This is a genomic window from Oceanispirochaeta sp. M1, from assembly GCF_003346715.1.
Classification (GTDB): domain Bacteria; phylum Spirochaetota; class Spirochaetia; order DSM-2461; family DSM-2461; genus Oceanispirochaeta.
The window spans coordinates 57,672-115,342 of sequence record NZ_QQPQ01000013.1 but is presented as its reverse complement, the minus strand read 5'-3'; the positions used below and the strand labels follow the sequence as shown (position 1 = coordinate 115,342).

The 57,671-nt window shown below is 44.1% G+C and carries 58 protein-coding genes and 2 tRNA genes (2 of these 60 cut by a window edge); 19 read left to right on the top strand and 41 right to left on the bottom strand.

Annotation, left to right across the window (positions count from 1 at the left end; translation table 11 throughout):
* Together DV872_RS26560 and DV872_RS11355 are read right to left on the bottom strand one after the other, a co-directional pair.
* Positions 1-534, bottom strand: the 5' end (the start) of a protein-coding gene (locus tag DV872_RS26560) for a hypothetical protein (protein ID WP_158546927.1). Its footprint begins 2,070 nt before the window's first position; the window shows 534 of its 2,604 coding nt (coding positions 1-534); the start codon lies at positions 532-534; its stop codon lies off the left edge, out of view.
* Positions 535-584: 50 nt separating this feature from the next.
* Positions 585-2,078 carry a M48 family metallopeptidase gene (locus DV872_RS11355; RefSeq protein WP_147283154.1) on the bottom strand — a complete coding sequence of 498 codons (1,494 nt, stop codon included), beginning with the start codon at positions 2,076-2,078 and terminating at the stop codon, positions 585-587.
* Positions 2,079-2,163: 85 nt separating this feature from the next.
* Here DV872_RS11355 and DV872_RS11350 point away from each other — a divergent pair, with 85 nt between their 5' ends.
* The gene (locus tag DV872_RS11350; RefSeq protein ID WP_147283153.1) at positions 2,164-3,003 is read left to right on the top strand and encodes a M15 family metallopeptidase; all 840 of its coding nucleotides are present in this window, start codon (positions 2,164-2,166) and stop codon (positions 3,001-3,003) included.
* A gap of 10 nt (positions 3,004-3,013) precedes the next feature.
* Here the strand turns inward: DV872_RS11350 and DV872_RS11345 are convergent, their stop codons facing one another.
* The 19 genes from DV872_RS11345 to DV872_RS11255 form a co-directional block, all read right to left on the bottom strand.
* Positions 3,014-4,057 (bottom strand): PASTA domain-containing protein, encoded by a 1,044-nt coding sequence (locus DV872_RS11345; RefSeq protein WP_114630048.1) that lies wholly within the window; start codon positions 4,055-4,057, stop codon positions 3,014-3,016.
* Positions 4,041-4,991, bottom strand: coding sequence for a methionyl-tRNA formyltransferase (fmt, locus tag DV872_RS11340; protein ID WP_114630047.1), 951 nt, complete (start codon positions 4,989-4,991; stop codon positions 4,041-4,043). The genes DV872_RS11345 and fmt overlap by 17 nt, the downstream gene beginning before the upstream one ends.
* Positions 4,992-5,486, bottom strand: a complete 495-nt coding sequence (gene def, locus DV872_RS11335) for a peptide deformylase (RefSeq protein WP_114630046.1) — start codon at positions 5,484-5,486, stop codon at positions 4,992-4,994.
* 76 nt (positions 5,487-5,562) lie between these two features.
* On the bottom strand, positions 5,563-7,530 hold the full coding sequence (gene priA, locus DV872_RS11330) for a primosomal protein N' (RefSeq protein WP_114630045.1): 1,968 nt from the start codon (positions 7,528-7,530) through the stop codon (positions 5,563-5,565).
* Positions 7,520-8,218: a uracil-DNA glycosylase gene (locus DV872_RS11325; protein WP_114630044.1), complete on the bottom strand. Its 699-nt coding sequence runs from the start codon at positions 8,216-8,218 to the stop codon at positions 7,520-7,522. The genes priA and DV872_RS11325 overlap by 11 nt, the downstream gene beginning before the upstream one ends.
* A complete protein-coding gene (gene truA / locus DV872_RS11320; RefSeq protein ID WP_114630043.1) occupies positions 8,193-8,969 on the bottom strand; it encodes a tRNA pseudouridine(38-40) synthase TruA in 777 nt (258 codons plus the stop codon). Before truA ends, DV872_RS11325 begins: the two co-directional genes overlap by 26 nt.
* Positions 8,947-9,810 (bottom strand): DUF2225 domain-containing protein, encoded by an 864-nt coding sequence (locus DV872_RS11315; protein ID WP_230391530.1) that lies wholly within the window; start codon positions 9,808-9,810, stop codon positions 8,947-8,949. The genes truA and DV872_RS11315 overlap by 23 nt, the downstream gene beginning before the upstream one ends.
* The gene (locus DV872_RS11310) at positions 9,803-10,186 is read right to left on the bottom strand and encodes a holo-ACP synthase (protein ID WP_114630042.1); all 384 of its coding nucleotides are present in this window, start codon (positions 10,184-10,186) and stop codon (positions 9,803-9,805) included. The genes DV872_RS11315 and DV872_RS11310 overlap by 8 nt, the downstream gene beginning before the upstream one ends.
* Positions 10,183-11,136 carry a YbbR-like domain-containing protein gene (locus tag DV872_RS11305; RefSeq protein ID WP_114630041.1) on the bottom strand — a complete coding sequence of 318 codons (954 nt, stop codon included), beginning with the start codon at positions 11,134-11,136 and terminating at the stop codon, positions 10,183-10,185. Before DV872_RS11305 ends, DV872_RS11310 begins: the two co-directional genes overlap by 4 nt.
* On the bottom strand, positions 11,133-11,933 hold the full coding sequence (cdaA, locus tag DV872_RS11300) for a diadenylate cyclase CdaA (protein ID WP_114630040.1): 801 nt from the start codon (positions 11,931-11,933) through the stop codon (positions 11,133-11,135). Before cdaA ends, DV872_RS11305 begins: the two co-directional genes overlap by 4 nt.
* On the bottom strand, positions 11,921-12,733 hold the full coding sequence (gene folP, locus DV872_RS11295; RefSeq protein ID WP_230391529.1) for a dihydropteroate synthase: 813 nt from the start codon (positions 12,731-12,733) through the stop codon (positions 11,921-11,923). Before folP ends, cdaA begins: the two co-directional genes overlap by 13 nt.
* Positions 12,734-12,775: 42 nt before the next feature.
* A complete protein-coding gene (locus tag DV872_RS11290) occupies positions 12,776-14,038 on the bottom strand; it encodes an OmpA family protein (protein ID WP_114630038.1) in 1,263 nt (420 codons plus the stop codon).
* A complete protein-coding gene (locus DV872_RS11285) occupies positions 13,992-15,929 on the bottom strand; it encodes a DNA topoisomerase IV subunit A (RefSeq protein WP_114630037.1) in 1,938 nt (645 codons plus the stop codon). Before DV872_RS11285 ends, DV872_RS11290 begins: the two co-directional genes overlap by 47 nt.
* Positions 15,929-17,725, bottom strand: coding sequence for a DNA topoisomerase IV subunit B (locus DV872_RS11280; protein WP_114630036.1), 1,797 nt, complete (start codon positions 17,723-17,725; stop codon positions 15,929-15,931). The genes DV872_RS11285 and DV872_RS11280 overlap by 1 nt, the downstream gene beginning before the upstream one ends.
* A gap of 54 nt (positions 17,726-17,779) precedes the next feature.
* Positions 17,780-18,451 (bottom strand): hypothetical protein, encoded by a 672-nt coding sequence (locus tag DV872_RS11275; RefSeq protein WP_114630035.1) that lies wholly within the window; start codon positions 18,449-18,451, stop codon positions 17,780-17,782.
* 124 nt (positions 18,452-18,575) lie between these two features.
* Complete coding sequence (locus DV872_RS11270; RefSeq protein ID WP_114630034.1) at positions 18,576-19,811, bottom strand: FprA family A-type flavoprotein; 1,236 nt, start codon at positions 19,809-19,811, stop codon at positions 18,576-18,578.
* Positions 19,812-20,033: 222 nt separating this feature from the next.
* A complete protein-coding gene (locus DV872_RS11265) occupies positions 20,034-20,510 on the bottom strand; it encodes a DUF188 domain-containing protein (RefSeq protein ID WP_114630033.1) in 477 nt (158 codons plus the stop codon).
* Complete coding sequence (gene manA, locus DV872_RS11260; protein WP_114630032.1) at positions 20,511-21,686, bottom strand: mannose-6-phosphate isomerase, class I; 1,176 nt, start codon at positions 21,684-21,686, stop codon at positions 20,511-20,513.
* 57 nt (positions 21,687-21,743) lie between these two features.
* A complete protein-coding gene (locus DV872_RS11255) occupies positions 21,744-22,760 on the bottom strand; it encodes a LacI family DNA-binding transcriptional regulator (RefSeq protein ID WP_114630031.1) in 1,017 nt (338 codons plus the stop codon).
* Between the two features lie 131 nt (positions 22,761-22,891).
* Here DV872_RS11255 and DV872_RS11250 point away from each other — a divergent pair, with 131 nt between their 5' ends.
* The 4 genes from DV872_RS11250 to DV872_RS11235 all read left to right on the top strand — a co-directional run bounded on the left by DV872_RS11250 (position 22,892) and on the right by DV872_RS11235 (position 27,407).
* Positions 22,892-23,953 (top strand): UDP-glucose--hexose-1-phosphate uridylyltransferase, encoded by a 1,062-nt coding sequence (locus DV872_RS11250; protein WP_114630030.1) that lies wholly within the window; start codon positions 22,892-22,894, stop codon positions 23,951-23,953.
* Positions 23,950-25,227, top strand: coding sequence for a galactokinase family protein (locus DV872_RS11245; protein ID WP_114630029.1), 1,278 nt, complete (start codon positions 23,950-23,952; stop codon positions 25,225-25,227). Before DV872_RS11250 ends, DV872_RS11245 begins: the two co-directional genes overlap by 4 nt.
* Before the next feature lie 111 nt (positions 25,228-25,338).
* The gene (locus tag DV872_RS11240; RefSeq protein ID WP_158546926.1) at positions 25,339-26,439 is read left to right on the top strand and encodes a DUF4349 domain-containing protein; all 1,101 of its coding nucleotides are present in this window, start codon (positions 25,339-25,341) and stop codon (positions 26,437-26,439) included.
* A complete protein-coding gene (locus DV872_RS11235; RefSeq protein WP_114630027.1) occupies positions 26,436-27,407 on the top strand; it encodes a DUF4349 domain-containing protein in 972 nt (323 codons plus the stop codon). Before DV872_RS11240 ends, DV872_RS11235 begins: the two co-directional genes overlap by 4 nt.
* A 58-nt stretch (positions 27,408-27,465) precedes the next feature.
* Here DV872_RS11235 and DV872_RS11230 read toward each other — a convergent pair whose 3' ends face one another.
* A complete protein-coding gene (locus DV872_RS11230) occupies positions 27,466-28,377 on the bottom strand; it encodes a hypothetical protein (protein WP_114630026.1) in 912 nt (303 codons plus the stop codon).
* Positions 28,378-28,786: 409 nt separating this feature from the next.
* On the opposite strand from DV872_RS11230, the gene DV872_RS11225 reads away from it, so the two are divergent.
* Positions 28,787-30,445 (top strand): diphosphate--fructose-6-phosphate 1-phosphotransferase, encoded by a 1,659-nt coding sequence (locus tag DV872_RS11225; protein ID WP_114630025.1) that lies wholly within the window; start codon positions 28,787-28,789, stop codon positions 30,443-30,445.
* A 152-nt stretch (positions 30,446-30,597) separates the two neighbouring features.
* Here the strand turns inward: DV872_RS11225 and DV872_RS11220 are convergent, their stop codons facing one another.
* From DV872_RS11220 to DV872_RS11210, 3 genes are all read right to left on the bottom strand, one after another.
* On the bottom strand, positions 30,598-31,623 hold the full coding sequence (locus DV872_RS11220; protein ID WP_114630024.1) for a hypothetical protein: 1,026 nt from the start codon (positions 31,621-31,623) through the stop codon (positions 30,598-30,600).
* A 167-nt stretch (positions 31,624-31,790) separates the two neighbouring features.
* Entirely contained in the window at positions 31,791-33,122 is a 1,332-nt protein-coding gene (locus DV872_RS11215) for a HAMP domain-containing sensor histidine kinase (protein ID WP_114630023.1), read from the bottom strand.
* Positions 33,115-33,810, bottom strand: coding sequence for a response regulator transcription factor (locus DV872_RS11210; RefSeq protein ID WP_147283152.1), 696 nt, complete (start codon positions 33,808-33,810; stop codon positions 33,115-33,117). Before DV872_RS11210 ends, DV872_RS11215 begins: the two co-directional genes overlap by 8 nt.
* Before the next feature lie 165 nt (positions 33,811-33,975).
* On the opposite strand from DV872_RS11210, the gene DV872_RS11205 reads away from it, so the two are divergent.
* Together DV872_RS11205 and DV872_RS11200 are read left to right on the top strand one after the other, a co-directional pair.
* On the top strand, positions 33,976-34,407 hold the full coding sequence (locus tag DV872_RS11205; protein ID WP_114630021.1) for a MarR family winged helix-turn-helix transcriptional regulator: 432 nt from the start codon (positions 33,976-33,978) through the stop codon (positions 34,405-34,407).
* Positions 34,408-34,409: 2 nt separating this feature from the next.
* Positions 34,410-35,321, top strand: a complete 912-nt coding sequence (locus DV872_RS11200; RefSeq protein WP_114630020.1) for a pirin family protein — start codon at positions 34,410-34,412, stop codon at positions 35,319-35,321.
* 41 nt (positions 35,322-35,362) lie between these two features.
* Here the strand turns inward: DV872_RS11200 and DV872_RS11195 are convergent, their stop codons facing one another.
* Together DV872_RS11195 and DV872_RS11190 are read right to left on the bottom strand one after the other, a co-directional pair.
* The gene (locus DV872_RS11195) at positions 35,363-37,057 is read right to left on the bottom strand and encodes a glycoside hydrolase family 9 protein (RefSeq protein WP_114630019.1); all 1,695 of its coding nucleotides are present in this window, start codon (positions 37,055-37,057) and stop codon (positions 35,363-35,365) included.
* Positions 37,057-37,422, bottom strand: a complete 366-nt coding sequence (locus DV872_RS11190; RefSeq protein WP_114630018.1) for a hypothetical protein — start codon at positions 37,420-37,422, stop codon at positions 37,057-37,059. Before DV872_RS11190 ends, DV872_RS11195 begins: the two co-directional genes overlap by 1 nt.
* Positions 37,423-37,574: 152 nt before the next feature.
* Here DV872_RS11190 and DV872_RS11185 point away from each other — a divergent pair, with 152 nt between their 5' ends.
* Positions 37,575-38,060, top strand: a complete 486-nt coding sequence (locus DV872_RS11185; RefSeq protein WP_114630017.1) for a cytidine/deoxycytidylate deaminase family protein — start codon at positions 37,575-37,577, stop codon at positions 38,058-38,060.
* A 64-nt stretch (positions 38,061-38,124) separates the two neighbouring features.
* Here DV872_RS11185 and yhbY read toward each other — a convergent pair whose 3' ends face one another.
* A complete protein-coding gene (yhbY, locus tag DV872_RS11180; protein ID WP_114630016.1) occupies positions 38,125-38,430 on the bottom strand; it encodes a ribosome assembly RNA-binding protein YhbY in 306 nt (101 codons plus the stop codon).
* A 155-nt stretch (positions 38,431-38,585) separates the two neighbouring features.
* Here yhbY and DV872_RS11175 point away from each other — a divergent pair, with 155 nt between their 5' ends.
* Positions 38,586-39,305 carry an RsmE family RNA methyltransferase gene (locus DV872_RS11175; RefSeq protein ID WP_114630015.1) on the top strand — a complete coding sequence of 240 codons (720 nt, stop codon included), beginning with the start codon at positions 38,586-38,588 and terminating at the stop codon, positions 39,303-39,305.
* Between the two features lie 4 nt (positions 39,306-39,309).
* On the opposite strand, the gene DV872_RS11170 is transcribed toward DV872_RS11175, so the two are convergent.
* On the bottom strand, positions 39,310-39,651 hold the full coding sequence (locus DV872_RS11170) for an NGG1p interacting factor NIF3 (protein ID WP_114630014.1): 342 nt from the start codon (positions 39,649-39,651) through the stop codon (positions 39,310-39,312).
* 104 nt (positions 39,652-39,755) lie between these two features.
* Between DV872_RS11170 and DV872_RS11165 the strand changes: the two genes are divergently transcribed.
* The 3 genes from DV872_RS11165 to DV872_RS11155 all read left to right on the top strand — a co-directional run bounded on the left by DV872_RS11165 (position 39,756) and on the right by DV872_RS11155 (position 41,227).
* Positions 39,756-39,828 (top strand) — tRNA-Phe (locus DV872_RS11165).
* A 131-nt stretch (positions 39,829-39,959) separates the two neighbouring features.
* Positions 39,960-40,032: transfer RNA gene (locus tag DV872_RS11160), tRNA-Phe, on the top strand.
* A 184-nt stretch (positions 40,033-40,216) separates the two neighbouring features.
* On the top strand, positions 40,217-41,227 hold the full coding sequence (locus DV872_RS11155; protein ID WP_114630013.1) for an NYN domain-containing protein: 1,011 nt from the start codon (positions 40,217-40,219) through the stop codon (positions 41,225-41,227).
* 59 nt (positions 41,228-41,286) lie between these two features.
* Here DV872_RS11155 and DV872_RS11150 read toward each other — a convergent pair whose 3' ends face one another.
* From DV872_RS11150 to DV872_RS11140, 3 genes are read right to left on the bottom strand one after another with little or no spacing between them, the layout of a single operon-like run.
* The gene (locus DV872_RS11150) at positions 41,287-41,991 is read right to left on the bottom strand and encodes an ABC transporter ATP-binding protein (RefSeq protein WP_114630012.1); all 705 of its coding nucleotides are present in this window, start codon (positions 41,989-41,991) and stop codon (positions 41,287-41,289) included.
* A complete protein-coding gene (locus tag DV872_RS11145) occupies positions 41,988-42,725 on the bottom strand; it encodes an ABC transporter permease (RefSeq protein ID WP_114630011.1) in 738 nt (245 codons plus the stop codon). Before DV872_RS11145 ends, DV872_RS11150 begins: the two co-directional genes overlap by 4 nt.
* 2 nt (positions 42,726-42,727) lie before the next feature.
* Positions 42,728-43,702, bottom strand: coding sequence for an ABC transporter substrate-binding protein (locus tag DV872_RS11140; protein ID WP_114630010.1), 975 nt, complete (start codon positions 43,700-43,702; stop codon positions 42,728-42,730).
* 183 nt (positions 43,703-43,885) lie between these two features.
* Between DV872_RS11140 and DV872_RS11135 the strand changes: the two genes are divergently transcribed.
* The gene (locus DV872_RS11135; protein ID WP_114630009.1) at positions 43,886-44,161 is read left to right on the top strand and encodes a peptidylprolyl isomerase; all 276 of its coding nucleotides are present in this window, start codon (positions 43,886-43,888) and stop codon (positions 44,159-44,161) included.
* A gap of 91 nt (positions 44,162-44,252) precedes the next feature.
* Here DV872_RS11135 and DV872_RS11130 read toward each other — a convergent pair whose 3' ends face one another.
* Positions 44,253-44,723, bottom strand: a complete 471-nt coding sequence (locus DV872_RS11130) for a YbaK/EbsC family protein (RefSeq protein ID WP_114630008.1) — start codon at positions 44,721-44,723, stop codon at positions 44,253-44,255.
* A gap of 162 nt (positions 44,724-44,885) precedes the next feature.
* On the opposite strand from DV872_RS11130, the gene DV872_RS11125 reads away from it, so the two are divergent.
* On the top strand, positions 44,886-46,664 hold the full coding sequence (locus DV872_RS11125; RefSeq protein WP_158546925.1) for a bacteriohemerythrin: 1,779 nt from the start codon (positions 44,886-44,888) through the stop codon (positions 46,662-46,664).
* Between the two features lie 72 nt (positions 46,665-46,736).
* On the opposite strand, the gene DV872_RS11120 is transcribed toward DV872_RS11125, so the two are convergent.
* The 5 genes from DV872_RS11120 to DV872_RS11100 all read right to left on the bottom strand — a co-directional run bounded on the left by DV872_RS11120 (position 46,737) and on the right by DV872_RS11100 (position 50,598).
* Positions 46,737-47,549, bottom strand: coding sequence for a MerR family transcriptional regulator (locus DV872_RS11120; RefSeq protein WP_114630006.1), 813 nt, complete (start codon positions 47,547-47,549; stop codon positions 46,737-46,739).
* 62 nt (positions 47,550-47,611) lie between these two features.
* The gene (locus DV872_RS11115; RefSeq protein WP_114630005.1) at positions 47,612-48,439 is read right to left on the bottom strand and encodes a metal ABC transporter permease; all 828 of its coding nucleotides are present in this window, start codon (positions 48,437-48,439) and stop codon (positions 47,612-47,614) included.
* A complete protein-coding gene (locus DV872_RS11110) occupies positions 48,421-49,236 on the bottom strand; it encodes a metal ABC transporter ATP-binding protein (RefSeq protein ID WP_114630004.1) in 816 nt (271 codons plus the stop codon). The genes DV872_RS11115 and DV872_RS11110 overlap by 19 nt, the downstream gene beginning before the upstream one ends.
* A 21-nt stretch (positions 49,237-49,257) precedes the next feature.
* Positions 49,258-50,181, bottom strand: coding sequence for a metal ABC transporter substrate-binding protein (locus DV872_RS11105; protein ID WP_172359173.1), 924 nt, complete (start codon positions 50,179-50,181; stop codon positions 49,258-49,260).
* 42 nt (positions 50,182-50,223) lie between these two features.
* Positions 50,224-50,598 (bottom strand): Fur family transcriptional regulator, encoded by a 375-nt coding sequence (locus tag DV872_RS11100; RefSeq protein ID WP_158546924.1) that lies wholly within the window; start codon positions 50,596-50,598, stop codon positions 50,224-50,226.
* A 416-nt stretch (positions 50,599-51,014) separates the two neighbouring features.
* On the opposite strand from DV872_RS11100, the gene DV872_RS11095 reads away from it, so the two are divergent.
* From DV872_RS11095 to ilvA, 4 genes are all read left to right on the top strand, one after another.
* The gene (locus DV872_RS11095) at positions 51,015-51,674 is read left to right on the top strand and encodes a FecR domain-containing protein (RefSeq protein ID WP_114630001.1); all 660 of its coding nucleotides are present in this window, start codon (positions 51,015-51,017) and stop codon (positions 51,672-51,674) included.
* Entirely contained in the window at positions 51,674-52,465 is a 792-nt protein-coding gene (locus DV872_RS11090) for a hypothetical protein (RefSeq protein ID WP_114630000.1), read from the top strand. The genes DV872_RS11095 and DV872_RS11090 overlap by 1 nt, the downstream gene beginning before the upstream one ends.
* 10 nt (positions 52,466-52,475) lie before the next feature.
* The gene (locus DV872_RS11085) at positions 52,476-53,561 is read left to right on the top strand and encodes a DHH family phosphoesterase (RefSeq protein WP_114629999.1); all 1,086 of its coding nucleotides are present in this window, start codon (positions 52,476-52,478) and stop codon (positions 53,559-53,561) included.
* A 92-nt stretch (positions 53,562-53,653) separates the two neighbouring features.
* The gene (ilvA, locus tag DV872_RS11080) at positions 53,654-54,859 is read left to right on the top strand and encodes a threonine ammonia-lyase (RefSeq protein ID WP_114629998.1); all 1,206 of its coding nucleotides are present in this window, start codon (positions 53,654-53,656) and stop codon (positions 54,857-54,859) included.
* Here the strand turns inward: ilvA and DV872_RS11075 are convergent.
* The 3 genes in view from DV872_RS11075 to DV872_RS11065 are tightly spaced (at most 13 nt apart) and all read right to left on the bottom strand, a layout consistent with a single transcriptional unit that may run on beyond the window.
* Complete coding sequence (locus DV872_RS11075; RefSeq protein ID WP_114629997.1) at positions 54,853-55,299, bottom strand: PTS sugar transporter subunit IIA; 447 nt, start codon at positions 55,297-55,299, stop codon at positions 54,853-54,855. The genes ilvA and DV872_RS11075 overlap by 7 nt on opposite strands.
* A gap of 13 nt (positions 55,300-55,312) precedes the next feature.
* Positions 55,313-57,178: an ATP-binding protein gene (locus DV872_RS11070; RefSeq protein ID WP_114629996.1), complete on the bottom strand. Its 1,866-nt coding sequence runs from the start codon at positions 57,176-57,178 to the stop codon at positions 55,313-55,315.
* A protein-coding gene (locus DV872_RS11065; protein ID WP_114629995.1) for a hypothetical protein crosses the window boundary here: on the bottom strand, positions 57,175-57,671 show its 3' portion. The gene runs 61 nt beyond the window's last position; 497 of the gene's 558 nt are visible here — the last part of the coding sequence; its start codon lies beyond the right edge, outside the window; it ends in the stop codon at positions 57,175-57,177. The genes DV872_RS11070 and DV872_RS11065 overlap by 4 nt, the downstream gene beginning before the upstream one ends.

The following is a 57,671-nucleotide window of genomic DNA, read 5'->3' as shown; positions in this document are numbered from 1 at the left end:
AATAAAGAAACCTGATCTATTTAATTCTTCTCTTGTATAGCGGAGAGGATTTTTAAGGAAAAGTGCTTTAACACTATCGCAGAGCTGATAACTGTGAAGATCCTTCTGCTCTCTTTTATGGAGATCAAACAAAAGGGTTTCATCAAAATTAAGATGAATATTCCCATTGTTATAAAAATAAAGGGTATGTCTGTTTTCTCTTGTCTTTACCTGCCGGTAATCATTCAATTCTCTGGCAGGAAGCTGGAGACCCTGAAAGAATTTTCTGAAGTGTTCAATTATGTCCACATCCCCAAGATAGGAAAGCTTGTGTCGTCTTGCATACTGAACTTCCAGAAAAGGATTTCCAGTATAAGAAGAAGTCAGAATAATCTTCGAAGTTATCTTGTGCAGCAGATCGGGAAGGTCGGGGGTATTCCCGATTCGAATGAACGGATCATCATCGTCCTGATCGCTTCCGAGATAGAGAATATAGCATTCTGTTCCAAGATGAAATACCCGATGAGTTTCAGTACTACTACCAAAGGTCCTCACTTCTCAGCCTCCATTTAAGTTAATCATTTCTGCTTAATATAACTGTACAACTATTTACTGTTTATGTCCTCTTTTATAATAACAAAATTATAAAGAGGTCTTGGAAAATCCCAGTCGGCACTGGAATATTCATTTCTCTCATGCATAATTCCCAGATATTGAATAACTCGATTCATCTGTCTGAATAATAGAATACAGTACTGTTTCAGATCCGCAGTATTCAGTTTATTCCAGTCTGAACTTCCTCCGTGCAATATGTTCTGTGTGACTGAAAGGGATTTGTCTTTTCCAACAAGACAATCACTGTAGAGATCGAAAATAGAATGAAGGGAAGGACTTGTTCTACTATACCACTCTTCACGGATTTCCTTTCCTTTATAAAAGAGAGTATGAATATCCGATGATGGTTCAAGATCCCAGTATACAGAGATGAACTCTGCAGCAAGATCCCATAAAGACCAGGCAGTTTGAAATGCGGATGCAAGCTGAAAAAAATCGCTACTTTGATCTTTAGTCTTTATAGAATCATCTTCGGTAAAAACTCTGTGAAGATACTCCTTATGACGACCGCTGTTCAGTGTATCACTGAGAATATAGCGGCCGGAAGTATATTTTCTCTGAAGCTGCTCATAAATATCCCGCAGTCTGACAAATCTTTTTTTCTGACCCTGCATAATTGTCAGACTTGAACTGCTGAGGGCCATGGTGTCTCCCATGGTGAAATCACATTTTCTGCAGAAGGTGCAGAGATTCAGATAAAGACTGTTTGTCACACAGAACTTGGTAAAAAAGTGTTCTTCCTCGGAATTAGTAATAACAGAACGAATCGGGTATTCTCCGGGAGTCTCAAGGATATGCCGCTGAATACCGCAGTTGAGAAGTCTGGTTTTCAGAATGACATCTTCCTGATCATCCTCTTCTTCTCTATAGCTGATGCTCTTTTCCATCAGAGCCCAGGCTTCCTGTAAGAACTCCTCCCTGTTGGGGAGAGAAGGAATGGAATACTCAAGCATCAGACGAATTTTTTCATGCAGGATTTCTCGGCTTGCAGGTTTGAGTTTCAGGGCTTTCTGATATTCAGACAGAGCTTCCAGACCTCTTCCGGAACTCTGGTACATCTGTCCCAGACCCTTGTATGCTTCAAAGGCGATCTCATCGGAAACACTGTCATAACTGAGAACTTTTTCATAAAATGATCTTGCCTTGACCTGCTCCACTCTTTTAAAAAAACCGTAATGCTCATCCCCGAAGGATGAGAGAGTTACCATATTGGCATACTGATGACCAAGATTAAGAAAATACCTGGGAGCCAGGTCGGCAACTTCAAGAACTTCACTGCCGTGCTTTTCAAGAAGATAGAGACTGTAACGGAGAATCTTCTCGTCCCTGAGAACAAATCCGATATCAACCAGACATTCAATTTTCCCGAGTAGGTCGGGAAGGCTCTGTACATCCTGATTGACTATGAGATCAAAGGCCTTTCTATACTGCCCATCCTTCATCAGAGAACGGGCTGATTCAATCTGTAGGGTAAAGTTCTCCACAACCGGATTATACATCAAAAGAATTGGGTTGTCATTTTAACTGGGAATAATTGACTTTTTTTTGGGTGGGGATGATACTGCAATTATGCGAAATACCATTGTAATTCTAAGTATTCTACTCCTGGCTTTTACAGGATGCAGTAAAAAAATATCAGAGGAGCTTCCTGTGGAAGTTGAATCAGAGCTTGAAACACCCCGCCTCCTCCATCCTGCTTTCAATCTGACAGAAGATGATTTATCAGAACTTTGCTCAGGTCTGCCGGAATCAGTGAATAGAAATATTAAAGAGAGATCCGAATATTTTCTTCAGCTTATACTGGATGTTCATCCCTGGAATTCCGACCTGACAGTACTTGTAAATAAAGAGCAGAGTCTGAACAGAGAAGGTGTTCCCGAAGATCTGGTATCCCTTGACGAGTATAAGGATCAACTTCTTCTTTCGAGATCGGGACATCGACTCAGAGCTGCAACACTGCCTTCACTTCTTGCTATGGTTGAAAAAGCTGAACAGGAAGATATTGATCTGATAATCTCCTCCTCCTACCGTTCTTTCGAATATCAGGAAGGTCTGTATAATCGTTATGTAGAGAGAGACGGACAGGAAGCGGCAGACCGCTATTCGGCCCGGCCTGGAAAATCTCAGCATCAGTTGGGAACAGCAATAGACTTCGGCAGTATCGATGACTCCTTTGCCCTTACAGCAGCTGGAAAATGGGTGAAGGAGAATGCATGGCTTTACGGTTTCTCAATGAGTTATCCCGAAGGAATGGAATCCTACACAGGCTATGTATGGGAAAGCTGGCATTTCCGCTACATCGGTGAGAACGCCTCAAAACTGGAAAAAGAGTTCTTTGACGGAATACAGGAGAGAATGCTCCGCTTTATAAATAATAAAAGCAACCTGCTGGAGGCTGCTCTTATCTGATAGAAGTTAATTACTCTACAGTAATTTTCTTAACCACCTCATCATATATTTTCACGGTTATTTCTGTACCGATTTTTTCTCTATATGGCATTGAGAACCGACCACCCGGGTGTTTCATCTCCATTATAGTTTCAGCCCTGCCGGCTGTTTCGGTACGCTCAACAGTCAGATCAACAGAAACAGGATAATCGGGAAGGGTCAGTTCAATCATTCCGAAACCCTCATCACGGGCAAGCTTTTTAGGAGTGGAAATTGTCAGGTTAATCCTGGTACCGGCCATAACAGTTTTACCGGAGGCGGGCACTTGTTTGAGGACTACAGAATTATTCCCCGGTTCATCTTCTGACAGAGTGAAAACAAAGGGCTGATTTGAACGAACGAGTCTGTTCACAGCATCCATCCATCTCAGTTCTGTAAAATCATCAATATTATATTTTTTTCCAACGGGACCACGGCTTACTACAAATATAAGTTCAGTCAGACCGGTAAGGGGTGTATCTGCAATTGGCTCCTGCTCAAGAATGGTTCCCGCCGTAGCATCATCAAAGACAAACACAACAGGTTCTTTAATAACCATAAGAGGCTTATAGGAAGCAAAAAGTGTCTGCAGCTGAGTCTTTACATCGGACAGATTCAGCCCAGTATAACTTCCAACCTTGTCGACAACAGCACCCTTGCTTATGGTCAACTTAATCCTTTTACCGGCGCGGACAACACTGCCGGCCTTGGGGTCCTGAGAAATGATATGATCTTTTTCAAGAGGGTCTTCGGTATAGCGAACCTGAATACGGGGATAGAGTTCTTTCTCCTGCAGATTAATCAGACCGTCAATAAGATATTCACCTGTAACATTGGGAACAAGAGTCTGTTCTGCACCCCGTACAGAAACAAAGAATGTAATCATAAATGAGAAAAACAGGACTAGTAAAGTTCCCAGGATAATCCCGAGAGCCATACGGAAGAAATTCTTTTCATCCCTGCTTTCCAGATCTGTTTTCCCTTGAAATGAATCACGCACAGGTGGCTTGATTAAGCTTTTAATTTTCGAGATCATGTTCTGCTCCCAGTACTGAAGCTATAAAATCTTTAGATCCGTTTAGAAAAGATTTATAGTCCATGGCTTTTTTTGACTGCAATTGAAGGCGGCTGACTGCCAGAATACCTTCACCAGTTTGTATCAGAATTCCTTCTTTTTTGTCCATACCTGTCACCTCGCCGGGCACTGTGCCTGAGGCTTCTTTCGTATAGGGATGGGCTTCAATAATATTCAGACGGAGTCCATTCCAGAATGTGAATCCGTGGGGCCAGGGGGTGTATCCCCTGACAACTCTATCCAGTTCTGCGGCAGAAAGGGACCAGTCCATCAGTCCATCATTTTTACCGATGAGACTGCAGAATGTGGCTTTGCTGTGATCCTGCGCCCTGGGAACGATTGAACCGTCCTCCAGTCCCTTAAGGACCTCAATGAGACAGTATCCACCCTCAAGAGCGACACGTTCAGTCAGTGTTTCAGCTGTCTCTCTCTCATCAATTATCAGAGATTTCTGAAGAAGGATATCACCGCTGTCCATCTCCTTTGCCAGAGTTTGAACTGTTATTGCACCCTCTTCATCTCCTCTCAAAATAATGCTGTTCAGAGGAGAAGGTCCTCGTAAGTCGGGTAGTCTGGATGGATGAAGATTTATCCCGCCTTCAGGAAACAATGCCAAAAATGCAGGGCCGAAAATTTTTCCATAGGCAATGCAGATAAGGATATCCGGCTTCAGAGCAGCTGCGGTTTCGCGAAACTCAGCATTCAGTTTCTGAGGCTGAAGTACATTGAGACCAAGCTGAATTGCAGCCTCTTTTACTGGAGAGAAATGCATTTTCTTACCCCGGCCTTTTGCACGGTCGGGATTTGTCAATACAGCGACAATTTCATGTTCTCCCGCAACAGCCCTTAATGAGGGAACCGCGATTTCAGGTGTACCTGCAAAAATTACCCGCATCTACAACCCCATGATTTTATCGTATTTTTTTAAAAGTTTGATCCGTTTGCGATCAGGCATATGATCAATAAAAAGTGTTCCGTTCAGATGGTCCAGCTCATGCTGAATACAGGTGGCCAGAAGCCCTTCTGCCTCAATCTTAAATGGACGGCCCTTCTGATTCCAGGCCTGCACCTGAATGACAGCAGGACGTTTTACATCACCGTACATACCGGGGATACTCAGACAGCCCTCTTCATAGGAAGAGAGTTCCTCGCTTGTTCCGATGATTTCAGGATTGATGAAAACCATGGGATCGATCTGGTCAAATTGGCAGACGAAGAAACGCTCATTTCTTCCCACCTGGGGTGCTGCCAGTCCGATTCCGATGCCGTCAATGGCCTTAATCATCCTATTTGTATAATCAACCAGTTCCTGATTTATATCTTTAACCGGCTGGGATTTTAATCTTAAGACTTCAAGTTCTTTTTCTATATCTATTGTGTATATATCCATAATGTCCTCTTGTCTGAATCAGTATCCACAAGCTGAGAGTAAAAGTCAATATTTCGATGCTGAGCAGACAGTCCTTTCACAGCAGCTGAACCGGATCAATATCTATTTCACGATAGATTCCACGGGGGACTTCTATTCCTTTTATAATGGATGCCGCAATACGGTGGATTCCTGAAAAATCATCACTGCAGCGGAGAAGTGTATGGTAACGGTAATTCCCTGAAATAATGCCCAGAGGACACTCTGCAGGTCCCATCACATCAGGCAGTCCCGCCTTTCTGAAAATGGCTGTCAGTTCTTCCAGAGCCTGAAGCACCTTTGCTCCCTGCTTACCCCTGTAAACGATACGGATAAGACGGGAATAGGGCGGAAACTCCATTATCTGCCTCTGTTCCAGCTCATAGGAATAGAAGGATTCCATATCGGCCCTGCTGCCGTAGACAACTGCCGGGTTATCGGGACGCATTGTCTGAATAAGAACTTCTCCATCATCTCGATAGCGCCCGGCCCTTCCGGCAACCTGAACAATCAGAGAAAATGAGCGCTCCGCCGCCCTGAAGTCGGGCAGAGAGAGACCTGTATCCGCAAGAACAATTCCTACAAGCTTAACACCCGGAAAATTCAGCCCCTTGGCAACCATCTGTGTTCCCAGAAGGATATTGATCTTCCCCTCTTTAAAACGGGTGATTGTATCCTGAAGCACACCTTTTTTTCGGGCACTGTCTGTATCAAGACGAGCCAGAACAGAATCCGGAAATACAGCAGCTACCTGCTCCTCCACCTGCTCAGTACCGAAACCGGCATATCCCACATCCATGGAGGAACATTCGGGACACACCGTAAGAGGAGACACATGATATCCACAGTAATGACAGATCATTCTGTTTCTGCTTTTATGAAACGTGAGGGGGATGCTGCACTGCCGGCACTTCATCTCATAACCACAGCTGCGACAGTGAAAATAGTAGGAATGACCCCTTCTGTTAAGAAATAGAATGACCTGTTTGCCTTCCTGCAATACCCGCTCCATGCCTCGGATAAGCTCCTGAGAGAGAAGACTTTTTGATTTTTTAAGATCTATAATACTGACCTCAGGCTTGGCTCCCCCGGCTGGTCTCTCCTTGAGAACCAGCTTTCTGAACTGTCCTTTCTCCATCAGATACCATGCTTCCACCGATGGTGTGGCACTGCCCATAAGCAACTTGGCACCACTCATCATGCAGCGCTTCATTGCAAGCTGTCTGCCGTGATAACGGGGAGTCGATCCGGACTTGTAGGATGTTTCGTGTTCTTCATCCAGGATTATCATGCCGAGATTTTCAACAGGTGCAAATACGGCACTTCTGGCCCCGATGATAACTTTAGCCTCTCCCGACTGAATACGTCTCCACTCCTTGAGCTTCTGGGAGGGAGTAAGATGTGAATGAAGCACCGCAGGGTCTGTGGCAAAACGCCCGGAAAGATCATCCACCATCTGATGAGTCAGTGCGATTTCAGGTACCAGAAAAATTACTGACTTTCCTTTTGCAAGAACATCTTCTGCTGCCCGGAGAAAAACTTCTGTCTTCCCTGAACCGGTAATCCCGTAGAGATAATAATAAGATTCAGAACCAGTATTGATTGCTTTTAAAGCCCTATCCTGTTCACCCGAGAGTGTTACTCTGCTGTGTACTTCATCTTCACCACCCAGGCCGAGAGGCGGCAGATCTTTTTCCCGTTTAGCTCCGGGAAGCATCACACTCAGAGCCTCTCCCAGAGAACAGAGATAAAAATCAGACATCCACTGTGCCAGTTTCAGAAGAGAGTCATCAAACAGAGCTTTTTCATCAAGAATTCGAAGAACAGCTTTTGCTTTTTTTACACCCTCGGGAAGAGCATTTCCCACAGACACAACCCATCCCGTAAGAGTCCTTCTACCGAATTCAGCAGAAACCCTGCAGCCCAAAAGAGATGAGGCGGTTCTACTCTCATCTTCGGGAAGAGTATAGGAATAGAGCGAGTTCAGAGGGAGATTAAAAGCAACTTCCAGATACTCAGGAACCACTTAATATATTCCGCAGACTTTTGAGATCTTCCCATACAGGTCTTTTCAGTTCTCCATAGCTCAGAACCTGATCTGGTGAATATGTCACCACAAGAGGAATACCCTGCCATGAATAAAGACGGCCCCGTATTTCGCTGATCTTTACACCTTTCTGTGAAGTAAACCAGGAAGCACAGGCGGAACCCATGACAAGAATGACCTTGGGGCGATGAATTTCCAGCCGGGAAATAATTTCCTTTCCACAGCGGTTCATCTCTTCAGGAAAGGGTGGACGGTTACCGGGGGTTCGGCAACGGGTAAGATTCTGAAGCATTAGATCATTCGGAAGAGAGAGCTCTATGGCGGTCATCCATTTCTGAAAATATTCCATTTCACTTTCACCAAAGGGACGGTTAAGTTTTTCGGCCTCCTGCAGGGGAGGATCTGTTACAACCCAGAGATCAGAATGGATATTCCCCAGCATGGGCATGGCTTTTTTACCGGCTTTCAGCATGGGACAGTTCTGACAGTTTTCAGAATCCGGAATAATTTCCTGTACTGTCATCACGGGCTGTACAGTTTCTGTCTCAGCGCTCCGCTCCGAAAAAACAGGTGTCCCGGGGTGTTTGGTTTTCATTCCGTATTTTAGATAATCTTCAGTTTCTGAAATAAGATTCCAAAAATCAGTATAGAGCTTTTTCTGATCCATATATCACCTTGTCAAGAAATAGACCGTGGGGTTTCGCAGAAGGTCCGGCCAGAGTTCTGTCCTTCATCTCAAGGATACCCTTTATATCATTATAAGATCCACTGTTTTCATACTGCTGCAGCAGAGTTCCTACCATGGTTCTCACCATTTTCCATAAAAAAGCATTACCTGCCACTCTGAAAACTGTGTAAGGTCCCTCTTTAAAAAAACGGGCGCTGCGGATGGTTCTCACCTTATTATTATTTGGATCTTTTGCTGCCGCAAAGGATGTAAAATCTTGTGTACCAGTCAAAGCCATGGCCATATTATTGAGTATCGGAATATCAAGGTCCAGCAGACAGAGAGTTGAATACTGGGTCATATGAGCCTTCTGATATTCCGGCTTGATCAGATAATATCTGTAGACCCTCATAACCGCATCGTACCGGGCATGAAAGTCAGTATCCACTTCACAGCTTTTATGTATTCTGATATCTCTGGGAAGTTTTGAATTAATAGCCTGCCGGAACCGTTCTGAAGGTATTGAGCAGCCCTCGGTTTCAAAATGGGCGACCTGACAGGAGGCGTGAACCCCTGAATCAGTCCGTCCGGAACCTACGAGGCTGATCCTTTGTCCCGGGTGAAAAGATTCCAGAACCTTTACAAGCTCTCCCTGAACTGTCCGTCCCTGTTTCTGTATCTGCCAGCCTTCAAAGTCTGTTCCGTCATATGAGAGATCCAGACGTATTTTACGTTTCGATTCCAAGCTCATCCAATTCGTCCTTGATTAATTTATGCAGATCCCTTGAAAGCTCAAGTATTGCGGTTGGCTTGGATTTTGAAGATTTACCCATACCGACAATCCTGGAAACCGTAGACCGGGCCTTGGCAAGCTGCTTACCCCGGCGTTCGGGATTACTACGCTGCCCGTATTTATATTCCAGATATCCTGAAAGATAAAGTACTCCATCAAATCCGTAATTATTATCAAGATCCGGTCCCAGATGACTGAGCCCCTCAACAGATTCTTCACCTATCTGTTCCATTTCAACAACACGTCCATAGAAAAAGGCTGCTTTTCTGTAAAAGACCTGTGCAAGATAATCGAAATTCTGAGTCTTATCCTCTTTATGAAGATCCATACAGAGCCAGGCAGCCCTGAGGCAGGACATAGCCTGTTTGAAAGTGGGAGCCATATCATTTGTTCCTGATTCATAACACATGGATGCAAAAGAGTAGGAGGCAATTCCCTCCTGCAGTCTCCGGGGACTGTTAAAATCAAGATTGGGAAAGAGACTGTTCATCGCAGTTTTTCTATTTCCAATACTTTTTTTCAAAGCGGAAAGCCTATCCCCTTTCATATTCTTGAAATCCGAAGGATAGGAGGCATAATAACAGGATGGACAGATAATCACAGGATAAAGCAGAGGATATACTGTTCCGAATTTATTGGTTGGTAGATAAGTTCTGTGAAGTTCTTTAGTCAGATCCCCGGCATTCATACGACCGCCGCCGGAGAGGAGTTCTTCCTTCCTGAAGGTATTATCACAGACAGGACATTCAAGCTCCTGTTTAGATAAAAATGTAAGCTTCATCTTTTTATCTTCAGCCAATGGGGGCCTCCTCTATAATGACCTGGGCTATGGAAAAAACAGAATCATGGCTGAGAGACAGAAAGACTGTCCCTCCTCCTCCTGCTTCAAAAACCCTGAGGGCTGATCCTGTAAGCTTCAACTCGGGCTTTCCGTTTTTATCAGGAACAACTTCAATATCCTTTAAGGAGATTCCATGCAGTCCTGTCCCCAGAGCCTTACCGAATGCTTCCTTTGCAGCAAAACGGGCTGCCAGAGATGCTGCTGCACTCTGTTTCTTACTACGGACATAGGCGATTTCATCGAAACTGAAATAACGCTGAAGAATCTGATCATCATCCAGCCATTTCCTGATCCGTTCATTATCTACAATATCGATACCCGTACCCAGAATCACTGCTGCTCACTCCTTTTAGAAAAAGAGACAGAAATCTCCCGGGGATTATACTTGAGTACCGCCACACCCTCGGGAGTATCAACATGTACGGGCATAGTATAAGTGCCTGGAACAATAATTTTTGAACAGTCCAGAGAAAAATGAAGATCCCGGGGCCGCAGCTGTTCAAGGAGAAGCTGACTGCCCTGCACTGTAATAGACATTTCAGGGAGATTCTGGGAGATGATAAAATCGGAAGCCAGATCTACAGAGACAATTTCCAGATTGGTAAGATTCTGTACAATAATCGCCTCATCCACAACACCCCGGAATTCAACTGTATTTCCACCGGGAAATGTGACATTGTCACCGGGAGGGAGAAGGCGGGAGCTGACATTAAAATCATCATAACGCCCGGAAAGATCAATCTCCTCGGTTTTAATACTGTGAATATCACTAAGCTGGGATTCCGGCCCCTGTACAGTGACATAGGTTGGAGAGACAAAGTACTGAATCAGCTCATAGCCGTTGGGCGGGAACTGAGTGAGTGACGGCAGGATTTCCAGGCTTCTCGTCACTTTCTTCTCCTGGAAGATTGCGATTTCAGATGGCTCCAAATTTATTTCCATTGTTTCACTTTGATAACCGTAGGATGAATTAAACTGAATCTTGATAGGGACCTTAAAGGAACCTTCATTCTCATAGGCCGTAAAATCCGCTACAGCAGAAAGGTCATTATCAAGAATGGAATAGATCATCTCTTCACTGCCCCTGAGGTTAACTCTCACACTGTGAGGGTATGTACCGCTTGCAGAGAAACCTTCATTGGTATAAATCTGCAGAGGGATATTGAAATAGCGCTCTTCAAGATTGCTGATCTGATAGAACATAGAGAGAAGAACTGCTGCCAGAATGGAGAGAATTTTGGCCAGCCAGCGGTCAAAAATAATCTGAAAAAAACCTTTTTTCACGAACTCTTCCCCCCCCCGTCTTCATTGGGATTTTCCCGCAGGTTCAGGAGCTGTCTGAGTCTGAAACGGACCTCATCCAGTGTCAATGCATAAAAGATATGAGAATCATAGGCCAATGACAGAGCACCGGTCTCTTCAGAAACAACCAGAACCACAGCATCCGTCTCTTCAGCAAGTCCGAGTGCGGCTCTGTGACGGGTACCGAAACTCCTCCTGATATCCGCCTGCCGTGAGAGAGGAAGAAAACATCCCGCCGACACAATTTCACCGTTCTGAATAACAAGAGCACCGTCGTGAAGGGGTGTATCATGACCGAAGATTGTAATTATCAGGGCAGATGTCAGGTCTGCATTCAGCTTGGTCCCTGTATCGATAATATTCTTGAGCCCCACATTACGGGAGAAGACCACAAGGGCTCCCCTCTTCTGTCCTGAAAGAACTTCCGCAGCACCCAGAATTGAATCCATCTGAAGTGAACGGGTTCTGGTCTGAAGCCGGAAAAAATCTCTCTGCCCGATACGGGTGAATATACTTCTCAGCTCCGGCTGAAAAACGATAGCCACACCGATAAAGAGTCCAGGGGCAAGAAGATTCAGTATCCAGAGGAGAGTGCTTAATTGAAGGAACCAGGCAGCAACATAGACCAGTGCCAGAAGGGAGGCACCCTTAAGCAGCTGAATAGCCTGGGTCTCCTCCATAACGTTGTAAGCTTTATAAATCAGGAAGGCCAGCAATCCTATATCGATTGCTGGACTGATCAGTTCCCGTAAAACCCAGCTGTTTATCAGTCCTTCCATAAAATCTCCTGCAGTACAGAAAGCATCTGAACTGTTTCCTTCACATCATGAACACGCAGAATATCTGTTCCCTGAGAGGCACAGAATCCATTTGCCGTCAATGAGCCTATAAGTCTATCATCGGCTTCAAGATCCAGAATCTGTCCTATAAAAGATTTACGGGACAGTCCCATCAGTATGGAATAGCCTGTATCTGAAAAACGGCCTATATTTCGTATAAGAGCCAGATTATCTTCAAGACGCTTACCAAACCCGATACCGGGATCCAGAATAATATTTTCCTTTCTGACACCGGCCTTTTCCGCAGATGCCGCAGCTGCAAGTAGAAAATTCAGAACTTCATCCACAACTGAATCATATTCCGGACTTTTCTGCATGGTTTCAGGTTTTCCCTGCATATGCATCAGACAGACCGGACAGTCCCTTTCGGCAGCCAGTGCTGTCATCTCCGGGTCATCCCGGAGTGCTGATATATCGTTTATTATGTTTGCTCCCAGATCGAGAGCCCCACGGGCAACAGCCGATTTTCTTGTATCTACTGAAATGGGGATATCCGTCTCTTTCCGAATCCCTTCAATAAGGGGAAGAACTCGTTCAAGCTCCTCTTCAAGAGAGACAAAACTGGAACCCGGTCTGGTGGATTCTCCACCTATATCGAGTATATCCGCCCCATCTGAGACCATTTCCCTGGCCTGATCAAGGACTTCAATTAAGCCCTGCTTTCTGCTTGAGGAATAAAAGGAGTCGGGAGTACAGTTTATTATGCCCATCACAAGGGGATGTTTATCTTTATGAATCATATTCTTTCCATCAGAATACACTATTGTTCTGCTTATTAAAAGTTAATCCTCAAGAATGAAAATCTCTACACGCCGGTTCTGTCTACGTCCTTCATCTGTGGCATTATCACCAAGAGGCATAAGACCTCCCATTCCGGTAAAGAGAAAGCGGTCGGCTTCAATTCCCCGGGAACTCAGCTCTTCAACTATTGTTCTGGCCCGTTCCTGTGAAAGTATAATCTGGGATTCCATGGTACCGATATCCGCAGTATGTCCCTTGACCAGGAATGTTCTGTCGGGAACTTTTTTAAGAACTTCGGCGATTGTATCAAGAAGAGGTCTGTCTTCGGGCAATATTACAGCTTCATCTGCTTTAAAATGGAGATTTTTCAGATTCAGAGCCAGACCTTCATCCCGCTCTTCAACGCTGATCTGGTCTGTAAGGGACTCCCCTTTCTCTTCAAAGGAATCCTTAAGCTGATCCGCAAGAACCGTTTCCACATCCTTACGCAGTCCCGGTCTGTCCAGGAGTTCAATTCCCTTATAAAAGGTCAGGAGAAAGCCCTTCTCCCTGAGGCTGCTGCCGTCAAGGTACTGATACTCTTCCTCCATGATATCTTTCATAAGAAGAAACTCCATGGTTTCAATGTCAATCATAAGAGAAACAACATGTTTCCCGCTTAATGCTCTCAGAAAGGTATCAGCCGCAGGAGAACGGCCCTGCCGGTAGCGTACAGCATACTGGGCCTTGATTACATAAACATCACGCCCTTCCCAGACTTCCTCTCCCATATAAGTATATTCACAGTATTGGGGAAGAACGGCTCTCTCACTGCCGTCAGGAGCAGTGACAACTACTTCGAGTCCCCCCTCCCACTTATCTCCGGGAATAACAGCTTCCTTTGGAAATGTAGGAAAACTGCGCAGTCTTGGATAAGCAGATCCCGGAACCAGCATCGTCCCTCTGGAGTTCAGTGTATAAGTTACATTTTCGCTGCTCGTAACGGCTGAGGCGGTCTTAAATCCGTCTTTAGTCTTCTCTTCAAGATGATAGACAGTTCCATTTACTTTGAATAAATTGCCCCCGGAGCTGGTACTGTCATAGATTCCCCGGTTTTCCCGATAAATATGCCCCTGATACTGTCCGTTTCTATACTGACTGAGGTTAAATTTTTCTATAACCCTGTAATTGTCGCCAGGGTGAACTGTAAAGATCACTCCCTCTTCCTGAGCCGCCGCCCTCATGGGGAGCAGAATTAGAAAGATGAGAAGGAATAAATCAGCTGTCCTTCTTCTCCAATGTACTGGTCTTGATAAATCGGGCACTGCTGAACTCCTTGGGTTTAATCCTGACACCCTGAGACTTAACCCCTTTTACAAGGTATTTTTCCACAGGAAAGGTATCGGCTGCTGTCTGAATCAGAGACTTCTGCTTAAAATCCACCACAATGGATACATCCGTTTTTGTGGTAAAGCGGATCAGTTGAGATCCCTCCGGGAGCAAGTCGTAAACCTTGTTCAGGATAAACTGGGTAACCATACAGCGTTTAACATATGGATATCCGTTTTCACTGTTTCGGTAGACCATGGAGAACACTGTATTTTCCATTGTTTCCTTATCGGTCAGGCCGCAGTAGAGAAGCCCCTTACCAACAAAATATTTATCTGGAACATCCATAACCTGGTAGCTCGCATCCTTACGGACCATAAGAATCCTGTCATACACAGAAGCCTCACACCAGAGAATGCCGGAAGAGACATCAGAACCGATATAACCGGTATCCTTATTGTACCTGATTTTAAGGTTTTTCTGAGCAGCATCACGGATATCGACTTTCTGAATATCTATCAGCTCAGTACGCCGGGGCATAAGCTTGGCCTGTTTGGCAATAAAACCGTCCAGGGTGGCGATCGCATATTCTTTGAGGTGTTTAAGATGATGCCGGATCTCTTTCAGTCTGGTTAGAATCTCGTCCACCTCTTTCTTCATCTTGTTGATATCGTAGAGTGATATACGGCGGATGGGAATTTTCAGAAGATGTTCAAGATCTTCTTCCGTAATATCCCTTTTAATTTCTTTCATGAAAGGGATGAATCCATCACGGACAGCCAGATGAATAGCTGCGGGAGTCTTCATCTGTTCAATTGCCTTGTAGATTCTCTCTTCAATGAAGATTCTCTCAAGAGTTCTGATATGCAGCTTGTCAAGGAGTTTGCCCTCTTCAAGCTTCAGCTCTTTTCTAAGAACGATAATCAGCTGCCCCGCATGATATTCAATAATCTCGGGTATAGTCATAACCCTGGGCTTGGAATCGGGACCTATAATAAGGAGATTAAGAGAAAGAGAAACTTCACAGTCAGTAAAGGCATAAAGACCATCAAGCACATCATTTGTATGAACACCCCTGGGCAGTGTGATTTCAATCTCAACCTCACTGGTGGTAAAGTCGGTTATGCCGCCGATCTTTATTTTATTCTTACGGGCGGCAGCTTCAACGGAGGCAATAAGGCTTTCCGTGGTTGTACCGAAGGGAAGTTCCCGTACGGTGATCTTCTTGGGATCTTTAGTATCCAGTCTTGCCCTGGAGAGGACCTTGCCATTTCCTTCCCGGTAGTCGGTCACATCCACCAGACCACCCGTTGGGAAATCGGGGAAGAGTTCAAAGGGCTCATCCAAAAGAAAAGAGCGCTCAGCCTGGAGCACCTCAACAAAGTTATGAGGCAGGATTTTAGTGGACATACCTACGGCAATACCCTCAGCACCCAGAATAAGAATGAGCGGGATTTTTGCCGGAAATACAACGGGCTCTTTCCGTCTTCCGTCATAAGAATCATCAAAATCTGTTATTTCAGGATTATAGAGGACCTCTTTAGCAAGAGGTAGAAGTCGACACTCAATATACCTTGCTGCAGAAGCGCGGTCCCCAGTGAAGATATTACCGAAGTTTCCCTGCTTGTCTATAAACAAATCTTTATTGGCAAGGTTGACCAGGGCTCCATAGATAGAGGAGTCTCCATGGGGGTGGTACTGCATACAGTGACCCACAACATTAGCTACTTTATTGAATTTTCCGTCATCCACATCAAAAAGGGACTGAAGAATACGCCTCTGTACCGGCTTAAGGCCGTCATCAAGATGAGGTATAGCTCGCTCTTTGATAACATAGGATGCATATTCAATAAAGTTAGTGTTGAAAATCTTTCTTACATAAGCCATCAGACGAGGTTCTCCATGATGTATTTACGGCGGTCAGGGGTATTCTTACCCATGTAGAACTCAAGCATGCCGCTCACGTCCTTCATGGATTTAATAGTTACAGGAACAATGCGCATATCTTCGCCGATAAAAGGTCCGAACTCATTTGGTGATATTTCACCCAGTCCCTTAAATCGGGTAACTTCATTCCCCTTGATTGAGGCCATGGCCTGATCCCGCTCTTTTTCATTATAGCAATATACAGTCTTCTTTTTATTTCTGACCCGAAACAAGGGTGTTTCCAGAATATGTATATGCCCGCCCTGTACAATCTCCTCAAAGTAGTTGAGGAAAAAAGTCAGCAGGAGGTTCCGGATATGAAAACCATCGGTATCAGCATCCGTTGCCACCACAATTCGGTCATAACGGAGATCATCAATGGAGTTTTCAATTCCCAGAGCCATCATCAGATTGTAGAGCTCTTCATTTCTGTAAATATCCGCCGGTTTCTTTCCATAGGAATTCCAGGGTTTACCCCGGAGAGAGTAGATAGCCTGAAGATAAACATCCCGGCAGGATACCATGGAGCCCGTTGCAGACTCTCCTTCTGTAATGAATATGGTTGAGTTTCTTCCCTTCTCTCCATCAGGTCTGTGATTTTTACAGTCCTTCAGTTTGGGAATATTTAATGAGATTTTTTTAGCAGCAGCCTTGGCTTCTTTTTTAACTGCATTGAGTTCCTTTCGGAACTTCTCATTGGTTATGATCTTATTTTCCAGAGCCGAAGCAGCTTCGGTATTCTTATGAAGGAAATCGACTATACCGCCTTTTGTCTCGTTGACAATCCAGCTTCTGATATCAGAGTTACCAAGTTTATTCTTTGTCTGGCTCTCAAATACAGGGTCTTTTATTTTTACAGCAATGGCACCTGCCATCCCTTCCCGGACATCAGTACCCGAATAGTTTTTTTTATAAAAATCATTGACCCCTTTCAAAAGCCCCTCACGGTAGGCACTCAGATGTGAACCACCGTCGGATGTGTACTGGCCGTTTACAAAGGAGAAGTAACTTTCACCGTAGGTAGAGGTATGGGTGAAAGCACATTCAATCTTATCTGATTGAAAATAGGCTATCTCATAGAGTGTATCATCCCCTACTTCTGAATGAAGAAGGTCCCATAGACCTTTCTTGGATTCGAACTTCTGTTTATTGAGGTATAGTCGGAGACCTTTATTCAGACAGGCATAATTCCAGCAGCGCTGTTCCAGAAACTCATCGATGAAACCATATTCACCGAATATCTCAGTATCAGGTATAAACTCGACAAAAGTTCCGTCATCCGCATCGGGAGCCTTACCTTTTTTCTGAGAGATAAGGTTTCCTCTCTGAAATATAGCTTCCGCATATTCTCCGTTTCTATAGGCTCTTACCAGGAAATGTGAGGAGAGAGCATTAACAGCCTTTGTACCTACACCGTTCAGCCCTACAGAGAACTGAAAAACATCATCGTTGTATTTAGCTCCGGTATTAATAATGGAAACACATTCAACAATTTTCCCTAAGGGGATTCCACGTCCATGGTCACGGACCTGAACCTTATTATCAAGGATAGAAATATCTACACGGTTTCCATAACCCATAATGAATTCATCTATCGCATTGTCTATAACTTCTTTAATCAGTATATAGATCCCGTCATCCAGATTGCTTCCGTTTCCAAGCCGGCCTATATACATACCAGATCTCAGCCGGATGTGCTCCAGGGAACTGAGGGTCTTAATTTTGCTTTCATCGTAATTCGTCTTCTTAGCGCTCATAGGGAGAAATGATATTCTCCCTCCCGAATTTTGTAAAGGACTGAAAGGTTTATTTTATACGGCGGTTATACCTTCAAGATGTTCTACAATGGGTGCCATCAGGGAATCGACCATATCTTTTTCATTGGGAAAGGATGCCATACTTCTATTTTCTATATAATCATCACAGTAATCGAACAGCTGGGTCTGCAGTGATTCCATCATCTGCTGAATAAGGAAAAAAAGAAGTTTTTCCATGGTACTTTTCTTTTCAATGATCTCTTCTATATAAGCCTGCTTCTTCAATATCTCGATTGCTGCAACAATAAGTTGATCCATGACAATGCTGACTTTCAGTTTTTCATTCAAACGCTCATCCAGAGCAATCCCATGAAAAAGAATAATGACTTCAGGAAATGTATAATTAACTGTATAGATAAGTCTCAGCACTTCTGTAAGCTTATCGATAAAGTTTCTCTCTTCCTTTTCAAGAGCCTTCAGCTCTCTTATGGCATATTGTATTGGAGCTGTCAGTAGATCATTTAGAAAATTACGCCGCTCTGAATATGTTTTTATCCAGAGCTCTTCAGATACTCCGCTGATCTGAGAAAGAACCGATGCAGGTAGTTCCGTCTTCTCTTCGCGCACAAGTTTTCTTGCAAGAGAACGTACGAGGATATCAACTTCTCTACCGTCTTCAAAGAATAATTTCAAACGGCTTTTTCTCTGAGCGACCTTATTATTCATAAAATTATTTTATTTCATAAAAGCTGAAAAAGAAACGAAACGTGTGTTATTTATTGAGACCCCTCCGGACAGTAAATTATAAAAGATTTTCCGGAGAGGTATTTAATGATTATCTGAGAGTATTTCAGTCGCAGCCTTTACCGGCAAATTCTTTTACAAGAACCGCCAGTTCCTTTCCTCGCTGATACGCTTTTTTCAGCTCCTCCTCACCGGGAGCGCCCTGCCACTCAACTGACTCAAGAAATTCCCATTTCAGTTTTTCTGTAGCTATACCCAGTTCTTTTTCCGCTCCACCGGACCAGCCGAAGGAGCCGAAACGGAATGCTTTTTTATTCTGAACTTTCTTTCTGTTGAAATCATCAATAACATGGGCCATGGGGGGGAACATCTGATATTCGTAGGTGGGCATACCCAGAACGATGCCTGCGGATCTCCAGGCATCCGCCAGAATAAATCCAATATCATCTTCAGGAACTCTGTACTGGTGAACAGGAACCTTTTCGCTTCTGATTCCCTTGATCACCTCTGTTACCAGTTTGGCTGTATTGCCGTACATAGAACCCCAGATTACAGTAATTTCGGGGCAGGCCGGACCTTTCAGATAGGAGGCATAACGGGCATAACGCTCAACAATTACAGAAGGATTCTCTCTCCATATAATACCGTGAGAGGGACATATCATTTTAATATCCAGACCCTCCAGCTTCTTGAGTCCCCTTTCAACAAAGACTGAGAAGGAGGCAACTATATTTGCGTAATAGCGGAGGGCTTCTTTTTCAAAAAACTCGTGCTGATCATCGGAAAGCTGATCATCAAAGACAGCGCTGTCATCAACCTTTCCATATGAACCGAAGGCATCACAGGCAAAAAGAATTTTATCTTCCTGAAGATAAGTCATAATGGTTTCGGGCCAGTGAATATTGGGTGTTTCAAAAAACTGCAGAGTCTTTCCCTGCCCCAGATCCAGTATTTCACCGTCTTCAACAGCATGTACATTTTCTGTTATACCACAGAACTGCTCCACAAGGGGAACCGCTTTCTTGCTGCAGTAAATCATCATTTCAGGATTTTGTTTTCTGAACTCACCCAGCCATCCTGTATGATCAGGCTCCATATGATTTACAATAATGTAATCAATATTTTCAGGACTGACTCCGATTCCCTTCATCTGAGAACTGAGGCTCCCTGGAAAGTCATCCTTATCCTGGGTCAGATCGATAACTGCAGTCTTATCTCCTTTAACTATGTAAGAGTTGATTGAGGTTCCGTCAGGAATAGCCCAGATACCTTCAAATAGATTACCGGGTTCAATATTAACACCAAGACGGTACACGTCTTTACTGATTTCTACAGATTTCATTTATAGTCTCCTTACATGTACTACCAAAGTTCACTTGGTACTTTGGTGATTATTAAGTTTTAGCCAAAGGGGCTCGTACTTCAAAGATGTCCTGGCATTTCACCAGCTCGATGCCTAAGGGTATACTAACAATTATAGACAAAAAAAACGGAGTAAAACAATTACTCCGAGCTTCCTAATATTATTTTATTGCTCACATTTTTACTCCGATTCATTCGGTCTTTACGTAGAAGCCTTCTTAAAACGTTCTTCCCGAATCATCTGTACAAGAACCCTGTCAAAGCAGGAGGAGAATTCCTTGATCTCCTTTGCACCGTAATTACTTCCCTTGTCCTGTCCAATCCCCGCTTCCCTCATCATATGCATAAAATCACGTTGAGCCAAACGCTCCCGGACATTATTCTTTGTGAATTGATTACCTCGGTCGTTGATAACGGCTCTGCCTTTTTCTACCAGAGAAGCCGCAAGAGGAATATCTCTTGTAAGGATCAGATCTCCCATCCGGCTGTGCTCAACAATATAATCATCAGCACTGTCGGCAGCACTGGAACTTAAAGAGAAGCTGATATATTCAGACTTAGGGAGGAGTAATTCACTATTCGCTACATAATGCAGCTGGATTCTCTCCCGAATACATCTCGCATTTACAATATCCCTCACCTGCCGTGGACAGGAATCACCATCAATCCAGACTTTCATTTATTCAGGTACTCTTGCTATAAAAGCTTTTCCGGGCCCTTCAATCAGGCGCACAGGACTCTCTGCTGTAAGAAAACAGGATTCTCCGGCTTTCAATTCCAGCGTTTCCTCTCCTTCACTGATACGGATATTCCCCTCCAGCACAGCCAGTATGGAAACCGGATAAGATCTTTTTATGCTGATGCTCTTTGAACGGCAGTCAATATAAACGAGTTCAAATTCCTTTGAAGCTGTTCTGTATATTTCCGAACCGTCATCCTGTTTCTCAGGTACAATGCGCTTAACTGGAACTGATTCAAATAAAAGAGTTTTTTCAAGTTCTTCAAGATCCATGAATTTTGCTGTCAGTCCACCCCGTAGAACATTATCAGAATTAGCCATCAGCTCCATACCGAAGCCCTGAAGGTAGGCATGAAGTTCACCCGCAGGAAGATATAGCGCCTCTCCGGGCTTAAGACAGAGGGTGTTTAGGTATAGGGGCGCCAGCACAGAGATATCTCCCGGATATTTATCCTGAAGTTTTAAAACCCAGCGGCAGGCGTCATCATCCTGTTTTCCACACCAGGACAGAGCAGCACCCAAAAGAGATTCTTTCTGACTGTCTTCCAGATTCATGAGAGTAATGAAAAAATGTTTCAGAGCGGCTTCTTCACCCTTTCCTGCAGGCAGCAGAACTGATAATAAATCCTCAGGACAGAATCCACCGAAGTATTTCTTTATTTCATCGGGTCTGCGGAAACCCTTCATAGCCCAGTAATCGGTGATGGCACAGACGATTTCGGGTTTATGGTTATCATCTTTATAATTACGGTTAAAGGCATCCAGAGGCACAGCCTTCTTATTTTCACGATCAAAGCCCTCTTCCGCCTGCTTCTTATTGGGATGAGCCTGAATGGAGAGGGGTTCTCCTGCAGCCAGAAACTTGAAAAGATAAGGCAGATTTCCAAAACGCCGTAGTACATCCTTTCCAAGACGATCCTGGGCATCCTCTTTTATGAATTCATCGAGAGAGAGTGAAGTACTCCCGGAAATATCGACCTTTGACATTCCTCTGGGATGAACTCCCATCCAGAGCTCCGCCAGAGGCCCGTCTTCTTTTATATTCAGTAAATTCTGTAAATAACTTTTTGATCCCCAGGGATAATCCTGGATCAGGTTTTCCATCTTCTTAATCATAGAAAACAGTATAGTAAATTCAAAGAAAGAGAGAAAGACTTTTTTACATCTGAAATATCAGACCGATTCACCCCTGATCACTTCAGGAAGAATAATTTTCTTACGGAAAATATCCGGTTTTTCAGATGAGCCGAGAAGCTCAAGGAGCATACTTACGGCTTCCTTATATATAAGAGAAGGTTTTAGATCGACAGTACTCAGACTGAAAGGGAGGGCATAATTGAAGGGCATATTATCATAGCCGATAAGCCCCAGATCCTTTCCTGGACGCAAGCCGTTATCCTGAAGACACTGTATAATCCCGATGGCAGTCATATCGTTGACCACTGCCAGCGAGTCAATTCTTCCGGCGCTGATATCAGTCAGCAGCTTTTCACAGATTTTATACCCGCCCTCTTTACCGGGTTCCGTCAGATGAAGTGGAACCTCAGCATCAAAGCCTTTGCAGAATCCTCCATACCTTTCACGGTTGGGAATAATTATTTCAGGGAGATATGAAATATATGAGGGTCTGTCATAACCTGCTTCTTTCAGATGAACCGCGGCAAGTCTTCCCCCTTCACTGTTGTCTGTGCTGCAGCAATGATTATTTTCAAAATGAGATGTGTGATGTGAGATCACTGACGGAATAGGCAATCCCGCTACTGCGGCAGCTTCTTCTTCGCTGTCCACATCAAAAAAAATTACTCCGTCGCATTCCTGTTTCCAGTTAACCGACCTGACATCTTCTGCGGACTTCAGAGTTTTGAGATTAAGACGGTACATAGAAGAATCAATTACAGATAGGACTCCTGTCAGAACATCTGTGAAAAACCATTTAGCACCGGGAAAATCACCCCAGTACCAGGGCCTCCCCTGTTTTTCAAAACTGACAAGAGAGATCTGTCCCGTACCCCTGCGGCGAAGAGCACTGGCGGATTTATCGGGGGAATATGCGAGCTCACGGGCTGCATTGAGTACTGCTTCCTTTTTTGCAGAAGACACACGATCAGGATTATTATAGACCCGCGAGACCGTGGCGCTGCTGACTCCGGCAAGAGCGGCAACTTTATCTCTGTTATTTTTTTCCGCCATACATTTCCATCCTTGACAGATTCATTTTACCCTTGTATTGTACTCGTGTACATTTTATTAATCAACCCTTGGCTCAAGAGCCTGAATTATAAATGTTTAAGACTGTAATGAAGACCTTAATAGGAGTTCCCATGAGTAAAAAAATTGATTTTACCGAAGATCCCCACAGACGATACAACCCCCTGACAGGTGAATGGATCAAAGTATCACCCCACAGAACAAAACGTCCCTGGAACGGTCAGGTTGAAAAACCTATGCTGGATAAAAAACCTGAATTTGATCCCGGCTGCTACCTCTGCCCCGGCAACGAGAGAGCCGGAGGACACAAAAATCCTGACTACAAGGGAACCTTTGTATTTGAAAACGATTTCGCCGCTCTCCTGAAAGATACTCCCGAAGGTGAAATGAATGACGGTCTCTTCCAGGCTAAATCAGAGAGAGGACTGTGCAAGGTTATCTGCTTTTCACCACGCCATGATCTGACCATATCCCTCATGGAAGTTGATATGATTACAGAAGTAGTTAAAACCTGGCAAAATGAGTATGAAGAGCTGGGAAAGATTGATTATATTAACCATATTCAGATATTTGAAAACAGAGGAGCCGTTATGGGCTGCTCCAATCCCCATCCCCACGGACAGATCTGGGCCGAAGAGATCATTCCCGATATCCCCTCTAAAGAGCAGGATAAACAGAAAGCCTATCTTGCAGAAAAGGGATCTGTTCTGCTGACAGATTACGTAAAGAAAGAACTGGAACTGAGGGAAAGAATTATTTTTGAAAATGACAGCTTTGTTGCCCTGGTTCCCTTCTGGGCTGTCTGGCCCTATGAAACAATGGTTCTGCCTAAAAGACAGATTCGCAATATCTGTGAAATGTCTGAAAAAGAGACTGTTGATATGGCTGATGCTCTCAAACGGATGGGAACCCGCTTTGACAATCTGTTCCAGACCAGTTTTCCCTACTCCATGGGAATCCACCAGGCACCCACCGACGCTGAAGAGCATGATGAATGGCAGTTTCACATCCATTATTATCCGCCCCTGCTTCGCTCAGCTACGGTAAAAAAATTCATGGTGGGCTACGAAATGCTGGGCATGCCCCAGAGAGATATCACAACCGAGGGAAGCGCACTGAGTCTGAGAAACTGCTCCGAAGAGCATTACACCCTGACACTTGGAGAGGAATCATGACAAAAAATGATATTCTGACACAGCTGGAAAAAGGAAAATTGACAGCATTATTTGAAGAACTCTATGGTGCTGAAGGCCTAGAAGGTCAGGCTCTGCGCTGGGCTGAACTTGTAGAAAAACATGAAACCCTCTACGGAACACAGGACATCAGCCTCTTCAGTACCCCCGGGCGAACTGAGCTGGGTGGAAATCATACCGACCATAACAGAGGCCGGGTTCTGGCAGGTTCCATCAATCTTGATACGATAGCCGCCGTTTCCCAAACTGGTGATACATCAGTCATTATCGATTCTGAAGGATATCCCGCCGTGAAGGTCGATATATCCGATCTTTCTGTACATCCCGAAGAAGAGGGGCTCACAGAGTCCCTGGTAAGGGGAATTGCGGCCCGTTTTACAGAAAAAGGATATAAGATTTCCGGTTTCAGAGCCAATACAACAAGCTCCGTACTCAAGGGATCAGGACTGAGTTCCTCTGCAGCCCTGGAAGTGCTGGTTGGAACCATTTTCAGCGCCCTGTTCAATGGTAATATGGTGACTTCTACAGAGATAGCCCAGATTGGGCAGTACTCGGAAAATAACTTTTTCGGTAAACCATGCGGGCTGATGGATCAGGTTGCCTGTGCCAACGGCGGTATTGTGGCCATAGATTTTGAAGATCCTGAAAAACCTGTTATCACTCCTGTTGTATATAACTTCAACAAGGCCGGATACACACTGATGGTTGTGGATACCGGAGGTAATCATGCGGATCTCACTCACGAATATGCAGCTATCCCCACTGAGATGAAATCGGTTGCTGCTGAATTCGGAAAAGAGGTCTGCAGAGATCTGGACAAAGCCAGGGTAATTGAAAACATATCTGCTCTCAGAGAAAAGACCGGAGATCGGGCAATTCTGAGAAGCCTTCATTTTTTCAGTGATAACAAACGAGTCAGCCGAATGGTTGAATCACTGAAAGAGAATAAGGTTGAAGACTATCTTCATCAGGTCAATCTTTCCGGTCATTCTTCATTCTGCTACCTCCAGAATGTCTATCCCGGGAAAGAGCCTCAGGAACAGGGAATCAGCCTTGCTCTGGCACTGACCGAAGATTTTCTTGATGAAAAGGGAGCCTGCCGGGTTCACGGCGGAGGATTTGCCGGAACCATTCAGGTCTATATCCCCAATGAAAAAGCAAAAGAATATGTAGACTATATGCAGATTGTTTTTGGAGAAGGTTCTGTAACTCCCCTGAGAATAAGGCCACTCTCTTCTATGCAGATACTTTCATAGCTTCTAAGGCATCCTGAGGGATGCCTTTTTTTTTCCGATTTGTAACCTCCGGAAGAGGGATGTATATTTAATACTATGAACAAACACAGAATAACCTTTTATTTTTTAGTATTGATCCTGATACTGAGCTGCAGCTCGGGAAGCAGAGAAGCTGATTTAGCTTATACGGCAGCGGAAGCCCCGAGAGCAATGATGAAATCGGAAGCTGCCTCTATGGAGCCTGAACCGCTGATGGTAAGCAATGAAGACAGTCTGTCAGATTCAACTGTCCCCTCAGAAACAGCTGATGAAGATCCGGGACGTAAAAGGATATACAACGGCAGTATAGGTCTTATTGTTGATAAGCCTGAAGACAGCCGAAAGGCTCTTGAAAAACTGACACTCAGTACAGGGGGCTATGTGGAAAGCTCCTACAGTGATTATATGATACTGCGTATACCGGCAGCGTTGTTCCGTACAACCTTTAAAGAGATCCTTGGAATGGGAAAAGTAAGTCATCAGGAGATCAGCACATGGGATGTAACCGAACAGTTTGCCGATTCTCAACAGCGCCTGACTACCGCCATGCAGACCAGAGAACGTCTTTATGCCCTACTGAACAAGAGCAGTGATGCCGAGGAGAGAGCCCGGATACTGAGGGAGATAGGACGTCTCAGCGAAGAGATAGAATCCATCAGGCAGCAGTTAAGTATGATGGAAAACAGAATTGCCTACTCCAGAATTTCCGTGTCCCTTGAGGCCAGACTCGATGAAGGCTACGGCCGCTATGATATCCCCTTTGACTGGATTGCCTCTCTTGATCCTCTTTATCCTGTTTCAGACCGGCTGAAAGCCTCGGTAAAGCTTAATCCCGGAGATAATTTTGCAGTCTTTGAAAAAGAAAAAAGTTATATTGCCGAGGATGCGGAAGGAACAACTCTGTTTATCAGCAGTGTTGATAATGAACCGCGGGGTGATGCCTCATTCTGGCAGAAAGCTCTGGAGTTTCATCTATCTGAATACTATGAGAGCGCCGAGGATGTCAGTATAAACATTGGAGATAAAGAGTTTAAGGGGATTCACTTTATCAGTAAGGACAGAGAGCCATATCAATTTATAGTGGCAGTTTTTGCAGATGGAAAGACACTCCACATCCTTGAAATATTCACTCCCGGGGGAAACAAGGACCTCTCCTCTCTGATGAAAGACCTTGAAGAAGGAGAAATAAGATGAAAAGATCTGGATACCTCCTTTTATTGATAATCATTCTTTCTACTCCCCTGTTTTCTGATGATAAGCTCTATCATGAAATAACTGCCCAGCTACTTGTAAAGGACAGGCAGAAGGCATCGGAGAATCTCAGTGACTGGGCTGAAGCCCAGGGTGGATATTTCACCATCCGCTCACTGGACAGGCTGACACTCAGGATTCCGGATACATCACTGAAGGAATTAAAAGACCTTCTTGAAAAAGAATCTGAAGAGATACTTGATTTGTCTCAGAATGCCTTTGATCTTAGAGAAAACATTCTGATGAGCCAGTCATATCTGGATGCCAGGGAAGAACTTCTTGCCAGAAATATGGAATATCTTGATAAATCTGATTTTGAGGGAACCCTCACCCTTGAGATGGAGATCAGGAGATTGATGCAGGAGATTGACAGTCTCAGGGGAGTACTCAGGAAGTACGATAATGACACAAAATATGCCCGTGTAGATCTGAACATATCCTTTAAGAACCAAACCCTTCCGGAAGGGAGAGATTCCCGTTTTGACTGGATAAATGAAGTGGATTTTTTCTACTACATCAACAGCCCTTCAGAACTGTCCGGAGGGATGGGCAACGGACCTTCCCTTCCTCTGCCCGAAGGTTTTGCCCTGGCAGATAAAAAGCCCTGGTTTCAGGCACTCTCTCCCGAAGCCGTACATCTCCGGTTGAAAGAGGTAAAAAATTATCCTGAACAGAATGAATCCTTCTGGAAAAAAGCACTTTTCACTCACCTGGAGGGACTTGGTTATATTCCCCTGGATAATGACAGATCCCTGAGCCTTGATGACAAAGCTCCCTTTCAGATAAAAAGCTGGGGAGTTCCTCTGGGGCGGAAAGACTATATCTATATAACAGGACTTCGCATGAATAAGGATAAAATTGAAATCCTTGAAATTGCGGGTGAAGCGGAGTATGTCCGCAGTTATTTTTAAAGAAAAAAATCCCCGGGTAATCCCGGGGAGAGTTAAGATTTAAGATTTAAGAAAAACATCAATCGTAGGGATCAGAATCCCAGTCCTTGGATTTATCATCTGAAGGTTTTTTAGTCTTGCTGCTGCCGCTGCTGCCGCTATCGGTAGATCCTCCAATACTTCCGCCGCTGCTGCTGCTTGACCCACTGCCGCTGCTTCCGCTTTTACCACTGTCTGCAACGGAGCCGGTACTGCTTGTTCTGCCCATTGTGCTGAATGAAACCATGATCATAGGGGAAAAGCTGAAGGCTTTTCCGGCACCGTATGTCAGACCATCATCATCCATATTACTCACTTTAGAGAAAAAGTCATAAGACATATCAAGACCGAACATCAGTCCCATTTTCTCAGCGAACTGCCAGTTCAATCTGGTAATACTGCCGATTCCGACACCGACTCCAGTTAGAGTTTCGTAGGCCCAATCACTACTGGGCATAATACCTATTCCAAGATGAGCACCCACTCCCATCAACAGGGAGAGACTTGGTACAAATTGGAAATTGAATCCGGGCCCCATAATCATCTGAGCTCCAAATCCGGTTCCATAATCGTATAGACTTAAATCTTCTTCATCCACAAGAAAACCATCTTGTTCCTCGGTATAGGTTGGAGCTGACAGGATCAAAACGTTGATATCATAGAGAAAACCGAATGTGAATGGATCTGATTTCTTTGTTGAATATGAAGTGAGATTCAAATTGAATCCCGGAGACTTCACCTTCTCGACTAAGCCGTCAACATCATTAAAATCCTTATAGTCATCTGTATAACCAAGCTTATAGTTGGTCTGACTGTACCCCACACCTACAGCGGTAATAGAGTTACGACCGGTTGAGCTGGCTTCTCCTCCACCTGCGTCCTGCTGTCCCCCTGCAAAAGAAGTACCCCCAGACAGAGCCAGCAGTAGAAAAAATCCAATTATCCTTTTCATTTGTTTCTCCTGATAAAATTTCAACAATAATACACTCACTTTAATCCTCAGCATTTTCGACCTCTTTTAGAACAACAGGATTGTTCACTAATGCTGATAATCTTTACATTTTAATAATTCATAAGTGATTAGTATTATTGTAATACCAAAAATGATCAATTAAAACATGTTTCCCTCAAAAAAAGTTCCTGAGAGTGAAAAAAAAGTCCTGACAGCTCCTAAAACAATGCTTGATCCAACCCTCTCTCATCTTGACTCTGAGCCCTAAAATCCGTATAAACATACATACAATTTCCACTGGAAAAACAAAGCTGAACAGCTATTATAAAGTGTTTTGCGGCTTTGTATAACCTCATATATAAACGAGTACCTCAAGGAACTCTGAACATGAACAAGGAGAAATATCCAAATGAGTAATTTATCATCTCTTCAGAAGGCACGTTATGCCTATCAGCCCAAACTGCCTGCCGTACTGCAGGGAGACATTAAAAACATCACCTGTGAAATGGGTGAACCTACAGAATCCGTAGCAGATCAGACAGAAGTGAAAGGACTTTTCACTAAAACCTACGGCAATCCAATTGCCCGCTTTGTTAAGGGAAGCAATCCCAAAGCAGGAGAAAAGATCAATCTCGGTGTAATTCTTTCCGGTGGTCAGGCTCCCGGTGGTCACAATGTAATTGCCGGTCTATATGACGGTCTGAAAAAATCCAACCCCGAATCAAAACTCTATGGTTTCCTTGGTGGACCCGCAGGAATCATGAACAGCAAACTCGTTGAAATCGATGATGCCATGATGGATGCCTTCAGAAATACCGGAGGATTCGATATCATAGGTTCCGGCCGTGATAAACTGGAATCAGAAGAGCAGTTTGAGATGTCTCTGGCAACCTGCCGGAAATATGACATCAGCGGTGTAGTAATCATCGGTGGTGACGACTCGAATACCAACGGTGCCGTTCTGGCCGAGTATTTTGCTGCAAAAGATTCGGGTGTCACAGTAGTCGGCTGTCCCAAGACAATCGATGGAGACCTGAAAAACGAATACATCGAGACTTCATTCGGATTCGATACAGCGACCAAAACCTATTCAGAACTTATCGGAAACATTGAAAAAGATTCAAATTCCGCTAAAAAATACTGGCACTTTATTAAATTGATGGGAAGAAGTGCTTCTCATATTGCTCTGGAATGTGCTCTCCAGACTCAGCCCAATGTCTGCATCATCTCTGAAGAAGTTGAAGAGAAGAAAATGACACTGGCACAGGTAGTGGATCAGATCACATCAGTTGTTATGAAGAGAGCCGAAAAGGGCATGAACTTCGGTGTTGCCCTGATTCCTGAAGGTCTTATTGAGTTTATCCCCGAAGTGGGAGCACTGATTGCCGAACTCAACGACAAGATGGCACACCATGTAGATTACTTTTCCACTCTCAAGACTCTTGAAGAGCAGCAGGAATGGCTGAATCAGCAGCTGAGCAAGGATTCATCCTATGTATTCTCCTCACTGCCCCGCTCCATTCAGGAACAGCTTCTTATGGACAGAGATCCCCATGGAAACGTACAGGTATCCAGAATTGAAACTGAAAAACTTCTTATAGAAATGGTCGGGCATAAGCTGGAGCAGATGAAAGTAGAGGGAAAGTTCGCAGGAAAATTTTCTGCACTGGCTCACTTCTTCGGATATGAAGGACGCTGTGCTTTCCCTTCCAACTTTGACTCAGATTACTGCTATGCTCTTGGTTTCTCAGCATTTATCCTGATGAGCCACGGACTGACCGGCTATATCTCCAATGTTGCCGATCTTCAGAAATCCGCCGACCAGTGGGTTCCCGGAGGATGTCCTCTTACCATGATGATGAATATGGAACAGAGACATGGATCTATGAAACCCGTTATCAGGAAGGCTCTTGTAGAGCTTGATGGTGCACCCTTCAAGGCCTTTGCAGCTAACAGAGATGCATGGGCTGTTGAAACTGCCTTTATCTTTCCCGGTGCCATTCAGTACTACGGTCCCACAGAAGTATGTGACCAGCCTACTGAAACACTGAAGCATGAAAAGGCATAAACTCATAATTCTTTAATACATCAGGGCTGCCTCACAGCTATGGGGCAGCCCCTATTTATTTATAAATAGTAAATACTCGAATGGGCTAAAAAAAAGCCGCCTCATCGATGATGAAGCGGCCCTGATATATTTTCAGATCAATTTATATTGATTTAGAAAGAGGCGGAAACAGCCATGAAGAAACTATCATCTACAATGTCTCCAAGGGCGTTGAATCCACTTCCTTTGGTAACATAACCGGCATAGGCGGTTACATCTCCGGCGAAAGTATAAGAAGTGGAGAGTTCATAACCGACCATGTCATCTGCATCCAGGTTTTCAAGATCCTTCAAAAGAAGGGCTCCATATACCTTGAAGGCATCAGTAATAGCATAGTTGGCATCAAAACCGAGTCCATAGGGATTAACATCTGCATCGGAGTAACCCATGAAGGCAATACCCATATCTGTATTGGGTACAATAGGTGTTCTGGCAGACACACCGTATCTGGTAGCTTCAGCATCGGTATTGTATTCAGCACCCGCACCAAAGGAAACAACATCCATTGCAGCTACAAAGTCTGCACCGATTGCATTATATATACCATCAGCCAGGACATCATCTCCAATCACAGTGCAATATACTTCTGCACTGACGATTCCGAAAGTTCCATTGATATTAGCGTACATATTCTGAACACCATCAACCAGGTTGGGATCAAGACCATACTCAACATTGATCATATCAAGAATATTCAGAGTAACTCCGACATATCCGCTTGTGGCGGTTTCTGCATTGATTACATCATAGGTACTGTAACCTGTGATATCTCCAAGGAAGTTATTTGCGCTGTAGCTGGAACGTCCAAAGAGCATGGAAACACCAACGGGAGAATCAACACCCATGGCTCCTGTTACATTTAAGTCCATGTAAACATCACTGATAAAATCGGCATCCAGAAAATCATGACCGGTCATACTGTTTGTGATGTTGGTAAAATCCATACCAAAAATTACAGAAGCATTGCCATTTGCAGCAGTTCCTGTGAAATACAGGTCTCCTGTATCGAATACATTCTCATAAACATCATCAGACGTATTGAAACCGTAGGCAAATTCACCGGATATGGAAACCTCGGCAAAGACAGGGGCTGCAAGAAGTGCCAGAACAGCTAAAACAACTAAAATTTTACCTTTCATTAATATAAACTCCATAATTATTTTTTATTCACAGGAAACCCTGTGTCATTAAAATCATATTAGGAGGGCTAATTGTCAGTGATATGAAGTGAATATAGATAATCATTTCAGGAATAAGGAGAAACATCGCAAGGCTGTTGCACTATATCTTCACAAAGTAGTGATTCTTAATTTCGATGATTTTGGGGGATAGAGAGTGAGAAAAGAACATGGTCTTCTTCTAAATTTTGGACCCTTAGATCACCATTATGCTTTCTGGCTATCAATTGAGCGATGGGAAGTCCCAGACCGCTTCCATTGTGTCCTTTACTCCAGTAACGGGTCAGAACATGGGGGAGCTCATCTTCAGAAATATGACCGTCATTGATCAGATCAATTTGTACCTCATCATTTTCCACATATATCTTAAATGAGATTTCTTCACCACTTCCATGCTGTATGGCATTACTGATGAGATTTCCAACAGCTCTGAGGAGAAGATTGAAATCTGCAGTAAAAACTGAAACCTTTATATCTGTTTTCATGACCTTACCAGCCTCTTCAGCAATAGGACTGAAACGATCAATCAGTGTATTAACAAGCTGGGTAGATCTGATTTCCTGGGGAGAATAATAGACATTATCATCCACCAGCCTGTATACTTCCGCCATATTATCAATCAAGCTGTTTAGGAATCCCAATTCGCCATAGAGATGAGAGAATCTTTCCTCACTCAGCTCAAGTACTCCCATTTCCACTGATTCCAGTTGAGTATACAACCCTGCCAAGGGACTCTTCAAATCATGAGTCAGCTCCTGTACTCGACGGATCTGACGCTTCTCTTTTTCTATAATCTGCTTTTGCAGATGACAGGCTACACTGGCAATTTTCTGACTTTCTATTGTTACTCCCTGGGGAATATCAACATCCCTTTCTCCATGAGCCAGACGAATGAGAGCTGCTGAAATTTTCTTCGAATCATCAGCAAGTTTTGATGAAAAAATGAAAGCAAATGCCATTGCCAGAGGAATACTGAGCAGGATCATAAAAACATTGTATCTGATATAGGAATTTATCCACTGCAGCTTGGGACGCTGGAGTTGAAGGGGTTTGGGATAAGGTAGCAGTTCAAAATGAAAAACCTCCCCATTATCCTTTTCAACTGTTTTATAGGGTATGGTGAATCGCCTGCGAAGCAGCTCTTCATCCTCCTCAAGAATCTCTTTACCCATGGTATGTTTCAGGACTCCATGATTATCATAAAATTTAATACTTTGAACCTGAGGATAATACTGAGTGAGAAGAAATCCATCATCCAGTTTATCAATAGAAAAGCTGCTCATATGTTCATGAATACCAAAGAGCATACGCAGTTGATCCGCACTCTCTTCCAACTCATTTGAAACAATCTGGTTAACTGTATGAATGGCAAATTTTATAATTATGAGGCTTTGCACCAGAACAAAAAAGGTAATAAGGAGTACCAGATTCGTAAATATTCGTGTAAAAGTTTTACGCAAGGGCAGGTTCTCCGGTAAAGCGAAAACCGAAACTTCTGACCGCAACTATCCAATCAGGGTTTTCAAGCTTACTTCTGATGTTTTTTACATGTGAGTCAATTGTCTTGGGACTGAGCTCTCCAGTCACAAAATGAAGGTTTTTCTGAATCTGTTCTCTCGATAAAATAGCACCTTCATGAAGAATCAGGGTTGAAAGGATCTCCCATTCCATTGTAGTGAGATGAATATCAACACCATTAAGACTCAGTTTATGTGTTATTTCTGCATATTCTATTGTATCCGGTCCAAGGACCCATTTTTGCTTCTGAACGGCACTGCTGCCGTCAGGATTGGCTCTTTTCAAAATTGCCTTAACCCTCATAATGAGTTCTTTCAATGAAAAAGGCTTGGTTATATAATCCAGAGCTCCCAGTTCAAGACCTGTAATTCGATCTGATTCTTCATTTTGACTGCTCAGGAAGAGGAAAGGTATATTTTTACCCCTCAGATGATCCCTGCTGAAAAAGAAACCGTTACCATCGGGCAGGGAGATATCAATAATTGCAAGATTGGGTATAAAATGTTCCAGAGCTTCTTTTGCCTCTGCACATGAAGCACAGGAAAAGGCTTCATAGTCATTCAGTTTGAGATAGTTTTCAACGGATTCACGAATTGAATCACTGTCCTCAAGAATCAAGATCTTTTCCATATAAATGATATTCACATATTTCAAAAAATATAACTATGAAACCCTGTGAAGATTTAGAGTAGAAAAGTGTAGATTCCGTGTATGGAATTGCTCAGTGAGTAATTCAATATATAAAACTATGGATTCTCCTTGTTTTTTATCTCTACATAGAGATATAATATATATATGACTGAAAAAGAAATGAATCTTAAACTCATAATTGTCCTGGGCAGGATGACTAAATCCATGGAAAAGGCGTTGACACCTCAAATAAGCAATAGTGGAATAACAATGACTCAATTTGCTGTTCTGGAAGCCCTCTACCACAAAGGACCACTCACAGTAAATGAGATCATTGAAACGACTCTTTCATCCAGTGGAAATATGGGAGTTGTGATCAGGAACCTTGAAAAAGCTGGATCTGTTAAAAAAGCTGTCTCAGAACAGGACAAAAGAAGCAGAAAAATAAGTCTGACAAATAAGGGAGAAGACCTTATAGCAGCTCTTTTCCCGGAACATGTAAAAGATATCATGAGGGCTTTTAAGGGTCTGGATATTTCTGAGAAGTCAGCACTCATCGAACTTGTTAAAAAGCTTGGAAAAAGCATAGGAGAATAATGATGTCTCTCAGACCAATACGAAAGATAATAAAACCCCAACAGGTAGTTGATGGGGCTGGTGTTAGTATAAACAGAGTATTTGGAAACCATGAAGTGGAGCTTACAGATCCCTTTCTATTGCTGGACCATCTGATCAATGATGATCCTGATAATAGGATGGCCGGTTTTCCATGGCATCCTCACAGGGGAATAGAGACAATAAGCTATATCCTTGAAGGAGGTCTTCAACATGAAGACAGCATGGGGAATAAGGGGGATTTAAAATCCGGTGATGTGCAGTGGATGACCGCCGGAAGCGGTATTATTCATCAGGAAATGCCCCTACCCGGTGCCCCCAATATATTCCATGGATTCCAGCTTTGGGCAAACCTCCCTTCTGCAGATAAAATGATGGATCCAAGATACCAGGATATTCCGGCTGGAGAGATACCGGAGCTGACAGAGGATGACGGGAGTCATGCCCGTATTATTACGGGTAATTTCTGGGGAAAGACCGGTCCTGTTACGGGCATAGTGACAAATCCCAGTTATATCGACCTCTCAATCCCACCCAATACAGAGAGATCCATAAAAATTGATATAGAACAGAATGCATTTGCCTATATATTTCATGGTTCAGCTGTTTTCAGAACTGCTTCAGAACCTCAAGCTGTAATGACCGAGTATGTGAATGAGTCGGGTACAGCTGAGGCCATTCCTTCTCTGGCTGTTGAGAACCGTCATCTGGTACTCTTTGACAGAGGAGATGAGATACGATTAAGAACAGGAGAAGAGGGCGTTCGTTTCCTTCTTATTTCCGGTCAGCCCCTCAAGGAACCGGTTGCCTGGCACGGCCCTATCGTGATGAACACAAATGAAGAACTGTACAAGGCATTTGAAGAGTACAGAAACGGCAGCTTCCTGAAGCATTGAATCAGAAGCATTGAATCAGAAGCTGAACCATCTGTAAGCCCCTAAAGCCCCTTCTCACGCAGAAGACTGCTCAGCATCAGAAACCAGGCGGCATGGGGTATCCACTGCTCTCCCCAGCGCCATGAATTATCTCCGGGATTGCCTTCCAGCTCAGGTTGAAAGGCAATATCCTTCTCATCATCAAAGCCCGATGTGATACCGTTAGCCACTCCTCCGGGAAGATTATAGTAATCACCCTCATATTCGGGACTGCCGGCTCCCCAGCCGTCAATCATGGAAACATTGAAAGGATTAAGACCCAGCTGCCAGTCAAGTACTGACAGAGCCAGCTTGCTGTTCTGCTGCAGCCTCTCAGAGTTGTCGGACTCCCCGTAAAGGAGAGCGGCTCCAAGGGAGCTGATTCGGCTGTTCTCACCCTGCCACCAGTATCCTGAAGGATTCTCATGGGGATAAAACCACTTATATTCGGCCTTCTCACATCCTTCCACCCAGTGTCTTGGATAGTAAAAAGGATCGGGATCGGCCAGAAGACTGTCAGCGAGAAAAGACAATGCCTTGTTCAGCATATTTTCAGCATCTGTTTTGGCTTGTCCTTCAAGAAACTCCAGGGAAGCCTTGACTGCGATAATTAAAAGTCCCTCATCGGAAGCATGATAATAAGGAATTTTCTCTTCAGGAATGACAAACCACCATCCTTCATTATCATTAAATGAATGGAAGGCAGAAAGAATTTTTCGGGACCAGTATGAGATATCCTCTCTGTATTTTTCATTCCTGCCGGCCCGGTATAACTCCAGGGAAGCTGAGAGAGCACAGTACCAGTCGATAAGGTTCTCCCCGCCCTTCTCGAGAACTTCCCTATTATGCTCCTTCAGGAATGAGTATCCCGACTCAGCAGCTTTCAAGTAGGATTCCTTTCTCTCTCCTTCAGAGAGTACTGCGGCAGAAGCCAGAGCGGCACAGGCCATCCCTCCTCCTTCCCGGAACCCGGCTTTCATTGTAGAAAGACGTTCACCATTCTGGGTTTTATAGGAACAGAGCATACGTGCCTCGGGGTCCTTGCTCCATTGATCAAACAATATTTTATAAAACCAGCCCTCTTCATGCTGCATCTTAAGGAGGAAGTCTGCACCATGATTCATCTCAAACTGAACCCAGCGGCGGAAGTTATCCCCTGCCCAGAGATGAGCATTGTCGTAACGTCTGATAAGATCAGAAAGTATCCAGACCACAAGTGGTGTCTGCTGGGGATTCATTCTCTCTGCATAGGAGAGGTGACTCAGATACTTGCTTGTATCTCCTGAGGCATCATACCAACCGCCACTTGCATCCCGTCTCTCATTGCTTTCCCAGACAGGAACATCCCTGTCGGCCTCATCATATATGCCGTCACTCCGCATGGTCTTGAAATAGACCAGCAGATCAGAAAGATCTTTCTCGGCTATCAGCTCGCTGCTTACAGTAAAGTTTTCAGAGAATTCTGATTCTCCATTATCTTTCATGCCTGAGATGCGGTAACGCCCCGGTTCCAAAGGACCGGAAAAACTGAGTTTTTGAAAATATCTGTTCTTCCAGCCGGGAACGGTCTCCATGGAACTAATTTCAAAATTGGCCGCAGCTATTCCAGTGAAGGCATCAACCAGACCTGCCTCTTTGAGACTGCCGCTGCTGTCACTCTGATAAACTGCCCTGATACCGCTGCTCCTGGAGCAACCTTTCTGATTAACATGAATCATCAGTCAAATGCTCCGGCATCCACAACATTCTGCATCACATAGGTAACGATATCCATATCCATTTCCATAGCCCATCCGTTAACCAGATCTTTTACGTATCTCCAGTCATTCATCTCCAGGTTGTTGAAACCGTCGTCATAGTTCATCTGAAACAGGTCTACCATGTCAGAAAATCTGACATAGTGGGAATCTTCGAGATCCTTTCTGTCCAGAACATGATCAAAGAGATCAAGAGACAGATCTTCAGGCTGTCCCATGCTCTTTGTAAACAGTTCTTTTAGCTCATTAATAAGTTCAGGACTGTTTTCAAAATTATATTTTTTCCTCAGCTTTTTACAGCTTTGCTCGAATTCATTTGTATTCATATAAGGCCTCCTGCCACTCCCACTATACCCCCGGAATCATTATAGAAAAAGAGGGTTATTCAGAATTTGATTTTCCTACTATAATTAACAACGCTTCAATAACATATGTCTTGAAGCCATGTACTGTAATTTAAGAAACAGGAGGGAAGATCTTGTCTGATTATATAAGACCCAGTTGGGATGATTATTTTATGGAAGTCTGTGAAGCCATCTCCAAGAGAGCTACATGTGACAGAGGAAGAAGCGGCTGTGTTATTGCCAGGGACAGACAGATTCTGGTAACCGGATATGTAGGAGCTCCTCCCGGACTGCCCCATTGTGATGAAGCGGGACATCAGTTCAAGACTATGATCCACGAAGACGGCCATGAGAGTCAGCACTGTGTCAGGACTGTCCATGCAGAACAGAATGCCATCTGCCAGGCAGCCAAAAGAGGTGTGTCTCTGGATGGTGCAACACTCTACTGCCGGATGACCCCCTGCCGGACATGCTGTATGCTGATTATCAGCTGCGGTATTAAACGGATAGTCTGTGAAAGACAGTATCATGCAGGTGCCGAGTCGGAAGAGATGTTTAAAATGGCGGGAATAAGCCTGGAATATAAATTCGAAGAGATTCAGGAATACGAAAAACAGTAAAATCTGCTCCGGGAGTATATTGCTCCCGGAACATTCAGATAATGAAATAGATCAGAGCTGCTGATCAGCCCTTGGGAACGTGGTAGATTCTTTTATCATGTTCTTTCTGATAACGGTAGAAAACAGCCATATTGCCGATAATCCTGACCAGATGAGATTCTGTTTTTTCAGCCAGCTCTTCAGCCAGCTCTCGTCTTGTTTCCTTATGGTCAATAAATTTGACCTTAATCATTTCATGGTTTTCCAGCTCGGCATCAACCGCCTTGATAACAGCTTCTGTAAGACCGTTACCACCGATCATTACCACAGGCTTAAGACTGTGGGCTTTTTTACTGAGGTAGCTGCGCTGAAATCCTTTTAAAGCTTCCATAATTAATAACTCCTGATGCTGACACCCTTTCCGGGACTGATTCAGCCTCAAGGACTATGCCATGAAAGGGAATAAATGCAAAGCCCTACAGACTTTAGTCTAAGATTTTAAACATAAATTTACAAAAAAGATGAAGACGTCTATACTCAGAAGCTATGAATTTACTTCTTTTTAAGGAAGAGGAATGGAAAAAACCTATTTCTTCCGATGATCCAAGGGTCAAACACATACACAGCATACTCAAATCAAAGTCCGGAGACAGCCTTGATGCCGGAATTATTGACGGCAAAATAGGCAAGGCGGAAATCAAAGAGATTCTTGAAGACGGAAGCTGCCTTTTTAACTTTACAGCAGAAAGAGATTCTTCTCCCCTCTGCCCTCTGACACTGATAATAGGAACACCCCGCCCTCCTACAGCAAAACGTCTGCTCCGCGATCTTACAGCCGCAGGAATAGAGAGAATTATATTCACAGGTACTGATCTGGGAGAGAAGTCTTATCTAACAAGCAGACTGTGGAGTAAAGAAGAGTGGAAAGAAGCCGTTTTAACAGGGATGGCGCAGGGTGAGTCCACAAGACATCCCCTTATAGAAAAATTCTACTCACTCTACAAATCAATTGATCAGCTGCAGAATGGTGAAGATCTTCTGGCTCTGGACAATGTGAGCCCTGAACTTCCTTTGAGGAGCTACAGTCCTCAAAGTAAAAAATGCTGTTTGGCAATAGGACCCGAGAGAGGATGGAGTGATAGAGAGAGGGAGATACTGAGAGATAGAAACTTCAGTATCTGTTCACTTGGAGACAGGGTTCTCAGAACAGAAACTGCAGCCCTTATGGGAACAGCCCTTGTTCAGGCGGCCATGGGCTATATATGAAAACTTAGAGCCACTCCTGCCCTTCAAGCTCACTCCCATCTGTAAAGACCTTATACAGTTCGAATGCGGGTTCTTCATAGGGATGGTTTATATGGATGGCTTCAATACAGAGAGGAACAAGCTCCTCAGTAACAAGCATCTCGACTCTTACTTCAGGAACTCTTTCAATAGAATTATGACTCCCGATAACAGGCTGACTACCAGCAAGAGGCTTGAATTGACCGGTTCCCTCGGTTTCCCAACAGCAGTGGCTGTAGAATCCCTGTTTACCGGCACCCTGTTCAAAAAGGGCATTCTTTACTTTTTCTTTATCCTTCAATGGAACAAAAACTACTAATTTATACATATATATCTATGTACCGTAACAGAGCAAAAGATTCAAGGTTCAAAGATTTTTTCAGCTCCCTTATTGACAGGAAAGTACGGTTTTAGTAATATGCTCAGGCAGTTGCCGCTGTAGCTCAGTCGGTAGAGCAGTGGACTGAAAATCCGCGTGTCAAGAGTTCAAATCTCTTCGGTGGCACTCTTTTAAGACCGTTCCTTTCAGGGACGGTTTTTTTATGCCCTCATCTCTTCACAGATCAGCTTTTCACATTTTCAATCTCCCCTTATTGACAGAATTTAAACAGTCCTATATAGTCCTGTCTTGTAGTTGCCGCTGTAGCTCAGTCGGTAGAGCAGTGGACTGAAAATCCGCGTGTCAAGAGTTCAAATCTCTTCGGTGGCACTCTTTTAAAACCGCTCCTTTTTAAGGAGCGGTTTTTTTATATGCAAACCTTTCAATTAAAATGATCAAAACCAGCCAAGATTAATCTCCAAAGAAGTGATTTATTTTAAAAACTGTTCTACTATAAAGAAAGAACAATCCGATCTACCGGATACCGGACAGATTGTTATACGGAGGAAATATTATGACTGAGAATGTAGCAGTTCTCTGGGATATAGAAAATGTAACACCAAAAAGCAGTGACAGCCTGCTAATTCAGGGGATGTGGGATTATGCCGAATCATTGGGACGCGTAGTCACATCCTATGCCTATGCAGATTGGAGTAAACCGGGATTTCGTTCACTGGGACCCACTCTTTCGGGACTTCATTTCAATATGCTTCATATTCCCTATCAGAAAACACGAAAAAATAAAAATGGTTCTGACATGCAGCTGGTTACAGATGCTATGGAGCTTTTACGTTATCATGAACATATCACAACCTTTGTCCTGATTACAGGTGACAGTGACTTCCGTTCACTCCTTCTTTCATTAAGAAAGTCTGGAAAAAAGATACATATTATCTGTGACATTAAAACCGCGGCCCAGGATCTCCTGATTCTGGCTGACAGTTTTGCAGACTATAGAGAACTTATGCCAGACGATGATGATTCAGATGATACAGAGAGTGACGACAAGGAAAGTGCCAAAAAGGACTTTCCCAAGGAGTACTGGTTTGAACGTCTTGCTGAATCTGCAGCCATTCTGCAGAAGGACAAGAAATCATCCAACATGGGTTCTGCAAAAATCAACATGAAGATGCTGAACCGTGATTTCAATGAGAAAAAGATTGGTACACGGGGTTATAAACGCTGGAGTGATTTTGTATCAGCTGCCGTAAGAGCAGGGTATGTAACATTACAGGATGATGATAATCAAACTCTTATTCTCCCGGGTAAGGGATATGTTCAGGAAGTAAGCTCACTGCAGACTGCTCTGAGAACCCTGGTAACAACTCTGGAAGCACAGGACGGCGGCAAAGAGCCCCATTTCCACTCATACAGCATTATCAGCAATGAACTCAGGGACAAGGGTGTAGTAATGAAGACACTCGGGTTCAGTCAGTTTAAGAAGTTTATATCTTCTGCCGAGGCTCGAGGGCTTGTTGAAACAAAGATGGAAAACCTGAGAAGTTATGTAAAACTTCAGAAATAGACAATTTTTACGATTTATCAGAGACTAAGAAAACGCCGGAATTTTGTCCGGCGTTTTTTTTATTCACTTAAGATCAGTTTATATAGTTTCTTTTCCAGCTCATAGAAGGCTCTGGAAGAGGTATCACGGTCTCCCGGGGCTAAACCCGCCATGTCGTCCACAAGACGCAGAGGAGGACCATCCAGGAAGACAATCCTGTCTCCCATAAGAATAGCCTCACGAACATCGTGGGTAACCAGTACAGCCGCTGTCTTACACTCCAGAAGCAATGTATTGAGCATGCCTATCAAAGGCATTTTAAGTTTGAGATCAAGCCCCTTGAAAGGCTCATCCATCAATAACAGAGGACTCTCTGAAGCAAAGGCTCTGGCAATGGCTGTACGCTGCTCCATTCCACCGCTCAGACGTGATGGTCTGTAATCTTCAAAACCTTCAAGTCCGACATGACTGATAAGGGCATCACATTTCTTTCGCTTCAGATCGGAATCCAAAGATTCATCCAGGGCAAAGGCAATATTTTCAGCCACTGTCTTCCAGGGAAGAAGCCTTGGTTTCTGAAAGAGATAACTTAGATTTTCAGAAGCACGGGACACTTCTCCGGAACAGGGTTTCAACAGAGTTGCCGCCAGATGGAGAAGTGTCGTCTTTCCGCAGCCTGAGGGTCCGAGAAGAACAGTAGTCCCCTCCTCCTCAATATTAAGGTTGAAATTATCAAGTATTTTCAGCTCATCAAAATTAAAAGAACAGTCTTGCCACCGGATCATCTTTTTTTCTCTCCCAGCCTCAGAAGCGACTCACTCAGGGATGCCAGAAGAACAACAATAAGGGTCCAGGCAAAAAGATGAGCCGTATCCAGCTGGAGCTGCGCCGTCTGCATGGCGGTCCCCAGACCCGATGCAGGCATGCTGAGAACTTCGGCGGCTACAACAGATTTCCAGGTAAGACCGAGGCCCGTTGAAACTCCATTCAGAAGATAGGGCATCACTGAAGGCAGTGTTATTTCCTTTAGCACTGTCCAATGAGATTTATTATAGACAGCGGCCATTTCAAGAAGCTCTCTGTCCACCTGATTAACACCCGAGGCTACTGCCGAACTTATGACAGGATAGGCAATCAGGAAACAGATAAAGACAGGTACCAGCTCGGTAGGAAACCAGATAACCGCAAGAAGAATTAATGATAATACGGGAATGGAACGGATACTGATAAGAAAGGGGTCGGAAAACCATTTAAACATCTGGCTTTTACCGGCTGCAAGCCCTGTAGCAATACCCAGGATCAGGCTGATTGAAAATCCACCCAGCCCTCTCAGGCTTGTGGCAAGAATCTTTGTCCACGCTTCCCGGGTTCCCAGGAAACGCAAAGTCTGCAGCAAAACCTCCTCGGGAGGAGGAAGTATAATGCTGCGTCCGATAATCACAGAGAGGAGCTTCCAGATACTCAGGTAAAGAGCCAGAGATATCAGGGTTGTCCGCATCCTCTTTGATTCAGAAATCATGATCAGTAATAGAATCCTTCTAAAGGCACAGAGCCTCCGATAGATCCGGGATTCAATCCCATAAGACGCTCAAAATAAGGGGTCATCAGTTCCGCCATACCGTCACCCCTGACAAAAGTATAATTACTTCTGGGGATGGCCATCTTAACGATGGGGGCCGGAAGGGTAAAACCGTGCTCTCCTATAAGGGCAGAAGCTTCGGCAGGATTGGAAGAAACCCAGTCCAGAGATTTTCCGGACGCATTCAGGAGCTCATCCACCAGTTCGGGATAGGCCGCTGCAAAAGACGACTTTACGACCAGGACGGTCATTGGATAGTTTGATTCACCTGCAAATGTGTCTGACCACAGCTGCTGCATATCAAAGGCAATTCTCAGGTTCTTTCCGCTTTTAAGTGCAATTGTAGCCAGTGGCTCGGGCAGTACACCGGCCTCGACAACACCTCCAGCCAGAGCCTTGGCAAGATCAGAAGGATTGAAGCTGTAGTCTGCTTTGAGTTTAATACCCGTCTCTTCCGCAATCAGCTGGCTGATCAGGTCCGGTGTGGTATTTTTTCCTGGAATATTGAGAGTAATAGATTCAAGATCCTCTATGGAATCAAGAGTTGTGTCCTCTGATGCAATGAGGTATAGATTGCCCATACCTGTAACAGCAGCGGCTTGATAACCTACTCCCTTATTAAAGAGAATTGCCGCCATATTGGCCGGCAGTACAGCCGCATCCCACTCTTCCTTGAGCATCTGGCCCAGCAGTACCTTGGGGGCACCCATGACCTGAACGTCAGCTGTTATTGAGCTGTCTGAAAAAGGTGATTCATCCTTGACCTGAATAAGTCCAATACCCGAAGGTCCATTGAGCAGGGCAACTTTGACAGGCTCTGAAGGTTTAGCAGTACTGATTGTTTCCCGGCTTCCCTCGGCAAATAGAGATGTGAGCAGAATACTGCCCATTAATAGTGTTAATGTGATTTTTTTCATTTTGTCTCCTTCCCGTCAGACATGCCTCCGGGGTAGATAATAGATATTTTTTTAACCATACGCAGGAACAGGTCAACAGTCAAGAGAAAAGATCAGGCAGAATGTAACATGGGTGACATCTCTGGCTAAAAAAGCGGGAGAGAACTATAATAAGCTGAAAGTAAAATGATCCGGAGGCAGAATATGGAATGGCGTGCCAGCCACATACTTGTAAAAGACAGAAATCTTGCAAATGAGCTCTTAAGACGTTGTAAGAAAGGCGGAAACTTTTCCGCCCTGGCGAAAGAGTTTTCAACCTGTCCCAGCAAAAACAAGGGCGGAGATCTTGGGTGGTTCGGTCCAGGTAAAATGGTTGGTCAGTTTGAAGAGGCCTGTAAAAGGATGTCTGTAGGGAGCTACAGCAATGTAGTTCAGACCCAGTTCGGCTGTCATGTGATTAAACTTACAGGACGCCGTTAATTCTTCTTAAAGGAATGAACAAGCCCAGCTGTTGTCTTTGCCCCGGCAGCTGTATTTCCTGACAGCGGGGCTGAAACTTTTCTCCATTCACTTAGATCCAGTCCCTGCAGACATCTACCCATTTATCAAATCCTGAATACTCTGCCAGTTCAATACAGTCCAGTTCAATGGCCGAATTTGAGGAGCCGCAGGCGGGATAGACAGTTTTAAACCGCTTCAATGATTCATCCAGGAATACCGAAACACCCCTATTAACTGCAAAGGGACAGACTCCACCCACATCATGACCGATTGTATCAAGTACATCCTCTCTGGCCAGCATCCTTGCCTTTGTTCCGAATTCCTGCCTGTATTTTTTATTATCAGTACGGGCATCACCAGCTGTAACAATGAGAATAGCCTTATCATCAATTTTATAGGAGAGAGTCTTGGCAATACGGGCAGGTTCACAATTCAGAGCCTGTGCAGCCAGTTCTACGGTGGCACTGCTTACATCAAACTCAAGAATATCACCTTCCCTGCCCCATTTACTGAAATGCTCTCTTACTTTCTCAATAGCCATAATGTCTCCGTCTGATTTGAAGTTTCAAAAAGAATCATACATTATTATGAAAAACAGAACCAAGGGGTAGATAATAAAGCTGTTATAATTTTTTATATCACTTATTGCACTGCCAGGCGGAACAGATCATAATTATGCTATAAGTAATGAATGGAGAAATTTATGAAACCATCTATAAAATTGAAACTTATCACTGCAACGGTCCTGATGACTGTTCTAATGTCAGTCCTGATAACAATGCTTGCAACAGGTATACTCTCAAAGACTTTTCTTATCACATTTGGAGCATTGGTTGTAATCATCAACTTCATTCAGGGAATATTCTTTGCAATCACAATATCCAGTGCTGTATCAAGGACATCTCACTCCCTGAAGGATCTGGCCACAAAACAGGGAGACCTGACATTTCAACTGAAACAGATAGGAAATAATGAAATAAGTGATATGGCCGGATGGTTCAATCAGTTTATTAACAGGATACGTGAAATACTTATCAATGTTAATGATCTGGCAGTGAAGAATAATTCTCTGGCAGACCAGCTTTCCCTGTCATCAAAGTCCAGTGCCGGTGCGGTCTCAAGCATTACAAAAAGTATCCTTGAGATGAAAGAGGGCAGCGTACAGCTGGATGATTCCATATACCATGCCTCAGCTTCTATAGAAGAGATCATGCAGTCTATCAAAAGTCTCTCCAGCCAGGTGGAGCAGCAGTTTGCTGCAATAGAACAGTCCAGTTCATCCACAGAACAGATCATGGCATCAGTCCGAAATGTAGCGTCAATCTCAGAATCACGTCTGGCTACAATGGAAGGTCTTGTAGAGCTCATTAGAAACGGTGGTGAAAAAGTGGGGCTGACCAATAACATCATACATGCCATTCAGAAGAATGCTGATGAAATGATGAACATGGTGGATATTATCAACAATATTTCCAGCCAGACAAATCTACTGGCAATGAACGCCTCAATTGAAGCGGCTCACGCCGGGGAAGCGGGAAAAGGATTTGCCGTAGTTGCCGATGAAATTCGGAAACTTGCTGAAGATACCAGCTCCAATGCCGGTTTGATCGCAGACTCTCTGAACTCCACCACTGAAAAAATAAATCAGGCGACCACTGCGGGAAGTGAATCTGAAAAAGCCCTGGAGGTCATCAACGATGAGGTCAGTGTATTTTCCGATGCCCTGCGGGAAGTATCCCTCTCCATGAATGAACTCTCCACAGCCAGCAGTGAAATTCTTGAATCAGTTTCCACCCTTATGTCAACTTCAGAAGTAGTTAAGACAGCCTCTGCAGAGATGCAGGTGGGAAGCAGCGAATCAATGAAATCCATCCTCCACATCAAAGAGGTTTCTGCTGCTGCAGTTGAAAATATCACTAAGGTAGCCGGTCTTACTGAAGATCTGAATAAAGTCTCACTCCAGGTATCTGCCTTCGGTAATCAGAATAAATACAACAACTCCCTCCTTATGGGTGAAATCGGAAAATTTAAAACCGGTCATAAAACCAAAGAATCAGATGGAGAAGTAAATGTCGGCATAGACTGGTCTGATCTGATGTCTGTGGGTATCAGTAAAATGGATGATGAACATAAGGAGTTGTTTAAGAGAATAAACAATCTCCTCAAAGGACTCCTCGGCATAGGCGGAGATCATGATATTGCAGCTCTGGTGGGGAGCATCAATAAATATATAGAGTACCATTTCCGTGATGAAGAGAAGATGATGAAATCTTACAACTATCCCGATCTGAAAGACCATGTGAAACTTCATGCTACCTATGAAAATGAATTCAGCCTTATAGAAAAAAAACTGAGGGAAGGTGAATTTGATGCGAATCTTCTGATTGAGATTCAGGACAAGATTATCAACTGGCTCCTGGATCATATAGCCAGTGAAGATAAAAAATACGGGAAGTTTATCGATGATCTGAAAAAAAAGTAATAATCCATTCTGAGACATGAATACTGTAAAACGCCCCCTGAATCTACTCGTATTCAGGGGGCATATTTTTTCCTATTTGCTTACAGGGATCTGAATCTCTGTAAGCCACTGGGATGGATCATTCTTGTTCCAGATGCCGTCAATATAGGACTCACGGGGCAGACCGTCCTGACTGTATCCGTTTTCTTCCATCCAGCTGAACAGCAGATTGTAGGATGAAGCCAGACTGGCATAATCCCCCAGATGCTTGAAACAGGCCGCCTGAGGTACTCCTTCCATGGTTTTAAACTTTACTCTCTCTGAATCCTCATGAAATGCTGTAACAGCTTCACAGATCTCCACATCAATATCGCTTTCACGGTATTCTCCGTCATGGTAGATATTAAAGCAGTAAGCAGGTTCCCTGCATACTGCACCCACCGATTCCATATACTCCCCCATCTTGGGTACTACTGAAAAATAGCTGTCATATCCTGGAACCTTCTCACGCATAGAGGCAACAATGACCTCCGGCAATTCTTTAATTTCGACACTGATTTCCTTATCCATCTTTAATACTCCTTCACTGTTTCCAATGAATTCCCTCAGTTTCAACAGACGTTTCCTGTCATTCCTGATGGAAACTTCCAGCTCTATCTCTCTCTGTTTCATCAATGTGATAAGATGATTTTCATCCTTGAGAATCAGCTGAATATCATCCAGGGACAGGCCCATATCCTTAAGATAGAGAATACGCCGTATAAGAGGCAGCTGGGATGCATCGTAATAGCGGTAACCGGTCCAGCTGTCTATACGGGCCGGTTTAATCAGCCCCAGACTGTCATAGTGTCTAAGAGTCCGGGGGGTGATTCTGTTGATTCTGGAAAACTCTCCAATACTGTACATTTCATCCTCCTGCAGGGAGATTAATCTCAGTATAAAGTCTTCCCCAGCGGAAGGGTCAAGGATTATCTTTTGATATTTGAAACTCTGATCTTTGAAATTATAAATGCAATAATAAAAAACAGTGTCAGGATCAGAACAATTGTCGCTCCTGAAGCCAGGTCAAAATAGTAGGAGAGATAGAATCCTGCAATGATGGCGCTGACTGCAAAAACAATTGACAGCTTTATGATTTTCACAAGCTCACGGACCAGCAGGGATGCTGCGGCAGCGGGGGTTACAAGAAGAGCCAGAACCAGTACAACACCCACAGTTTGAGTAGCCAGTACCGTTGTCGCCGCCACAAGTATCAGCAGGGCGAAGTGGATCAGCTGGGGAGATAGACCAATAGCCTTGGCATGGGTCGGATCAAAACTTGTAACAAGAAGTTCCTTGTAAAAAAGAAAGACCGATCCGATAACAATAACACCCACAACTGTAATTAGTATTACATCAAGACTTGAGACCCCCAGAATATTTCCGAAGAGTATATGGCTCAGATCCTTGAAACTTGACACCTGGGACATCAAAAGAATCCCAAGAGCAAAGGCTCCTGCAAATATTACCCCGATGGCCGTATCTTCCTTGAATCCCTTATTTTTGGTCAGGGCTCCTATTCCGATTACAGAGAGAACTGCGGCGGCAAGGGCGCCTATGAGAACATGAATACCAAGAACTATGGATAAAACAATACCCGGCAAAACTGCATGAGCCAGGGCATCACCAATAAAGGCCATCCCCCGCCAGACAATAAATGCACTTAATACACCACAGCTGAAGGCTACGATGATTCCCGCTATAAGACCTCTTTGAAAAAAACCATACTGCAGAGGTTCTAGTAACCATTCAACCACGGGCTGAGCTCCTTATCTTTATGAAATTCAAATCCGTAGGCTCTGGCAATATTCTCGGAAGTGAGAACATCCTTTACAGCACCATCCGCAATTATGGATTTATCAAGGAAGAGAGCCCTGCTGAAGTGGATGGTCAGGATTCCGAGATCGTGTGTACTCACAAGAACACTTTTACCATGTGAACAGAGACGCTCCATGGTGTGAAAAATCAATTCCTGAGTGGCAATATCCACATGATTGAGAGGTTCATCCAAAAGCAGCAGATCCGCATCATGGGCCAACGTTCTTGCAATCATGACTCTCTGCTGCTGCCCCCCTGATAATTCACCCACCTGACGGTCTGCAATATCTGTAATCTCCATGGTTTCCATGGCATGATCTACGGCATCGCGGTCCTCAGCTCCGGGCTTTTTGTACCAGCCTAGGTGAACATAGCGGCCCATAGTCACGACCTGACGGACCGACACAGGAAAATGCCAGTCCACAGAATTCTTCTGTGGAACCATGGAGACCCGATGCCTGCAGGAGCTGGCCTTATGGCCGTAAACAGAGATTTCTCCTGACTGAACAGGTTCAAGACCCAGAACAAGATTCATAAGAGTTGATTTTCCGGCACCATTGGGACCGACGAATGCGACCTTCTCTCCTGCCTTGATTGTCAGATTGACATTATCAAGAACCTTATTCTTCAGTCCCGGGTATGAAAAATCAAGGTTTTTGATTTCCAGGGCGGAGGCTCCGATTAAGGCGGGATGATCACAGTCTTTACCATAGCAGAGTATATCGGGTTTTTTCATAATTCTGTAAGTATAATCCTTTTACTCCGATAGACCGGAGATTATCTGATTTACGTTGTATTTCATAAAACTTATATAACTGTCACCGTCCTCTCCATCTGCTCTGAGAGATCCGGTCAGTACCTGGTGAACAGAAATAGGATGTGCACTCTCCTCACCCAAAGTTTCGGCCAGCTTTCTGGTCCCTTCACCTGCGGATTCACCAATAAAAACTGCGTGAACCTGCTCTTCTTCAAGAATGGCAATAAGACGGGAAATATCTCCTGCTGAAGGCTCGGCGGAGCTTGAAAATCCGGGAATTATTGTTCCGATTACTCTGAAATGATAATCCCTGGCAAAATAGCTGAAAACATTATGATCTGTTACAAGAACACGTTTTGATTCCGGAAGAACTTCAAGTTCAGTCCTGATCCAGCTGTCCAGTTTTTTCAGTTCATTCCTGTATGCATCGGCATTGTTTTTGTATATCGAACTGTTAGAAGGATCAGCCTCTGAGAGAGCTGCTTCAACAACGTCCACCCAGCGAAGTACATTGAGCGGACTCATCCAGCTGTGTGGATCTGAACCTTCATGGTTATGATCTGAATCCTCATCGTGCCCGTCCTCATCATGTTCGTCTTCGTGCTCCAGGGCTCCCAGAAGATCAATTGTCCGTGAAACTTCGATAATATCACCCTTGTGTACAGTTTCAAGAACAGTGAGAAGACTCTCTTCAAGCCCCAGGCCGTTTGTAAAAATAATATCGGCCCTTTCGACCTGCGCCATATCCCTGGGTGTAGGCTCATAGCTGTGAGGATCATTCCCCTTGCCCATAAGGTTATGGATCTCTGCGGATTCTCCGGCAACCTGCCGGACGACATCATCAATTATGCTGGTGGTTGTTATCAATCTGAATGAGTCTGAATCATCCTGACTCCCCGCAGCAAAAACTGCTGAACCTATCAAAATAAAAAATAACAGAAAAATAGTTTTCCTTTTCATAAAACCTCAATTATTGCGGCAATTGCTGCATATCCCTTTCAGTGTCAAAAAATGCTCATCCACTTTAAAACCTGTCTCTTTTTCAATGCTGTTCAGACTGCCCAGGGGACATCTTTCAACAGCAGTAAAACTGTGACAGGAAACACAGTGTAGAAAATGCCTGTGCTGACTTCCGGCAAGATTGTAATAACGCTCAACCCCTCTATGTGAACAATCCAGAACAAAGGAGACGATATGTCCCTTTCCTTCCAGATATTTCAACCCCCTGTATACCGTGGCCATATCAAGAGTACCCTTGAGCTTTTCATACACCTGCTGGGCACAGAGAGGCTGTTCATCTATTCTGAACAGCTCCAGTATCCAGCTCCGTTTTTTCGTCATCTTCATTCAAGATAGGACCAACTAAGTAAAAAGTCAATATTTTGCGAGTCATTTGCAGATTATAACCGTTTCTTTGACATTTATTCCACTCTATAAAGATATATTACCATTTTTGTATTATATTTATTTCAGAGGATAATGTCGGCTCTGGATTGAGGAAGAGTCGGAGCTGGCAGTGATATAGGTACGGCAAACGCATTTTATCCATTTGCCGGCTCCCGGCAACTGACCTTTGAAGTCCATCAAAAGGGATTCAGAGATATTCAGACAGAAACAATATGGAATTCACTGGGGATGGGAATCAGGGGAGCTCATAAGGGGGCACAATTGAAGATACTCCCTTCTCTGCAGCATTTCTGGTTCTCAGTATCCCTTATGGAATATTAATTATCCGAAGAAAAGATCAAGGAGATCCTATGACAAATAAAATATTAATCTTTTTCATTGTATTCTCAACACTAATTTTTTCATTGCCGGCACAGAGCATGCTCTCTTATTTTGAGGGAGATGTCCTTGTGGAGCGGGATACTGAGCAGATTCCGGCAGAAATGGGAATGGATCTATTTGAAGGTGACCTTGTATACACAGAAAAATCTTCTCTGGCTATTCTTGATCTGGCCCATGGCCGCACAGTCAAATTGAGAGAGAACAGCAGCCTGAAACTTGAAAACCTAAGTCCCAAAACTTCGGTGGAACTGAAATCAGGCAGTGTCTTCTCAAGGGTGGACCGTCTTTTAAACGGGCAATTCAATGTTCATACCGATTCGGTGGTTGCGGGAGTCCGGGGGACTGAGTTTTTCATGGCTTTTGGTAAGACTATCGATGACAAGGCAGATCTGTGGCTCTGTGTAAATGAGGGTAAAGTTGAAGTTTCTCTCACATCAAGCGGAGAATCAGTACTTGTCAATGAAGGGGAAGGTATCAATATTCCCGGAAGCACGACTCTGACAAAACCTGAAGCCTATGCCTGGACAGAGGATCTGAATTGGAATACCGATCCCGCACAGGGAGATGTCCGGGACACAACCGATCTGACAGGAGCCTATTCAGACCTGCTGGACCAGGATTATTTCTGATGAAAACAGGCATTTCCATATTCTTTCTGCTTTTATTACTTTTCACAGCCCTACCTGCCTCTGCTGATCACCACAATGAAGAAGACAGACCGGCGGAACACAGTGAATTTACACCGGCTTTCAGACTAGCATCAATTACAAAGTACAGGGACTGGGATTTTCAGCTGAACCTCTCCGGCGAATTCAGAAATGAATCTGCTGATTTCTATGAACTGCAGACAGTCCTGTATTACAGGGTTTTCAGGCATTTAAAGGTCGGAGTGCTCTACAGTCTGCAAAAGGGAGAACGCCATGATGATGACTGGATTACAGAGGGAGACGGATGGTTCTGGAGAGACAGCAGTGATCGCTACGAAAACCTCATAGGAGCGGACATCACTCCACGGGCCCTCCTCCCCTTCCTGCCAGGTAGAAATTGGCTTATCAGCGCCAAAAGCAGATACAGCTACAATCTGAACAATGAGCAGCAGAAAATACTATTCCGCCCTGAGCTCAGCTATTTTCATATGAAAAACCGCAGTCTCCGCTGGAGTATAAGCAGCGCCTATGCCCTCTATTTTCCAATAAACTTCAGTGATGCTCTACTATATGAACACGGACCATATCTGAGTTTTACCATGCACATTAACAAAAACCTCCTTCTAGGCCTTTCAGGAGACTATCTTATGCGAAATTGGAGCAGCAGTGAGGCTTACAAGAATGCAGGAGGAGAGTATCTGATACAGGATCAGCGCTACAGACTTGGGGCCTCTCTCATATGGAAAATAGACATCAGGGACAAAAAAAGATAAACTCTCTTATATGCTGAATATACGATTTAAAGAAGATCTACTCATCATGGGCAATCAGGCAGCAGATCTCGACAGTTCTGTATCAGCCTTTGCATTTGCCTCACTACTGAAGAAGGTATACCCGGAGAGATCTATTTATCCTCTGATACAGGGGTCTCCCTCAGATATGAGACTTAAACCGGAAATTGAAAGCCTTTTTCTAAAGGCTGAAATATCCTTAAAACCTGAGAATTTTACATCAGTTTTTTTCAATCCGGACTCTCTCCTGATAAACTCTGACAGCCTTGAAAAGGCTGCTGTGATTATGGTTGATCATAACAGGGCAGATACAGAAGAGATAACCCATCCCATCAGAGGAATTGTCGATCATCATATAGACTCGGGTCTGTCCATGGATTTGAAACTCCGGGATATACGCATCTGCGGGTCCTGTGCTTCTATAATCAGTGAGTACTGGCAGCAATCTGCAGAAAAGATACCCTACGGCATAACTCTTCTCCTTGCGGGGGCTATAGCAGTGGATACGGGATATCTTGATCCCTCATGGGGAAAGACTACAGAACTTGACCGCAGACAGTATGAAGCTCTCAGTAAAACCCTTATGCCCGAAGACAGATATTTTATAGATGAACTCCTCAATATAAAAAACGATCTAAGCCATCTCAGTATGGATGAACAACTGAGGCGTGATTATAAAGACTTTCCCATGGAAAATCTGAAGGGCGGTATTTCATCAGTTCCTCTGGGTCAGAAAAACTTTTTCAGCTCAGCCTTTTATAAGGATGAGACGGTTATGGACTTCTCAAGAAGGAATTGTCCCGATTTCCTGATAATAATGCACACTGTTCCTGAACCCTTTAAAAGAGAGTTGTCCCTTTATACAGAGAACAGCAGTAATGAATTATCAGGGATTCTTAAAACTGCCCTGAATCGATTAAAAGATCCCGGACTTAAAATAATCAGACCAGAGAGGAGGATATCAATGTCAACAAATAAATGGACATTCTATTCACAGAAAAATATTAAAATATCAAGAAAAGTACTGGTTCCCCTGCTGAAGGAAGAACTGGAAACACTAATAAATAGTAAAACATAAATACCCTACAGGTATCTGACAGGAGACCCCGGGGCCTCAACTAAAAAACACCAGAGTGATCTTACCCACTCTGGCAGCATAAGGAAAAATAAGTGAAACTGGAAATTGAACGCATAGAAAAAGCGGCTGAAGTCCTCAAAGGAATAACAAGAGAAACCAAATTAATTTACTCACCCGTATTCAGTACAGAATCGGGAAACGAGATATACCTGAAGCCTGAGAATCTTCAGCTTACGGGAGCCTTCAAAATCAGAGGCGCCTATTTTAAAATATCCTGCCTGACTGGTGAGGAGAAGAAACGGGGACTCATCGCCTCATCCGCCGGAAACCACGCTCAGGGAGTCGCACTTGCCGCTCAGATGCAGGGAGTCAGATCGACCATAGTGATGCCCAAGACGACCCCTCTGATCAAGGTAGAGGCTACAAAGAACTTCGGTGCCAGAGTGATTCTGGAGGGAGACTGCTACGACGACGCTTATCAGGAAGCCAGACGCCTCGAAAAAAAAGAAGACCTGGTCTTTATCCATCCCTTTGATGATTATGATGTCATGGCAGGACAGGGAACAATCGGTCTTGAGATTCTTGATGACCTGGAAGATGTGCACTCCATTATCGTCCCCATAGGGGGAGGCGGACTGATTTCCGGAATAGCCGCTGCGGTAAAAGCCCGCAGACCTGATGTAAGAATAATAGGTGTTGAGCCCGATGGTGCCAGGGCCATGACAGACTCAATCTTCAAAAATAAAATTCAGACCCTCCATAAGGTGGATACCATCGCTGACGGCGTTGCTGTTAAAACACCCGGCAGCAGACCTTTTTCTGTAATCAAAGATCTGGTAGATGAAATCATCACAGTTTCGGACGCTGAACTGATGGAATCATTCCTCCTTCTTCTTGAACGCCATAAACTGATTGCTGAAAATTCAGGCGTTCTCTCCCTGGCGGCCCTTCACAAACTTAAAGTCAGAGGAGAGAAAATTGTACCTGTTATAAGCGGTGGAAATATAGATGTAGTGACAATATCTTCAATGATAGACCGTGGGCTGGTAAAAAGAGGCCGTATTTTCTGCTTCTCAGCAGAAATGCCCGATGAGCCGGGACAGCTTCTCAAGATTTCTGAAATTCTGGCTGATGAGAATGCCAATATCATCAAACTGGATCACAACCAGTTCAAGACCCTGGACCGTTTTAAACAGGTACTGTTGGAAGTTACGGTTGAGACCAACGGACACGAACATGTGAGGAAAATCATCAAGGCTCTTGAAAAAGGCGGTTATTCCATAGAGAGAGTCTACTGACGGAACTGATTCAGAACATCCTCGACAGTCTGCGCATTGAGCAGACTGTTAAGCATCTCTTTGTTCCGGGAGATACCGGCAATCTCCGAGAGTATCCTTATATGCTGGCTGCTCTGATCCGGGGGAGCAAGGATCATAAAAAAAAGCCGGGAATCCTCACCGTCCAAAGCATTGTAATCTACACCATCCGATGAGATACCCAATGCTACACAGAGATCGGAAACCTCATGGGTTCTTGTGTGGGGAACGGCAATTCCCTTATCCAGCCCCGTACTGCCCATTGTCTCACGGTCAAGAATGGATTTAATCACTATTTCGGCATTCTGCACATAGGAAGCGGCACTCATGTACTCAACCATCTCCCTGATAACAGAATCCCTGTCACAGGATTTAAGAGAAATTATAATATTATTTTCATTTAAAAGTTCAGTCAGGGGCATATACCAACTCCAGTCAGCCGATCAGTCCTGGTGACAAATAGAGAAAATCGGCTTTTTTTCCATCCAGTTTTACTTCATACAGAAAGGGTTCTTTCTGCTGTCCAAGGAAAAAGTTCTCCCTGGGATACTCTTTCTCCATCACAAGATCATCAACAGGGAGAGCTGCTTTTCTACCAAGATGCTGAACCACAAGAATATAAGGTGTTTCAATACCACTATGGCGTCGGCTCATCATTCCGCCCTGACTGAACAGGGGAAGTTCATCACCCGACAATCTGTAATAAAGCAGATTATGCTCTTTTTTAATAACATTCTCGGCTTCCATGGGGAATACTCCGGCGACATTGCGCTTAGGAAGAGCAAGCAGCCGGTTTTCCATCTGAAAAATCATCAGAGGAAGATGGTCTTTCTGACCGGGTAGATATATGGAAAAACGGGAACCCTGTCCCTTTTTAGAAGTAAGAGAAAAAGATCCGCCCAGTGCATTTTCAACATCATGATTAACAAGATCCAATCCGATGCCCCGACCGGAAAGGCGGTCAACCTTATCACTGGTTGTAAAACCGGGTCTGGTAAGGATTCTAAGCAGACTGTCTGCTTCAAGATCACTCTCCGGGATATCAAGTTTTGCAGCAACCGAAGCCGTATTGACACCTCTGCCGTCATCGGAAACATCAATTCTGAAAGAGTCTCCTACGGCTCTTGCATCAATGAGGATGGTTCCTTCGGGAGATTTACCAGCAGTAATCCTCTCCTCGGGTGTTTCTATACCGTGACTTACAGCATTTCTGATCAACTGTATCAGAACACGGGAGACAATCTCAAGATTCCGGATCTTAAGGCCGAACAGACCTCCTCTGAATTCACAGATGATTTTTTTATCCACCCTGGAAGCAGTCTCTTCAATAAAGCGTTTAAGATTAGAATATAAAGATGTCAGAGGTATCAGGGAAACTGCACTGAGATTTTCCTCCATCTCCTTGAGAAGACCAAGAAGAGGTTCTCTCTGAGGCAGCCCCGGAGGAAGAGGAAGGACAATTTCCGTCATCTCAAGAAGTGTATCTTTCAGTCGTGCAATTGTATCTGTTTCAAGTTCAACTTTTTTGATAATCGGTGCCAGACTCTCTTTGATCAGCCTTTCTGAAAGACGGGTCTCTCCCCTGTCCTCATCTGAAAAAACAGAAAAATCAAGATTCACCAGTCCGGTCTGAAGTATTCCATCCACATTGATGGCTTGAAAAATAGGTTCATCCCCCGAATCTGATGTCAGAATAAAGGTAAGAGATGAAAAATCCTGATCCGGATTATCCAGACTGGGAAGACTGCGGATAACATTGACTTTAAGCTCAAGATTATTCAGAAGAAGATAGGAACGGACATAGGGGAGACGCTCTTCAGGATCAAGCTGAACTGAGAGTCTGTATAAGGTTTCACCTCTGTCCTCCGCCTCTCTGAGAAGCTGCTTTTCAAAAGAACTGAGTTCGATAATCTCATTATCATCATCCAGGGATCTCTCAGGAAAAAGGGTATCTGCCTTCTCTTCTGCAGCATCGGGATTAAGAATCTTTTTGAGAATCAGTTCCTCCAGGAGAGGAAGGCCCTGATACAGTCTGTCACTCATCACTGCAAACTCACGGCTGCCTGTGGATTCCTTCATATCAGCAAAAAGGGATTCCATGGAGTGGATCAGTTGTTCAATATCAGAAAGCTGAAAAAAAGCAGCTCCCGATTTCAGGGAATGAAGATGTCTGAAGATTTCATCCAGCACTTCCCGGGAGGGATGTTCTGTACGGCAGTTTTCAACCAGCTCCTTCAGTTCTTCAAGAATAGGACCGGCATCACTGATATATTCGCGTAAATGCTTCTGCAGATCCGTCAAACGGAGCCTCCGGTTCTCAGATTAATAATAAGATCAACCTCTGATATCGACGCACCAAGCCGCTGTGAAATTAACTCGGCGCCGAATCCCTGCTCATATAGATCCATAACTCTCTCTTTCAGAGGTCTGGAGTCTTCTTCTTTTTCACTCTTCTCAGTATCAGAACTGCCTGTTGTCGGGGCAGAATCCAATTTAATGTCATCAAAGAGACCGGGTGTATCATTTTCAGATTCCTTTGGCGGAGTAAGCACAGTCTGCTTCTTCAGATGAGAATAGACCTGTCTCGACAAATCGGACTTCTCTGTTTCCTTCTGCATGATCTGCAGTTTTTTGTCAGCTTCATCCAGAAGATCCTGCAGGACCTTAACTCTATTTTCCAACAGAGCAACATTCCGCTCTGCAGTCTGATTCATTTCAAGAATCAGCTGATCTATTTCATCTCTGATTTTTCGAATCCACTCTTCACCTGACACTACCTTATCCACTTTAAGTT

Bases quoted from the DNA above. Each gene is read 5' to 3' on its own strand.
- DV872_RS11350 (WP_147283153.1), top strand. From the start codon at position 2,164: ATGCGAAATACCATTGTAATTCTAAGTATTCTACTCCTGGCTTTTACA.
- DV872_RS11345 (WP_114630048.1), bottom strand. From the start codon at position 4,057: ATGATCTCGAAAATTAAAAGCTTAATCAAGCCACCTGTGCGTGATTCA.
- fmt (WP_114630047.1), bottom strand. From the start codon at position 4,991: ATGCGGGTAATTTTTGCAGGTACACCTGAAATCGCGGTTCCCTCATTA.
- def (WP_114630046.1), bottom strand. From the start codon at position 5,486: ATGGATATATACACAATAGATATAGAAAAAGAACTTGAAGTCTTAAGA.
- DV872_RS11325 (WP_114630044.1), bottom strand. From the start codon at position 8,218: ATGGATCAGAAAAAGCTCTATACTGATTTTTGGAATCTTATTTCAGAA.
- truA (WP_114630043.1), bottom strand. From the start codon at position 8,969: ATGAGCTTGGAATCGAAACGTAAAATACGTCTGGATCTCTCATATGAC.
- cdaA (WP_114630040.1), bottom strand. From the start codon at position 11,933: ATGGAAGGACTGATAAACAGCTGGGTTTTACGGGAACTGATCAGTCCA.
- folP (WP_230391529.1), bottom strand. From the start codon at position 12,733: ATGATTCATAAAGATAAACATCCCCTTGTGATGGGCATAATAAACTGT.
- DV872_RS11285 (WP_114630037.1), bottom strand. From the start codon at position 15,929: ATGGCTTATGTAAGAAAGATTTTCAACACTAACTTTATTGAATATGCA.
- DV872_RS11280 (WP_114630036.1), bottom strand. From the start codon at position 17,725: ATGAGCGCTAAGAAGACGAATTACGATGAAAGCAAAATTAAGACCCTC.
- DV872_RS11275 (WP_114630035.1), bottom strand. From the start codon at position 18,451: ATGAATAATAAGGTCGCTCAGAGAAAAAGCCGTTTGAAATTATTCTTT.
- DV872_RS11270 (WP_114630034.1), bottom strand. From the start codon at position 19,811: ATGAAATCTGTAGAAATCAGTAAAGACGTGTACCGTCTTGGTGTTAAT.
- DV872_RS11265 (WP_114630033.1), bottom strand. From the start codon at position 20,510: ATGAAAGTCTGGATTGATGGTGATTCCTGTCCACGGCAGGTGAGGGAT.
- manA (WP_114630032.1), bottom strand. From the start codon at position 21,686: ATGATTAAGAAGATGGAAAACCTGATCCAGGATTATCCCTGGGGATCA.
- DV872_RS11255 (WP_114630031.1), bottom strand. From the start codon at position 22,760: ATGGCGGAAAAAAATAACAGAGATAAAGTTGCCGCTCTTGCCGGAGTC.
- DV872_RS11250 (WP_114630030.1), top strand. From the start codon at position 22,892: ATGAGTAAAAAAATTGATTTTACCGAAGATCCCCACAGACGATACAAC.
- DV872_RS11245 (WP_114630029.1), top strand. From the start codon at position 23,950: ATGACAAAAAATGATATTCTGACACAGCTGGAAAAAGGAAAATTGACA.
- DV872_RS11235 (WP_114630027.1), top strand. From the start codon at position 26,436: ATGAAAAGATCTGGATACCTCCTTTTATTGATAATCATTCTTTCTACT.
- DV872_RS11230 (WP_114630026.1), bottom strand. From the start codon at position 28,377: ATGAAAAGGATAATTGGATTTTTTCTACTGCTGGCTCTGTCTGGGGGT.
- DV872_RS11225 (WP_114630025.1), top strand. From the start codon at position 28,787: ATGAGTAATTTATCATCTCTTCAGAAGGCACGTTATGCCTATCAGCCC.
- DV872_RS11220 (WP_114630024.1), bottom strand. From the start codon at position 31,623: ATGAAAGGTAAAATTTTAGTTGTTTTAGCTGTTCTGGCACTTCTTGCA.
- DV872_RS11210 (WP_147283152.1), bottom strand. From the start codon at position 33,810: ATGGAAAAGATCTTGATTCTTGAGGACAGTGATTCAATTCGTGAATCC.
- DV872_RS11205 (WP_114630021.1), top strand. From the start codon at position 33,976: ATGACTGAAAAAGAAATGAATCTTAAACTCATAATTGTCCTGGGCAGG.
- DV872_RS11200 (WP_114630020.1), top strand. From the start codon at position 34,410: ATGTCTCTCAGACCAATACGAAAGATAATAAAACCCCAACAGGTAGTT.
- DV872_RS11195 (WP_114630019.1), bottom strand. From the start codon at position 37,057: ATGATTCATGTTAATCAGAAAGGTTGCTCCAGGAGCAGCGGTATCAGG.
- DV872_RS11190 (WP_114630018.1), bottom strand. From the start codon at position 37,422: ATGAATACAAATGAATTCGAGCAAAGCTGTAAAAAGCTGAGGAAAAAA.
- yhbY (WP_114630016.1), bottom strand. From the start codon at position 38,430: ATGGAAGCTTTAAAAGGATTTCAGCGCAGCTACCTCAGTAAAAAAGCC.
- DV872_RS11175 (WP_114630015.1), top strand. From the start codon at position 38,586: ATGAATTTACTTCTTTTTAAGGAAGAGGAATGGAAAAAACCTATTTCT.
- DV872_RS11170 (WP_114630014.1), bottom strand. From the start codon at position 39,651: ATGTATAAATTAGTAGTTTTTGTTCCATTGAAGGATAAAGAAAAAGTA.
- DV872_RS11155 (WP_114630013.1), top strand. From the start codon at position 40,217: ATGACTGAGAATGTAGCAGTTCTCTGGGATATAGAAAATGTAACACCA.
- DV872_RS11150 (WP_114630012.1), bottom strand. From the start codon at position 41,991: ATGATCCGGTGGCAAGACTGTTCTTTTAATTTTGATGAGCTGAAAATA.
- DV872_RS11145 (WP_114630011.1), bottom strand. From the start codon at position 42,725: ATGATTTCTGAATCAAAGAGGATGCGGACAACCCTGATATCTCTGGCT.
- DV872_RS11140 (WP_114630010.1), bottom strand. From the start codon at position 43,702: ATGAAAAAAATCACATTAACACTATTAATGGGCAGTATTCTGCTCACA.
- DV872_RS11135 (WP_114630009.1), top strand. From the start codon at position 43,886: ATGGAATGGCGTGCCAGCCACATACTTGTAAAAGACAGAAATCTTGCA.
- DV872_RS11130 (WP_114630008.1), bottom strand. From the start codon at position 44,723: ATGGCTATTGAGAAAGTAAGAGAGCATTTCAGTAAATGGGGCAGGGAA.
- DV872_RS11125 (WP_158546925.1), top strand. From the start codon at position 44,886: ATGAAACCATCTATAAAATTGAAACTTATCACTGCAACGGTCCTGATG.
- DV872_RS11120 (WP_114630006.1), bottom strand. From the start codon at position 47,549: ATGTACAGTATTGGAGAGTTTTCCAGAATCAACAGAATCACCCCCCGG.
- DV872_RS11110 (WP_114630004.1), bottom strand. From the start codon at position 49,236: ATGAAAAAACCCGATATACTCTGCTATGGTAAAGACTGTGATCATCCC.
- DV872_RS11100 (WP_158546924.1), bottom strand. From the start codon at position 50,598: ATGACGAAAAAACGGAGCTGGATACTGGAGCTGTTCAGAATAGATGAA.
- DV872_RS11095 (WP_114630001.1), top strand. From the start codon at position 51,015: ATGACAAATAAAATATTAATCTTTTTCATTGTATTCTCAACACTAATT.
- DV872_RS11090 (WP_114630000.1), top strand. From the start codon at position 51,674: ATGAAAACAGGCATTTCCATATTCTTTCTGCTTTTATTACTTTTCACA.
- DV872_RS11085 (WP_114629999.1), top strand. From the start codon at position 52,476: ATGCTGAATATACGATTTAAAGAAGATCTACTCATCATGGGCAATCAG.
- DV872_RS11075 (WP_114629997.1), bottom strand. From the start codon at position 55,299: ATGCCCCTGACTGAACTTTTAAATGAAAATAATATTATAATTTCTCTT.